This is a genomic window from Pseudomonas sp. XP2 (assembly GCF_053557975.1).
The window spans coordinates 186,719-237,887 of the sequence record NZ_JBNRIK010000005.1 but is presented as its reverse complement, the minus strand read 5'-3'; the positions used below and the strand labels follow the sequence as shown (position 1 = coordinate 237,887).

Sequence of the window (51,169 nt, the reverse complement as noted above, 5' to 3'; positions counted from 1 at the left end):
GGAGTCCCAGGCCGCAGCACCGGTCTATCAAGGCGATGCGATCGACGAGCTCGCCACCCTGGCCGGCACGATCCACGCCCGGCACACTTACTACCCGCACACCGGCGAAGGCAGCGATTGCCCGGCCGACCCGCAGCTGTTCACCCGTAGCCGCAAGACCAGCACCGTGCACCCGGCCACCACCGGCGAAGGCCAGGCGCAGACCCTGCGCACCCGTTTCCGTTACCAGCACCTGCCAGCGCTGGGCGGCTCAGAGGTGGGCAAGGGCTGGCTCGAGGCCCATGAGGAAGACCTGATGCAGGTCATTGGGGAGCAGGAGCAGGGGCTGCAGTACACCGTCCGTCACTACGAGAACGCGCCTGCAACTGCACTGCAGCACGGCCGCATGACCCGGCAGGTGCAGACGCTCAATGGCTACGATACGAAAGTTGAGCACCGGTTCGCCAAACGCGCCGAGTTGGGTGATGAGGTGCTGGAGGAGGTGCGCACCTTCACCGGTTTCGACCATGGCCAAGCGCTTGATGATGGCACTATTCGCCACGCCCAGAAGGTATCTACCCTGCACCATTCTGTGTTCATCAACCAGCCCATGCTGAACTACGACGATAATGATGTGCAAATCGCTTACGCTTACGATGCCTTACGGCGTGTGATCAAGGAAACGGTCTCGCCAAATGACGAAGACTTGAAAGCCGAGCGCGAATACACCTATACCTTGGTCAGCGGGGCGGGCGGGCAGGCCGATCAAACCGCCAAGGATGTCAAGGGGGTGATTACCCGCACCCTGGTCGATGGGCTCAATCGGGTGGTCGCGCAGTCACGCCAGGACGCCGACAATGTTGACGTCAACAAGCGCGCCGGCTGGCGGCCGCGCTATGCTGCCCAATACGACGCGCTGGGCAATTTGGTTGGCGAAACCGATTTCGACTGGATGGACTACCCGGAGCAGCAACCCTGCGAGTTGGCGTTGCCGCGGCAGATGCTGTTCGATGGCTGGGGCCGGCAGTATTGCGAAATCGCAGCGGACAGGGTGCGTCACTTTGATCGCTACGATCCGATTGGCATCTCTGGCTCGCCAGGGCCCAGCCGAACGCAGTGGCGCGAGTCCGCTGATGGCACGCAGCGCAGCGCCAGAACCGTCACCTGGCTTACCCTGTTCGATGAGCCAGCGCGTGTCGAGCGGTTTGATGCCGACGCCAAGTCGTACAGCATCAACCTGACGTTCCATGATGGTTTGCAGCGCAAAGCGCGTGAAGTCAATGCTCGCAGTGAAACTCAGCGCTTTGTCTACGATGTATTCGATCGTCTGATGGATGAAACCCTCGCTGATGACAGCGTGGTGCACCGCGACTACGCCGAGCATAGCCGAGAGGATCTGCCTGTCCAGATCAGTGTCAACGGCATGGTGTTGGGCGAGCAGCGTTTCGATGGCCTGGACCGCATGGTCAAATCGATCACGGGTGGGCGGGTGCGCGAATTCGGTTTCAAGCCGGGCGAGATGAAACCCAGCACGGTCTTGACCCCAAGCAATCAACTGATCGAGTACCGCTATCAGCCTGAGCTCAGTGACGAACCGCAGTTGCGGCAGATCGTCGAGAAGGGGATCAAGGCCGACTACGAGTTCGACAACAAGAACGCGCGTCTGAAGCGCTGCGAGGAACTGGGGCTGGTACTGTCGCGTGAGTATTTCAGCCACGGGGAGGTCAAGAGCGAGACCCGGGAGTATGAGGGTGAAACCCATGTCATGCACTACCAGACCAGTTTGCTGGGGCGCCAGCTGGCTTACACCGACGTAGTCGGCGGGCAGCAGTCCTATGCCTACGACCGCTACGGCAGGCTGGACAAAACGACATTGGGCACGATGACGGCGAACTTCGAATACGATGGCCTTGGGCGGCTGTTCAAGACCCGGACCACGGAAGGTAGCCAATACCTTGAAACACGACTGGCATTTGACGAATTCGACAGAGAAGTGAAGCGTGAATTCGACACGGGCGCTACGCTGCAATCGCTGACCCAAGGTTACGATGCGGAAGATGCGATCGTGTGGAAGACACTGGGTGAAGGTGAAATCCTTGAAGTGTTACGCCATGAAACCTACGTATACGACATCCGTGGCCGGTTGCGCATCTATAATTGCGAGGGCCGCCTTTCTCCCGAGGACCCGTATGGCAATATCATACGGGAGCAGGTGTTCCGGTTTGATGAACTGGACAACATTACCCGGGTCAGTACGACCTATCCCGAAGGTAATAACCTGGCCAGGTACTACTTCGAGGAAGACGACCCGGCGCAACTGAGCCGCATCGAAAACAGCCATGCAGATTACCCGACCCATATTAAGCTGGAATATGACTGCGATGGCAATCTTACCTGCGACGATGCCGGGCGCAAGTTGACGTACGATGGGCTCGGGCGGCTGATCAGTGTGGAAGCCCCCCAATTGTTCGGCGAGGCGTTCGACCAACAGGGCAACCGTGTCTGGGACCAGGGTAATCGGCGATTCACGGCTGACGAGCAAGGCAATGTGATCAGGGTGGATGTGCCATCTGTAACACGCCCAATCAGTGGCGTTAGGCGCAGACAAGGGGCTGGAGGGAAGCTGTTGTCAGCCTGGCGTGAGGAAAGCGGCAGGCTCTTGTGGTGTGACACCGTACAGCGCGCTGAAACTGCAGAGTATGGGTATGATGCGTTGGACAGATTGACCAGTCAGGCATATTAATCAGACCCTTTCAAATAGTTAGAAGCCCGCCGTAACAGGCGGGTTTTTTTATGGTGCCTCGCGCAAGTTCGAGGGAGCCAGTAACCGGCAGTCCATGAATAAAATTTCTTAGGGTATGGCGCATTGTCAACTGATAAAAGTGCCAGTTGCGTGAGGGCAGTGCAGATACGAGTATGGACGAAAAGGGAGGTGGATTGTTCTGCGCCTCAATACAGCGTAAACCTTGTGCGAGGTTACACATGAACAGTGCCAAGAATTCAGGTTTCGTGCGCCACATGCGCAACGCCGGTGCACAACCCCTGGCAACGTTGGACGCCATGACGATCAAGGACGAACTGCTGGCGGTTCCAAAGGATAATACTGTGCTTGTGAAGTACCTCAGGGAGGAAGCATCGCGACTGATTATCACGATTGAAAATCCTTGGCAGATGCCGGGCCATCCTACTTTTCACGATACGCTGACGATTTTGCATGTGCAAACCGGTACAGAAATCACGACCGCAGAGTTTTTTCGGGGAGACGAAGGAAAATTCCCCTTTGATTGCGAAGTGCCAAAGGAATTGATTGCTAAGTGGGGGGAGGGTATAAATACCTTCACTTATGAAGTTGCGCATTACCATGGGGAGCATAGTGACTCGCTAGACCTTGAACTTATTTTCGACCGTGTGCCACCCTACAATCAGACTGCACCTACAAAAATCCCGGCTATCCCTGCAGTCACGGATGCCAACAAAGGCGGCGTCAAACTCGAACTGCCCGAATATGTTGACTACCAGCCTGGTGACCGGGTTGCCTACTGGTGGGAAGCATCGATTCCTGAAGACCCGTGGGGTGTTGACCCGGTCGGTATCGTGGAAGTTGGTGCACTACCGGCACAACTGCCTGTTTCAGCCGACGTGATCGAGAGGGTGGGGGATGGCGGTGTAATGGCTGTCTACGTCTTGCTGGACAAGGCAGGCAACAACAGCCACCTGTCAGATATCACCCACATCGGCGTCGCCCTAGGGGCGCTGCCCGCAAACCTCAAGGACCCGATCGTACCGCAGGCGGCGGATGGGGGAATCTACCAGCAGGATGCCTTTGACGGGGTTATTGTGCAGGTCCCCAAGTTTGACAACTGGAAACCCACCGACCAGGTGCGGGTTATTTGGGGCGAGCAGGCCCCTTCGGAGTGGCGGCCGGTCACTGACTCGCCGGTGTTCCCACTAGCGTTCTCCATCCATGCTGACACCTTGCTTGCGGACTACGGCGCAGACGGTACAGGGGATAAATCAACTTCCGTGGCCTATGAGGTTCGTCGCGGCACTGTGCTGCAAGGTTCGAAAAACATCGTTGTGAATGTCAACCTGGAGCAAATTGGCCCTGGTAACCCTAAGTGGCCGGATCCGTTGAATCCGGGGCTGGAGAAAGTCACGATCAACGGGGAATCGGGTGGGGAGAACCACTTGGTAGATCCTGGGGACTATGAACAGCCGGCAACGCTCACACTTCTAGTCAATGCCGCGCTCAAGCAGGGTGATGTGCTGACCTTTTATTGGGGCGATGCCTATATAGAAGGTATAGATCATGAAGTTCAGGATGGCGAACCCGGAACTGAAATAACCAAAACAGTCCCGTGGGACGTTATCAAGGCGCGAGGCGACGACACCGTGCTCGTTTATTACAGAGTGCAACGCCCAGGAAACCCGAACCCGATTCGCTCGGAAGAGACCCATGTGCTGGTAGAGGCTGTGGGTATTCATCCTGTTGCACCTGATTTCCTCGGGCTTAGCGAATTGGGTTGGTTGGACTGTAGATCGATTTACGTAGGTGAAGATGACGTGGAACCGGCAGTCCGTGTGAAAGTGCCAGACCTGGCCGAGCATGGTTTGAAGGACGAGGACCACGTATTTATGCACTGGTCCGCAGTGCATGATTATACTGGCGAAGATCCTGTGGCGGGCGCTGCGTTGGATGAAGAGTTAACTTGGGGGCAGATCAAAGCACAAGGTTATATCTGGAAAGTACCATTCGAAACATACGTGAAGCAAATTTATGACCCGGAGAATAATAGGCCCGATGGTCGTGCGCGAGCGAATTATTCGTTTGTTTTGAATGAAAAAACTTACGAGTCCCCCGTTCAGGAGACGATTGCTACCATGCATAACGGCCTAACAACCTGCGACTTGAGACCTAAACCGTAGGTGGAGTGGGGTGCGTAGAAAAGTCACGGATGAAGCCAAAATGAAAATCAGAATTTTCCTACAGTTATTTCGGAACTGGACTTGTAATCTCGGGAATTCGTAGCGTCAGAACAGTTCATTTATACGAAGTATTAACGGGGTAAAATCCATGATTCCTGGACATGCAAGAATGCATCCGCTCGCCCACGCCTTACTATTGGCCTCGGCATTTTCAATGTCACAAGTCAGCCACGCGGTTACGATTGTCGATGATCAGTTGAACATTGGCCAAGATACGCCTCTTGACAGCTACCGCGTCAACCGGGGGGCGGAACTGGTTGCCGAAGGTGCCACAACCGAAAGGATCGATGTGCGTGCCGGTACGCTTCGGATGACCGACAGCACTGTCACGGGTAATGGCACTGATGCCGTTTCGTTGGTCAATGGGAATGCCATCATCTCTGGCAATTCGAAGGTTGTCAGCGACCGCGTCGGTTTGCGTTTGCAGCGTAGCGATCTCGAGGGGTCCACAGCGACAGTGGTCAACAGCCATGTGGAGGGGGGGCAAGGCGGTGCGCTGCTGTCGGCGAATTCTACCTTGAACCTGGAGGGCAGCACCTTGGTCGGAGATGGCGCATCCAGTGCCGCCACGTTGTTTGGCAACGCCGCGCTAAATGCCCAAGGCAGCACCTTGACGGGGGCAGGCAGTGGCTTGGAGATAATCAGTGACAGTGCATTCACGGAACCCGCCAAGGTCACCCTGGTGGGCAGCACAGTGGAGGGCAAGGATGGCTCGGCGATTGTCGTCGGCGACTATCCTGGCAGGCCAGCGAAGGCCGCTGTCCAGGTAGGGCCCGGTTCGAGTCTGGTGGGCAGCAATGGCATCCTGCTGGAGGTGCTGGGCAACTCGGCAGCGACGATGGCTGTCGAGGGCAGTGCGTTGGTCGGCGATGTGAAGGTGGAAGCGGGCTCCAGTGCGAGCATCAGCCTCGACAAAGACGCAAGCCTGACCGGGCGCCTGGAAAACGTCGAGTCATTGTCCGTGGCCAACCGGGCGCGCTGGAATATGGTCGAAGACAGCACCGTTGGCAGCCTGGCCCTGAATGCAGGCTCGGTACGTTTTGGCGAAGCCGATCAGTACCAGCGCCTGACGGTTGGGGAGTTGAGTGGCAATGGCACCTTCATCATGGATGCCGATTTCAGCACCGGGCAAACTGACTTTCTTGAAGTGACCGGCTCTGCCACGGGTGCTCACAGCCTGCTGGTTGGCAGCAGCGGCGCGGATCCGCTGGAGGCAAGCCAGCTTCACCTGGTTCATGCTGGCAGTGGTGATGCACAGTTTTCGCTCCTCAACGGCTCGGTCGACCTTGGCGCGTTCTCCTATGAACTGGCGCAGCGGGGTAACGACTGGTTCCTGGATGGTTCGAGGAAGATCATCAGCCCGGGCACGGCGTCGGTGCTGGCCTTGTTCAACACCGCCCCTACTGTCTGGTATGGCGAACTCACCACGCTGCGTAGCCGTATGGGTGAATTGCGCCAGGATGAAGGCAAGGCGGGTGGCTGGGTCCGGGCATACGGCAACAAATTCAATGTATCGACCACAGCCGGCAGCGGCTATCAACAGGTCCAGCAAGGGTTCTCCATCGGTGCCGATGCCCCGCTGCCGGTGGGTGATGGGCAGTGGCTGGTCGGGGTCATGGCGGGCCATAGCAGTTCGGACCTGAACCTTGATCGCGGGGCTTCGGCCGACGTGAAAAGCTATTACCTGGGGCTTTACAGCACGTGGCTGGATGCCGCGAGCGGGTATTACTTCGACGGTGTCGTCAAACTCAACCGGTTTGACAACTCCTCCGAGGTGACCCTCAGTGATGGCAAGCGTACCAAGGGTGATTACGACAACCTCGGGCTGGGCGTGTCTGCCGAGTTCGGCCGCCATGTCGAACTGGGCAATGGCTATTTCGTCGAGCCCTACACCCAATGGTCGGCCGTCAGTATCGAAGGCAAGGATTACCAGCTGGATAACGGCCTGCGGGCAAATAGCGACGATACCCGCTCGCTGCTGGGCAAAGTCGGCGCTACCGTGGGCCGTACCTACGACCTTGGCCAAGGGCGCTTCGCTCAGCCATACGTGCGCCTGGCATACGCTCATGAGTTCGTCAACAGTAACGACGTCAAAGTCAATGACAACCGTTTCGACAACGACCTGTCCGGCTCACGTGGTGAACTGGGGGCGGGGCTGGCGATATCACTTAACGAGCGGCTGCAACTGCATGCCGATTTCGACTACAGCAATGGTGAACACATTGAACAGCCCTGGGGGGCGAATGTCGGGGTGCGCTACAGCTGGTGAGGCATTAGTACAGGGTAGGCATTGGGCCTACCCTTTTTTTTCGCCATTGAGCCAGGAGACCGCTATGGATAATGCAGACATCGTTCGAGTGAGGGTCGCCAATGCCCTGCCGGCGCCCACCGCCCCCGCTGCTCTGCCGAACATCCCGGGGGGTGTACCGAACCTGATGCCCATCAAGGCATTGGCCGACCCTGTGCGTCTCGAGTTCACGTTGTGGCAGCATTCCAGGCCGACGCCGACGGAACCCGAGTCGGTCGAAATTTTCTGTGAGGGTGTCAAGGTAGGCGACAGGAGATGGACTCAGCCATTACCAGAAAGTGAACGTTTCGTGGAAATCACGCCCGACTGCTTCAGCGAAGGCACGTTGCAGTTTCACTATGTGGGGCATGTCTATAACGCCAGCGAACTGCGTTCAGATGACCTCACACTGACAGTCGACAAGACCCCGCCGGTGCTGGGCGCCAACAATGGGCGTTTGCAGTTTCCCGAACTGGGTGACAGCGACCTGACGGAAGATTTCCTGCTCACCCACGGTAATCGTCTGCTGGCCCTGATGCCTGACTACCAGGGCGCAGCGCCGGGGGATGTCATCATCTATTACTGGGACAGCGAACCGTTTGAAAACAACGAGGTCGACCGTTGGGTGCTCACCCGCGAGGACCTTGCAAAACCTTTGGAGTTTGCCTACACAGGCGACGTGATCGTTGATCGAGGGGATGGGATGCGTTATGCGCAGTACCTCATCGAGGATCGCGCTGGTAATGCCAGCCAGGTCGCGACGCCATCGGTCCTGGAGGTCGCTGCGCAGCCGGCGCCGCGTGTACTGCCGGCTTTGGAAGTGCCGTTGTTGGGCCAGTCGGCCGAGCTGGAGCTGAGAAAGCTCAACGCCGCGCTTGATGTGAGCATTCCGCAGGCTGCGGTCATAAAACCGGGTGAGGCATTCGAGTTGCTCTGGGGCGACGAGGAGTGCTTCGGCGCCTGGCGTGAGGAAGGCGTCCCAGGAAAGAACGATTACGCCGTTCCGTTGCGTAATGTGGTGGCCATGGCCAGCAAGCAAGCACAGTTGTACTACCGGGTGCTGGTGGGTGACGAGCCACTGCCTTCAGATACACGCAGTGTCAAAGTGACCCCTACTCCAACGGCCAATATGCCTACGCCACAGCTCGGCGGACGCTCAGGAGGCAACCTGGACGTAGGAGGGTTGACCTCGGATCCTTTGGTCACGCTGGGAACGTGGTTGCACATCAGCGTCGATCAACGGGTATCGCTCCAGGCAGAGGGATTATCCCGCAACGGCCAGGTACTCCACCCTATTCTGGTCAATTACAAGTTGTCTGAAACCGATGTGGCCGAAGGTATCGGTAGCGGCGTGCCAGTGCCTATTCCGCTGTCATACCTCCGCCAGTTGGTTCCCGGCTCACAGCTGGAGGTCACCGCCAAGCTCAGCTACGACAATGGTACAACCTGGCCACTACTGCCCAACTTTGGCAGGCTCTGGATGAACATACTATGAATGGCCGCGTTACTGGACCGCGACGGGCAGAGGCACCGTGATGGCTGGCGTGATCCCGCCGTAATCATTGTACGCATTGAGCGTCAATGAAAGGTCGTCCGACTCCGTGGTGCTGGCAAGCGTGTAGGTTTGGCGCCCGAACGGCGCTACCATTTCGCGCCCTTTGAGCGGTTCTGTCTTGCCCTTGCCCTTGACTTCGAGCATGCCGAACGTGAAGTGGAACGGCGAGGGGTTGTCGACCACCAGGCGCAGTTGGCCCTCGAGGCGCTGCACTGACCACTTCAGGTCTTTGAGGTGGGTTTGCGGGTTGCCTTTGAGCTGGCTCGGCCGGTAAAACAGCTTGATCCGGGTGCGCAAGGCGATGTTGAGGGTATTACGCTCATTGGCCTCGGCCTGGGGGATTTCTTGCAGGTTGAAGAAAAACAGCGACTCGCGATCTTGCGGCAGGTCATTGGGCAGGCGGTTGATCTGTACCGACTGCTCATCGCCCGGTTGTATGCGGAACAGGGCGGGAGAGGCGATCAACGGCACGGCCGTGGTGGTGTCGTCCGTTTCGGTGTTGACCCACGCTTGCGCCGCGTAGGTTTTCGTACTGGGATTGCCGACTGTGACGGAGCTACTGTTCTTGTCGCTTTCGTGGATGATGCGGCTGTTGCTGAGTGTTAGAGCTGCGTGAGCGCTGTTCAGGCAGCCGAGCAACGCGAACAGACAGGCGGCAGAGCGCAGCCGGGGAGAAGTGAATGACATTGTGTAAGCCTGGCGGTTGAGAGCAAGGACCGGGTGCTGGCGCACCCGGCGTGCTGCGTTATGGAAGGTTAACGACGAAATTCACGTTGGCGAGCGCAGACCCTTCCTTGACCGGTGTGCTGATGGCCTCGTAATGGGCGGAGAACAGCATGAGCGTGGGAGCAAGTTCGTCCAGCAGGTACCTCGCCGAGGTTTCTCCCGGGGCGAGGCGGGTATCGGTCTTGTCGCGGATCGAGATGGCGAGATCCGGGGTCGAGGTACCGCCAGCCACGAGCGGGAACAGGTCGCTTGCTGGGCCAACAGGGCTGCCTACGGCATTAAAAGTGACATCCACTTCCGTGCCGCTAGGGATACTGCACTCACTGTTGGGTGTGATCTTGAGGGCAAACTGACGAGGCTCGGTCTTATCGCCGACGTTTTTGAAGTGGCTTGTGTATGGATGGCCCAGTTCAACGCGGGCAGGGACGCCGGAGTCGGGGTCAACCACCTCGATGGGGCATGGGCCCCCATCGGTCACTGCGCCATAGAAATTGATAGTGCCTGTTGCCGGTGCTGCCATGGCGGCAGTGCTGGCGAACGCCAGTGCCAGAGGGATGATGGCTATCTTCATTGATGTGCTTCCTACGCTGTTGGTTGGCGTGCGCCAAACGCACGGCACTTTCTGTATTTATCCAGTGCGCCGTACAGGGTAGGGATGGTGATTGCTTGGGGCTGTAGGTCGAGTCATGCAAACCGATGGGCATTTTCGACAGACCCCTACCACTAGCAGGGGCCCCCGGTCATTGGTTCTGGCTGTTACCTGACAGGCTAAGCAGTTGCTTGTGCTGGTGCCAGTCGAAAGGTTCGCCGCGTTCACCGGCTTCGTAGCGCAGTTCCTCAAGTTGTTGATACAGCGCGAGTTCCTCGTCGGGCATGTAGTGCAGGCAGTCGCCACCGAAGAACCACAACAGGTCGCGTGGCACCAAGTGGGCAATTTGAGGGTAGCGCTGGACTACCTGGCAGAGCAGGTCTTGGCCCAGATACTGGCTTTCCAGCGGGTCTTGCGGCAGCAGGGTGAGCATTTCGTCGAAGCGTTCGAGGAACAGGCCGTGGCTCTCCTGCGGTACCTGCTCGGCTTCACCCAGTGCCACCAGGATAGTGCGCAGGTGGTTCAGCAGTTGCAGGTGGTATTCCAGATGTGGGTTGGCCATAAGGCGGTCCTCGGGGTGTAAAAAACGAGGTTGAAGTATACGCGTGACCGACGAGCAGGGGCACGTACTGATAGTTTTGCCAGTTGTAGGGCTCAGCGAGGCGGGTCTAGTGTTCGCTTACACCTGACCTGGGAGAGCGAGCATGGCGATGGATAACGAACACAACCAATCGTCCTCTGAACTGAATGGGTGGGACGGGCTGATCATGGTCAGCGTAAACCAACTGAACACTGCGTTGGCTAAAGCACACGAGCAAACTGATTCTCAGCCCTTGATGCTTGAAACGATCATTACCCCTGGCCAGACCTGGTTCAGGTCCTACGGCGTAGTGGGGGCTCCTTTGCTTGCTGTGGGTAGCACTGCGGGTTCAGCGGCTTCTGCATCGTTGTCCCGTGTGCTCTCGGAAGCTGTCGAATTGATCATGAGCAAGAATTCGGGTGTGCCCGTCAGAAGCGTCATGCAGGTCAGTAAACCCAGCCGTGACGCGCTATTGCGGGCGGATTTCCTCCTGGCTGAACGTGAGGGCACCTATCGGCCGGACGGGCTAGTGGTGCTTAGCGACGTGCCTGCTGCTGATTACCACCTGATTCGAGATGGCCAGGACGATACGCTTATGGCTGCCAGATATGCGCAGGCGCTGCGTAGTATCAATGATTCCCTCATGAGTTTGGGTAGGCAACAGTACAACTCGCCACTGTTTGCCAATGCTTCGTTCAAACTCACCGTCGTCAAGCCAATTATTTATAGTGAAGAGCTCGTACTGTATTTTTCGTTTTCGCAAGCAATACGCGACACGTTGCGATCTGCTGTACCAACGACTCCAGTTCATCGGGTCGAACACGATAAAAACCACTCATTCATGGTCCAGGTGCGCATGGCCACGAAGCGCGTTCCCGGGGACGCAGAAAGCGAGTGGCTACTGAACCTGCCTTATATCATCTATCCCTATCAGACGCTCAGGGCAGGGCAGTGGCAGCCCATTTCAGAAGAGATCTACCAGATGATCTTCTTGCCAAGGCTGTCTTTACCGGATGCGATCACAGTACGTGCTGAACCGCTGGATGTAATAAAGGACATCAATCCGATCATCACGGTGGTTCAGCGCGGATCGGTGCGTTACCCCATGCAGGTGGCAATGACTCACCCCGCAGGCGTCTCTTTGATAGGAGACGTCCGCGGTACTTTGCAGCGCGAGGCTGGGGTATGGTTCTATAAATCGCCACCCGTCCTGCCAGCATCGAGTGTGACGCCTGACGACGACAGTAAAACCGTACCCTTGGCCGTCTTGAAGGCAGGCGATCTGGTCCCGGTAAATATTGACATCGCACAAATTGATGGCGGTGGGGCGTCAGCTTCCGCAGCTTTTCTTATCTTCAACATGACACCCACTCATTTCTTACGCCTGGGGAAGGTCCAGGGGAAGCTGCAGCTGTCACTGTGTTTCATCAACAAAAACGATGTCGAGGAGGTTGTCGACTCCGCAGATATTGAGTGGACAGTGTTGGCGGGCAACGGCTCGGTTTCTCAAGAGGGCCTGTACACCCCTGGTACGGATTTGCGTGGCTGTTCGGCTATTTTGGCCGTCGAGTCGGATAACCGTAGATGGTACTGGGCGGTCGCCGTGTTGCCGCCGCTAGCTGTCGATCAGTTGGTGGATCTGCAATGAGCCACACCAATGCGCGCCCCCGGCGTTGCCGGGAGCGCGTGCAGTGTGCAGTCAGCGCACTTGGCCTTTGGTTGGTAGCAGCGTTTGTGGGTCGAAGGCATCCACATCGATCACCAGTCTTCGCGCGGCTTCCAACGCTTGCAGCCGCTGGCACTCGCTCTGCTGAAGGATGCCCGCCTCAACTGCCGCGTCGATTGACGATTGCCCATGTCGAGGCTTCACTTTGCCGTCCTTCAGCGCCTGATGCAGTTCCTTGCGCGCGGGCGCTGTTTCATCCAGCAAATCGCTTGCCCGTTGCAGCTGCGCCACCGGGTCGCCTTTGGCCTGCGGCCTGAAGCAGCCCGCCAGCAGCTCTTCCAGCGCCGGATCGCCCTTGCTGCGCCCTATCAGCGCCGCAATCTCGGCATCCAGTTCGTCGCTTGGCCCGGTGTGGCGGCGGCCGAAGGGGAAAACCAGCAGGCGTAGTGCGCAGCCAACGAAACGGTTAGGAAAATTGTCGAGCAGCTGATCAAGAGCTTTTTCCGCCTGGCCCAGGCTTTCTTCCATGGCCCAGCGCAGCAAGGGTTGCATATGCTCGGGTGAGCCCAGGTCGTGATAGCGCTTGAGCGCGGCGCTGGACAGGTACAGGTAGCTGAGCACATCGCCCAGGCGCGCGCTAAGGCGTTCGCGGCGCTTGAGCGCACCGCCCAGCAGCATCATCGACAGGTCAGCCAGCAGGGCGAAGGCGGCGGCCTGACGGTTGAGGGCACGGAAGTAACCTTGGCTCAAGGCATCCCCAGGTACTGGCTCGAAGTGCCCAAGGCCCAGGTTGAACACCAGCGTGCTGGCGGCATTGCCGGCTGCGAACATGATGTGTTTCATCAGCAGGTCGTCGAACTCTATCAGTGCCTGCTCCCGGTCTTCGCGCCCGGCCAAGGCCATTTCCTTCAGCACGAATGGATGGCAGCGGATGGCACCCTGGCCGAAGATCATCAGGTTGCGCGAGAGAATGTTCGCGCCCTCGACCGTGATGAAGATCGGCGCCCCTTGCCAGTTGCGACCCAGGTAATTGTTGGGGCCCATGATGATGCCTTTGCCGCCGTGCACGTCCATGGCGTGCTGAATGCATTCGCGCCCACGTTCGGTAAGGTGGTACTTGAGGATTGCCGACAGCACCGAAGGCTTCTCGCCCAGGTCCACGGCCTTGGCGGTCAGCAGGCGAGCGCTGTCCATCAACCAGGCGTTGCCGCCAATGCGTGCCAGCGATTCCTGGATGCCCTCGAAGGCCGCCAGCGGCACGTTGAACTGCTCGCGTATGTTCGCGTACTGGCCAGTGACCAGGCTGGTGTACTTGGCCGCACCAGTGCCGACCGCTGGTAGGGAAATGGAGCGCCCTACCGACAGGCAGTTCATCAGCATCATCCAGCCCTTGCCGAGCATGGCTTGGCCGCCTATCAGCATGTCCAGCGGCACGAACACGTCCTTGCCGCTGTTGGGGCCGTTCATGAAGGCCGCGCCCAGCGGCAGGTGGCGTTTGCCGATCTCGACACCGGGGGTGTCGGTGGGGATCAGGGCCAGGCTGATACCCAGTTCCTCCTGCTCGCCCAGCAAGTGGTCCGGGTCGTAGGCCTTGAATGCCAGGCCCAGCAAAGTCGCGACCGGGCCCAGGGTGATGTAGCGCTTTTCCCAGTTCAGGCGCAGGCCCAGCACTTCTTCGCCGCGCCACTGGCCCTTGCAGATGATGCCGGTGTCGGGCATGGCGCCCGCGTCGGACCCGGCCAGGGGGCCGGTGAGTGCGAAGCAGGGGATCTCATCGCCGCGGGCTAGGCGTGGCAGGTAGTGGTTGCGTTGTTCATCGGTGCCGTAATGCAGCAGCAGTTCGGCCGGGCCGAGGGAGTTGGGCACCATGACCGTGGAGGCCAGGTCGCCACTGCGTGTGGCCAGTTTCATCGCAACCTGCGAGTGCGCGTAGGCAGAGAAGCCCTTGCCACCGTATTCCTTGGGAATGATCAGGGCGAAGAAGCCGTTCTCCTTGATGTGCTGCCAGGCTTCGGGCGGCAGGTCCAGGTCCTGGCCGATCTGCCAGTCGCTGACCATGGCGCACAGTGCTTCCGTAGGCCCATCGATGAACGCCTGCTCTTCTTCGGTCAGCTTTGGTGCCGGGTAGGCCAGCAGGGTGCGCCAGTCTGGGCGGCCGCTGAACAGTTCACCGTCCCACCAGACCGTGCCAGCATCGATGGCTTCGCGCTCGGTTTGCGACATGGGTGGCAGGGTGCGCTGGAACCAGCGGAACACCGGAGCGGTAAACACTTTGCGCCGCCACTCCGGCAGTGCCACCAAAGCGATCTTCAGGGCCAGCACCACCCAGATCAGGGCCAGTAGCCAGCCAGGGGCACTGCTGAAAATGCCCATCAGCAGCACATAGGCCGCCATGATGCCGAGAATCTGCAAGGGCGCCAGGCGCCGGTGCGTGAGGTACGCCGCGCCGATCACCAGCACTACCAACCACAACAGCAACATAATCGGTCCTCCTTGGAACCAAGGGCTTGAGCCGTCCCAGACAGCTTAGACGCAATGCTGTGAACGGCAGCTTCAGAACAGTGACAGGGTGTGGCGGTGGGAGTTTCAGTTCATTTGTTCGTGAGTGCCGGCCTCTTTGCAGGCATACCCGCTCTCATTGAACAACGTATTGATTGTGGGAGCGGGCTTGCCCCGCGAAGAGGCCGGTACAGGCGGCGAAGGTCTGGAGTAGACTGCACGATCTCCGCATTCATAAGGACGTCGCCATGCTGAAGATCTGGGGCCGCAAGAATTCGAGCAATGTGCGCAAGGCGCTGTGGATCGCCCACGAGTTGGGCCTGGATTTCGAGTCCATCGACGCCGGCGGCGCTTTCGGTGTGGTCAACGAACCGCATTACCGCGCCCTCAACCCCAACGGCCTGGTGCCCATGCTCGAAGATGGCGACCTGGTGCTGTGGGAATCCAATACCATCGTCCGCTACTTGTGCGCCGAATACGGCGCGGAGCAGGGCTGGTACCTGGACGACCCGCGCCAGCGCGCCCTGGCCGACAAGTGGATGGACTGGACAACCTCGTCACTCGCCACCCCGTTCCGCCCGCTGTTCTGGGGCCTGCTGCGCACGCCTGAAGACCAGCGCGACTGGGTGGCGATCAACGCCGCGCACAAGCAATGTGCCCAGTTGCTGGCCATTGCTGACGAAACCCTGGCCAAACAACCTTACCTGTCCGGTGACCAGATCGGCATGGGCGACATCCCACTGGGTAGCTTTGTCTATGCCTGGTTTGAAATGCCCATCGAGCGTCCGGCCATGCGCCACCTCGAAGCCTGGTATCAACGTCTGAAACAGCGCCCGGCCTACCAGGCGGCAGTGATGACTGCACTGACCTGAACCTGCTTCGATAGTCATTATCAATAGATGTGACTGTACTTGTGCGGCATGGCCTTGCACCATGGCCGCACTCACTGCGCCAGTGACTTCGCCTGGCGTGTCCTGAACCATTCTTTATTCGGTACGTGACCCGCTATGAGTTCTGCCCTGTCCATCCGACAGCTGACCAAGACCTACGGTAATGGCTTCCAGGCCCTCAAGGGCATCGACCTGGATGTTGCCGAAGGTGACTTCTTCGCCTTGCTTGGCCCCAACGGCGCCGGCAAATCCACCACCATCGGCATCCTCTCGACCTTGGTCAACAAGACCAGCGGTACGGTCAACGTGTTCGGCCATGACCTGGACCGTGAGCCGGCGGCGCTCAAGCGCTGCCTGGGTGTGGTGCCGCAGGAATTCAACTTCAACCAGTTCGAGAAAACCTTCGACATCGTCGTGACCCAGGCCGGCTACTACGGCATCCCGCCGAAGCTGGCCAAGGAACGCGCCGAGCAGTACCTGACCCAGCTCGGCCTGTGGGACAAACGCGATGTGCAGTCGCGCTCGTTGTCGGGCGGGATGAAGCGCCGGTTGATGATTGCCCGTGCACTGATCCACGAGCCGCGCCTGCTGATCCTCGACGAGCCGACCGCCGGGGTAGACATCGAGTTGCGCCGCTCGATGTGGAGCTTTCTCACCGAGCTCAACCAGAAGGGCATCACCATCATCCTGACTACCCACTACCTGGAAGAAGCCGAGCAGCTGTGCCGTAACATCGGCATCATCGACCACGGCACCATCGTCGAGAACACCAGCATGCGCAAGCTGCTGGGCAAGCTGCATGTCGAGACCTTCGTCCTCGACCTCAGGCAGGACCTGGCCCAGGCGCCGGCCCTGCAGGGCTACCCATGCCGCCTGCTGACGCCGCACACCCTTGAAGTGCAGGTGGACAAGGACATTGGCATTACCGCGCTGTTCGGCCAGCTGGCGCTGCAGAACATCGAGGTGCAGAGCCTGCGCAACAAGACCAACCGACTTGAGGAGCTGTTTGTGTCCCTGGTGGAAAAAAACCTGTCGAAGGTGGCCGTATGAGTGTGGAACTGCGCACCAACTGGGTCGCCCTGAACACCATCGTCTACCGCGAGGTGCGGCGCTTCTTGCGCATCTGGCCGCAAACCTTGCTGCCGCCTGCCATCACCATGGTCCTGTACTTCGTCATCTTCGGTAACCTGATCGGCCGGCAGATCGGCGATATGGGTGGCTTCACCTACATGCAGTACATCGTGCCGGGGCTGATCATGATGTCGGTGATTACCAACTCTTACGGCAACGTGGTGTCGAGCTTCTTCGGCAGCAAGTTCCAGCGCTCGATCGAAGAGCTGATGGTGTCGCCGGTGTCGCCGCACACCATTCTCGTCGGCTATGTGCTGGGGGGCGTGCTGCGCGGCCTGGCGGTCGGTGTGATCGTGACCATCCTGTCGATGTTCTTTACCGACCTGCAGGTGCACCACCTGGGCGTGACCGTGGTCGTGGTGCTGCTGACGGCCACCATCTTCTCGCTGCTGGGGTTCGTCAACGCCGTGTTTGCACGCAACTTCGACGATATCTCGATCATTCCGACCTTTGTGCTGACGCCGCTGACCTACCTGGGCGGGGTGTTCTACTCGATCAACCTGTTACCGCCATTCTGGCAGACCGTGTCGCTGGCCAACCCGGTGCTGCACATGGTCAACTCGTTCCGCTACGGCATCCTAGGGGTGTCGGATATCAGCATTGGCACGGCGATCACCTTCATGCTGGTCGCCACCGCTGTGCTCTACGCGTTGTGCATCCGGCTGCTGGTCAGCGGCCGCGGCATGCGTGCATGAGCAACGGAGCTTGCGCCGGCGCCACTGCCGGCCAATCCACCAGCGCCAGTACAGCAGGGTGGTGAAGTAGGCGACGATGCCCAGCACCACCCCGCACACCACCGAACCCAGCAGGAACGGCTGCCACACGGTGGCAAGCTGGTCGGTGATCCACTCGAAGGTCAATTCGTCGGGCAAGGTGCGCGGCGGCACCTGCATCAGCCAGGCGCCGGTCATGTAGGTGACGAAGAACACCGGCGGCATGGTCAGCGGGTTGGTCAGCCACACCAGGCTGACGGCGATCGGCAGGTTGCCGCGTACCGGGATTGCCAGCGCCGCCGCCAGCAGCATCTGCATGGGGATGGGAATCAGCGCCGCGAACAGGCCCACCCCCATGGCCCGCGCCACCGAGTGGCGGTTCAGGTGCCAGAGGTTGGGGTCGTGCAGCAGCTTGCCGAAAAAGCGTAAGGACTTGTGTTCCCGAATGCTGGTCGGGTCCGGCATGTAGCGTTTGAAAAGTCGGCGCGGCATGTAGGCTCCCGGAGCGTTGACCCGGGCAGTATGCCTTTAATCCTGCTCGGCCTCGTTTAGAGTTTGTGACAATTGTTGAGCAAGCGTTGCCGGCAATTGAGCTATGCCTCAGGGGGTGATTTACCTTCTGGAGCTCTACCTCATGCGCACAGGGATGTTTGCGCTCGCGCTCGGGCTGTTGTGTCCGGGCTTTTTCCCCGCATTGCCATCGGTCGGATGGTTGATAACGCTGGCTGCCTGCGCGGCCGTCAGCGTGTTTACCCGCGTTTGGCCATTGGGCTGTTTTGTGCTGGGGCTGTGTTGGGCGTGCTGGTCTGCCCAGCAGGCCCTTGACGATCGCCTGGCTGCCGGCCTGGACGGCCGCACCTTGTGGCTGGAGGGGCGGGTGGTCGGCCTGCCAGCGCGAACTGCGCAGGGCGTGCGCTTCGAGCTGGAGGCGGCACGCTCGCGGCGGGCCGAACTGCCGCAACGGCTGCAACTGAGCTGGTTCGATGGGCCGCCGCTGCGGGCGGGCGAGCAGTGGCGGCTGGCGGTGACCTTGCAGCGCCCGGCCGGGCTGCTCAACCCACATGGGCCCGACCGGGAGGCGCAACTGCTGGCGCGGCGGGTGGGCGCCACCGGTACGGTAAAAGCCGGGCAGCTGCTGGCGCCGGTGAGCGGTGGTTGGCGCGATGCGCTGCGTCAGCGCTTGCTGGTGGTCCAAGCCAATGGCCGGCAGGCCGCATTGGTGGCACTGGTGCTGGGTGACGGCGCTGGCCTGGCCCGGGAGGACTGGCAGACGTTGCAGGCCACCGGTACGGTGCACTTGCTGGTTATTTCTGGCCAGCACATCGGCCTCGTGGCCGGTCTGCTGTACGGCCTGGTGGCCGGGCTGGCGCGTTGGGGGCTGTGGCCCGCCCGGTTGCCGTGGCTGCCCTGTGCCTGTGCCCTGGCCATGGCGGCGGCGTTGGCCTACGGCTGGCTGGCCGGTGCGGGTGTACCGGTGCAGCGTGCCTGCCTGATGCTGGCGGTAGTGCTGTTGTGGCGCCTGCGTTTTCGCCACCTCGGCGCAATGCTGCCGCTATTGCTGGCGCTGCTCGCGGTGCTGCTGGTCGAACCCTTGGCGGCGCTGCTGCCTGGGTTCTGGCTGTCGTTTGCCGCAGTGGCCACGCTCATCTACTGCTTCAGCGGCCGTTTGGGCGGTTGGCGGCCCTGGCAGGCCTGGACGCGCGCGGAATGGGTGATCGCCATCGGCTTGCTGCCGGTGTTGCTGGCCACAGGTTTACCGGTGAGTCTGAGTGCGCCGCTGGCCAATCTTGTCGCGGTGCCATGGGTTAGCCTGGCGGTGTTGCCGTTGGCGTTGCTGGGGGCGTTGCTGCTGCCGCTGGGTGGGGTAGGGGAAGCGTTGCTGTGGCTGGCGGGTGGCCTGCTGGATGGGCTGTTCCGGCTGTTGGCGTTGGTGGCGCATCAGCGCCCGGCGTGGCTGGCCCCGGCCTTGCCGTTGTGGGCCTGGCTGCTGGTATTGCTGGGTGCGCTGCTGGTGCTGCTGCCTCGTGGCGTGCCTTTGCGCGGGTTGGGTGGGGTCATGTTGTTGGCGCTGTGGGTGCCCAGGGAGCCGGTGCCGCTCGGCCAGGTCGAGGTCTGGCAGCTAGACGTTGGCCAAGGGCTGGCGGTGCTGTTGCGTACCCGGCATTACAACCTGCTGTACGACGCCGGGCCGGCCAGAGGGGAGACCGACCTGGGCGAGCGGGTGGTGCTCCCGACCTTGAGCAAGCTGGGGGTGGGCAGCCTGGACTTGATGGTCATCAGCCATGCGCATGCCGACCATGCGGGCGGTGCTGCGGCCATACAGCGTGGGCTGCCGGTCAGGCGGCTGATCGGTGGGGAAGCGCTGGATGATGTGCCGTTGCAGCCTTGTGCCAGTGGCGAACAATGGAACTGGGATGGCGTGCGCTTTTCGCTGTGGCGCTGGGCGGACGGGCAGAGTAGCAATGACCGTTCCTGTGTCTTGCTGGTAGAGGCGCAGGGCGAGCGCTTGCTGCTGGCGGGGGATATGGAAGCTGCGGCCGAACGGGCCTGGCTGGCGGACACAGAAATGCCGCGTATCGACTGGTTGCAGGCACCGCATCATGGCAGCCGCAGTTCGTCCACCGAGGCGTTCATCCGGGCTAGTGCGCCGCGCGGGGTATTGATTTCGCGAGGGCGTAACAACAGCTTCGGGCACCCGCATGTGCAGGTGATGGAGCGTTATCAGCGGCATGGTCTGGCGGTGCATGACACGGCGGTGGAGGGGGCGTTGCGGTTGGTGTTGGGGCGGCATGGGGAGGTTGAGGGGATGAGGGGGCAGCGGCGGTTTTGGCGGGTTCGAGCTGAGTGAGGGGGAGGCAGGCAGGTGCATGCCATGGTATTTTCAGCGCCTGTGAGATCGAGCGCCGCCCGCGCGGCGCTCGATCTCACAGGCACCACACTTGTAACGGAGTACGCTTCCCAGCCCGGCACGCCAATTCCCTGACCTTCGGCAGATGAGCCCTCGGGCGGTCCTATGGTAGAGTGGCGGCCTTTTTGCGAAGGGGCGTTTACTGTGTGGGAATTGGTCAAGTCCGGTGGTTGGATGATGCTGCCGATCATTCTGAGTTCCATCGCTGCCATGGCTATCGTCGTCGAGCGCCTGTGGACCCTGCGCGCCAGTCGCGTCACCCCGCCGCACCTGCTCGGTCAGGTATGGATGTGGATCAAGGACAAGCAACTGACCAGTGACAAGCTCAAGGCCTTGCGCGCCGATTCGCCATTGGGCGAAATCCTTGCTGCTGGCCTGGCCAACTCGCGTCATGGCCGCGAAATCATGAAAGAGTGCATCGAGGAAGCCGCCTCGCGCGTCATTCACGAACTGGAGCGCTACATCAGCACGCTCGGCACCATCGCCGCCATGGCGCCGCTGCTGGGCCTGCTGGGCACCGTGCTGGGCATGATCGACATCTTCAGCGCCTTCATGGGCTCGCAAATGACCGCCAATGCGGCCGTGCTGGCCGGTGGTATCTCCAAGGCCCTGGTCACCACTGCGGCCGGCCTCATGGTCGGCATCCCGGCAGTGTTCTTCCACCGCTTCCTGCTGCGCCGCATCGATGAGCTGGTGGTGGGCATGGAACAGGAGGCGATCAAGCTGGTGGAAGTGATCCAGGGCGACCGTGAAGTGGAAGTGGCCGGAGGCAAGGCGTGAAGTTCCGGCGCAATCGTCAGCGGGAGAACGTCGACATCAACCTGGCGTCGTTGATCGATGTAGTGTTCGTCCTGCTGCTGTTCTTCGTGGTCACCACTACCTTTACCCGCGAGACACAACTGCGTGTCGAGCTGCCCGAAGCTGCCAGCGCCGAGAAGGCGCCAGCCGACCAGGACAAGCTGGTGGAAATCACCATCAGCGCCGAAGGCGTGTATTCGGTGAACAACTACCTGCTGCCCAAGAGCGACCTGGCCACCTTGAGCGAGGCCATCGAGCGTGAGTCGGGCGGTGACAACACGCTCCCGCTGGCCATCAGCGCCGACGGCAAGACCCCGCACCAGGCTGTGGTCACCGCAATGGATGCCGCCGGCAAGCTCGGTTTCAGCCAGTTGCGCATGACCACCGTCGAGGCGGCACAGGGCACGCCTTGATGCCTTTCGCCGACGGTTTGCTCGCCGCCTGGTACGCCGGGCACCCCGCCCTGGCGCTATTACGCCCGCTGGAGGCGTTGTACCGCCGCGTGGTCACCCGCAAGCGGGCACGTTTTCTCAGTGGCGAAAGTGCCAGTTACCGGGCGCCAGTGCCGGTCATCGTGGTGGGCAACATCACCGTGGGCGGCACCGGCAAGACGCCGATGATCCTCTGGCTGATCGAACACTGCCGCCAACAGGGGCTGAAGGTGGGTGTGGTCAGCCGTGGGTATGGTGCCAAGCCACCACAGCTGCCTTGGCGGGTGCAGGCCGACCAGCCGGCCGAACAGGCGGGCGACGAACCGCTGCTGATCGTGCAGCGCACCGGCGTGCCGCTGATGATCGACCCTGACCGTTCCCGCGCCGTGCAGGCGTTGCTGGCCAGCGAACCGCTCGACCTGATCCTGTGCGACGACGGCATGCAGCACTATCGCCTGGCCCGCGACCTGGAGCTGGTGCTGATCGATGCCGCCCGCGGCCTGGGCAATGGCCGCTGCCTGCCTGCCGGCCCGTTGCGCGAGCCCGTCGAGCGCCTGCAAGGCGCCGACGCGGTGCTGTTCAATGGTGCCAGTGCCGACCGCGCCGATGGTTTTGGCTTCTGCCTGCAACCGTCCGCACTGGTCAACGTGCGCAGCGGCGAACGTCGTACCCTCGACCATTTCCCACCAGGCCAGCGCCTGCACGCGGTGGCCGGTATTGGCAATCCGCAACGTTTCTTCAATACCCTGTTGGGGCTAAACTGGCAGCCGGTGCCGCATCCCTTCGCCGACCATGCACAGTTCAGCGCCCGGAGCCTGGCTTTCAGCCCGCCGCTGCCGCTGGTGATGACCGAGAAGGATGCGGTGAAATGCCGAGCCTTCGCCGCTGACGACTGGTGGTACCTGGCCGTCGAGGCCCAGCCCACGCCAGCGTTCAGCACCTGGTTCGACAACCAGCTGCAGCGGCTGCTGCGCAAGCCCTGAGCCCGTTTTCAATTTCCGGCCACCTGGCCTAAAGGAAGCCTCCAATGGACACTAAACTGCTCGACATCCTGGCCTGCCCGATCACCAAGGGCCCGCTCAAGCTCAGTGCCGACAAGACCGAGCTGATCAGCAAGGGCGCCGGCCTGGCCTACCCGATCCGCGACGGCATTCCGGTCATGCTGGAAAGCGAGGCGCGCACCCTGACCGACGACGAGCGTCTGGACAAATGAGCCTGGACTTCACCGTGGTGATTCCCGCCCGGTTGCGTTCCACACGGCTCCCAGGCAAGCCGCTGCTGCCGATTGCCGGCAAGCCGATGGTGCAACACGTGTGGGAGCAGGCACGCAAAAGTGCCGCGAGCCGTGTGGTTATCGCCACCGATGACGCCAGTATCTTCGAGGCCTGCCAGGCGTTCGGCGCCGAAGTGCTGATGACCCGCGCAGACCACGAATCGGGCACCGACCGCCTGGCCGAAGTGGCTGTGCACCTGGGCTTGCCGGCTGATGCCATCGTGGTCAACGTGCAGGGCGACGAGCCGCTGATCCCGCCGGTGATCATCGACCAGGTGGCGGCCAATCTGGCTGCGCATCCAGAGGCCGGCATCGCTACTCTGGCCGAGCCGATCCATGAGCCGGAAACCGTGTTCAACCCCAATGCAGTCAAGGTGGCGAGCGACAAGAACGGACTGGCCCTGACTTTCAGCCGTGCGCCGCTGCCGTGGGCCCGCGATGGCTTTGCCAGCGACCGCAATGTGCTGCCCGAAGGCGTGCCGTATCGCCGCCACATCGGCATGTACGCCTACCGCGTCGGCTTTCTGCAGGACTTTGTCGGTTGGGGCCCATGCTGGCTTGAACAGACCGAAGCGCTGGAGCAACTGCGTGCCTTGTGGCACGGCGTGCGCATTCACGTCGAGGACGCCATCGAGGCGCCAGCCGTAGGCGTTGATACCCCTGAAGACCTGGAGCGCGTACGGCGCTTGCTGGAGGCTTGATGCGCGTTTTGTTCGTGTGCCTTGGCAACATCTGCCGCTCGCCCACCGCCGAAGGCGTGCTGCGCCATCAATTGCAGGCCGCCGGGCTTGCCGACCGGGTGCACGTGGCCTCTGCCGGCACCGGCGACTGGCATGTTGGCAAGGCGCCAGACAGCCGCACCTGCAAGGCAGCGCTGGCACGTGGTTACGACCTCTCAGCGCAGCGTGCCCAGCAGGTCAAGGCAGCGCATTTTGCCGAGTACGACCTGGTGCTGGCCATGGACGAGAGCAACCTGCGCGACCTGCGCGCCTTGCGCCCGCCCACTGCAGCGGGCGAACTCGACCTGTTCCTGCGCCGCTATGGCTCAGTGCTGGATGAAGTACCTGACCCTTACTACGGTGGCGCCGATGGCTTCGAGCAGGTGCTCGACCTGGTCGAGGCGGCGTGCCAGGCACTGGTGCTGGAAATCAAGGGCCGCCTATGACAGTGCAGTGGCAGGAGCAGGTTTCGCTCAAACCCTTTAACACCTTCGGCATCGACGTGAAGGCGCGTTTTTTCAGCCAGGCCCAGGATGATCAGCAGGTGCGACAGGCGCTGTGCCAGGCGCAGCAGCGAGGTCTGCCGGTGCTGGTGATCGGCGGCGGCAGCAACCTGCTGCTGACCCGCGATGTCGATGCACTGGTGCTGCACATGGCCAGCCGTGGCTGCCGCGTGCTCAGTGACGATGGCGAACACATCGTGGTCGAGGCCGAGGCCGGTGAGCCGTGGCACCCGTTCGTGCAGTGGACACTGGCGCAGGGCTATTGCGGGCTGGAAAACCTCAGCCTGATCCCCGGTACGGTGGGCGCCGCGCCGATGCAGAACGTGGGCGCCTACGGGGTGGAGATCAAGGACGTGTTTGCCGGCCTGACGGCCCTGGACCGTGAGACTGGCGAACTGCATGACTTTGGTTTGGCAGAATGTGCCTTCGGTTATCGCGACAGCCTGTTCAAGCGCAACCCCGGGCGCTGGTTGATCCTGCGCGTGCGTTTTGCCTTGAGCCGCACCCTGCAGGCCCACCTGGACTATGGTCCGGTGCGTCAGCGCCTTGCGGAGCAGGGTGTAGCCGAACCGACCGCGCAGGCGATCAGTAATGCCATTTGCAGCATTCGCCGCGAAAAGCTGCCAGACCCGGTGGAGCTCGGCAATGCCGGGAGTTTTTTCAAGAACCCGGTGGTGTCTGCGGAGCAAGTCGAGCGTATTCGTGCGAAACACCCGGCAGTGGTGGCTTATCCCCAGGCCGATGGTCAGGCGAAGCTGGCGGCGGGCTGGCTGATCGAGCAGGCGGGGTGGAAGGGCCATCGTGATGGCGATGCGGGCGTGCATCGCTTGCAGTCGCTGGTGCTGGTGAACTACGGCCAGGCGAGCGGGGCGCAGATGCATGCGCTGGCGCGGCAGATCCAGGCGGATATCCTGGAGCGGTTCGGGGTGGAGCTGGAGATGGAGCCTAACCTTTACTGAGGCGGTGCAGATGCCGCTCCTACAAATGCGGCAGCCAGCATTGACATTAAGCGTCAAGCCAAGAAAAAGCCCCGCCAGTTCGCACTGGCGGGGCTTTTTCATTCAGCCTTGGCTATCAACCGTGATGAGGCTTGTGCTCATCGGCGGCTTCCAGGGCGGGTTCCTGGGAGGCTGCAGCAGCTTCCTGGGCGGCTTTGGCAGCGGCCTCGGCCTCACGCTTGCGGCGGCGCACTTCACGCGGGTCGTTCGGCGCGCGGCCGTTGGCCAGCATGACAGTGGCAGGTTCTGCCTCAACCGGGGCTTCGACTTGCGCAGGCTCGACCACCACAGGGGCAGGCTCGGCCACCACTTCTGGCTGGGCTTCGACAACCGGTGCAGGCTGCTCGGCAGCTGGAGCGGTGTCAGTCACGGCCGGAGCCTGTTCGATTTCACCCGCTTCGACGGCAGGCGCTTCAACAGGTGCCTCTGCGATGATCGCAGGCTCGGCTGCAGGTGCTTCGTCAACCACTGGCTGCGGAGCAACTTCGACCACTGGCTCGGCAGTGACCTCGGCCACGATTACCGGCTGGCTGACAGGCTGCTCGACCACTGGGGCCACGGCAACTTCTTCAGCCTTGGCGACGGCCTCGACCTGCTCGACCTTTTCAGCTTGCTCGGCCGGCTGGGCGGCCTCGCGGTTGTCGGCCTCTGCAGCGGTAGCGACTTCGGCGGTGGCACGTTCGGCCTGCTGGTTGGCCTGGGCTTCGGCGTCGGCGCTGATGTTGCTGCTGGCAACAGTGGCAATCACGGCGAGGCCGGCGGCCAGTTCGGCACCCAGCTCGGTGGCCTTGTGCTGTTGTGGCTGCTCTTCGCTGCCTTCGTCCTCTTCGCCACCGTCGATCAGCTCGCCATTGGCGTTGCGCTGGCGCTCACGACGGTTACTGCGACGACGCTGACCACGGGAGCGGCGGCGCGGGCGCTCGCCATCGGTGCCTTCCTGTTCGTCTTGCAGCAACTCTTCGTTCGGCAGTTGCTCTTCGGCCAGTTCGGCAGCCTGCTCGGCCGCTTCTTCCGCTACACGTGGCTGGCGCTCTTCGCGCGGTGGGCGCGGGGCACGTTCTTCGCGAGGTGCGCGTTCTTCACGCGGAGCACGTTCTTCACGTGGGGCGCGATCTTCACGAGGTGCGCGCTCTTCACGCGGGGCACGTTCTTCGCGAGGTGCGCGCTCTTCACGCGGGGCACGTTCTTCGCGAGGTGCGCGCTCTTCACGTGGAGCACGTTCTTCACGGGCTACACGCTCTTCACGTGGCTGACGCTCTTCGCGTTCGGCTGGCGGGGTGGCATCCAGCGGCTCGCGCAGCTCGCGTACGCGTTCTTCGCCACGGTTGCTGCGACGGTCTTCGCGCGGCTGGCGTGGGGCGCGTTCTTCGCGCGGTGCACGCTCTTCGCGTGGGGCGCGATCTTCACGTGGTGCACGTTCTTCGCGTGGGGCGCGATCTTCACGTGGTGCACGTTCTTCGCGTGGTGCACGCTCCTCACGTGGCTGGCGTTCTTCGCGCGGGGCGCGCTCGGCACGTTCTTCACGCGGCTTGCGCTCTTCGTCACGGCGGCCGTTGCGGTTGCGGCTCTGCTGACGGCCGTTGCGGCGCTCTTCGTTGCGCGGGCTGCGCTCGGCAGCCGGTTTCTCGGCGACGACCGGGGCAGCAGCAGGTTCTTCCTTGCCGGCGAACAGGCTGACCAGCGACTTCACCAGGCCTTTGAACAGGCTTGGCTCTGGGGCGCTCGGGGCTGGGGCAGCCGGGGCGACAGCCTGTGGCTCTTCAGCAGCCGGTACTGGCGCACTGGTGCGGGCCGGTGCGGTCTTGACCGCCGCTTCCTGGCGAACCAGGGTGCGGGTGGCGGTCTGCTGCGGTGCCTCTTCGGTCTCGGTGGCGGCGATCTCGTAGCTGGACTGGTTGTTCAGCACTTCCGGGTTGTCGTCGCGCAGGCGCTGGACTTCGAAGTGCGGGGTTTCCAGGTGATCGTTCGGCAGGATGATGATGCGTGCGCGGGTGCGCAGTTCGATCTTGGTGATCGAGTTACGTTTCTCGTTGAGCAGGAATGCGGCCACCGGGATCGGCACTTGTGCGCGTACTTCGGCGGTGCGGTCCTTCAGGGCTTCTTCTTCGATCAGGCGCAGGATGGCCAGCGACAGCGATTCGACGTCACGGATGATGCCTGTGCCGGAGCAGCGTGGGCAGACGATGCCGCTGCTTTCGCCCAGCGATGGGCGCAGGCGCTGACGGGACATTTCCAGCAGGCCGAAGCGCGAAATGCGGCCGACCTGAACACGGGCACGGTCTGCCTCCAGGCACTCGCGTACGCGCTCTTCCACGGCACGCTGGTTTTTCGCCGGGGTCATGTCGATGAAGTCGATGACGATCAGGCCGCCAATGTCACGCAGGCGCAGCTGGCGGGCGATTTCCTCGGCCGCTTCCAGGTTGGTCTGCAGGGCGGTTTCTTCGATGTCGCTGCCTTTGGTGGCCCGCGCCGAGTTGATGTCGATGGACACCAGGGCTTCGGTCGGGTCGATCACGATCGAACCACCGGACGGCAGGTCGACCACGCGCTGGAAGGCGGTTTCGATCTGGCTTTCAATCTGGAAGCGGTTGAACAGCGGTACGCTGTCTTCGTACAGCTTCACCTTGCTGGCGTACTGCGGCATTACCTGGCGGATGAAGGTCAGGGCTTCTTCCTGGGCATCGATGCTGTCGATAAGCACTTCGCCGATGTCCTGGCGCAGATAGTCGCGGATAGCGCGGATGATGACGTTGCTTTCCTGATAAATCAGGAATGGCGCAGCGCGGTCCAGGGACGCTTCCTTGATGGCAGTCCACAGCTGCAGCAGGTAGTCGAGGTCCCACTGCATTTCTTCGCTGCTGCGGCCAAGGCCGGCAGTGCGCACGATCAGGCCCATGTCGCCCGGCACGGTCAGGCCGTTCAGGGCTTCGCGCAGTTCGTTGCGCTCTTCGCCTTCGATGCGGCGGGAGATGCCGCCGGCACGTGGGTTGTTGGGCATCAGCACCAGGTAACGACCTGCCAGGCTGATGAAGGTGGTGAGGGCTGCGCCTTTGTTGCCGCGCTCTTCCTTCTCGACCTGGACGATGACTTCCTGGCCTTCGCTGAGCACTTCCTTGATGTTCACCCGGCCTTCGGGGGCTTTCTTGAAGTATTCGCGGGAGATTTCTTTCAGCGGCAGGAAGCCGTGACGTTCGGAACCGAAGTCGACGAAGGCGGCTTCGAGGCTGGGTTCGATGCGGGTGATCTTGCCTTTGTAGATGTTGGCCTTTTTCTGCTCGCGCGCACCAGACTCGATGTCCAGGTCGTAGAGGCGTTGGCCATCCACCAGGGCTACACGCAACTCTTCGGGTTGAGTTGCGTTAATCAGCATTCTTTTCATGTTGTACCGTCGGTTTCCGGGCTGCCGGAAACGGCGTTCGGCACACACGACTTCTCATGGTCGGTGCCAAGGTGCGCAAAGGGTGGCCGGGCCACCCCCGTGTCGAGCGACGTTCGGCACCAGCCAGTTGCCCAGCCTGCCGTTGTCGCGACGACGCGTCCTGTTTGCTGCGGTGCCAACAAGGCCCCGGTGGCTTCGAATGGAGATCGAATCAACCAAGCGGGCCTTGTGCACTCAGTCAGGAGGAGGAATCAACCTTCAGCCGTGGACGCCCGGGGGCATCTGTTCAGGACCTTATCCGCTCGCCAGCCGTCAGTGGGCTGGTGGCCGGACGCGGTGCTACACGGTCCGAGGGCTGTGCATCTCCACCCTGCACGTATCCCTGATAATTCGGGTGCTGCCGCGCGCTGAATCCGCAACGGGTTGCATTTTTCGCCACTGCAGGTACTGCACTGGCGCCATTCATATCCAAGGCAGGTATTTCCGAAGCATTCGCCGTGCGTTGCGTGGAAGCGACGGGGCGGGCAGAGGGGCTGCGAAAAGAATCGGGTAAGCAGGTGAAACACCGCGCTTGTCGTTTTTTTTCGGTCTTCTCTACACGGCGCTGGTGGCGATTCCAGGCAATTCGGTAAACTGGCGAACACCCCGTAGGACGGCCTCGCGTCCTGGAGAATTGCGTTGGTCAGGGCCGGCTGAAAGCCTGTTGCCGCTGGCCTGCCGCTTTTGGCGGCGTTCGCGACTATAGCAGCAATGATTAAGTGCTTCAATTCCATAAAAAATTGTTATGATCCCGCAATGACGACCAATACCCCTCCGACTTCCGGCGTTCAGCTGATCGAAGTCGCGCCGGAGCTTGCCGGCCAACGCATTGATAATTTCCTCATCACGGCCCTCAAGGGCGTGCCCAAAACGCTGGTCTACCGCATCCTGCGCAAGGGTGAAGTGCGGGTGAACAAGGGTCGGGTAAAGCCTGAGTACAAGATCCAGGCCGGCGACATCGTGAGGGTGCCGCCCGTCCGCCTGCCGGAGCGTGACGAGCCGGCACCGGTGGCCCAGGGCCTGCTGCAGCGCCTTGAGGCGGCCATTGTCTACGAAGACAAGGCGCTGATCGTGATGAACAAGCCGTCCGGCATTGCCGTGCATGGCGGTAGCGGCCTGAGCTTTGGTGTGATCGAGGCACTGCGCCAGCTGCGCCCGGACGCCAAGGAGCTCGAACTGGTGCACCGCCTGGACCGCGACACCTCTGGCCTGCTGATGATTGCCAAGAAGCGCAGCATGCTGCGCCACTTGCATGCCGCCCTGCGCGGTGACGGGGTCGACAAGCGCTATATGGCGCTGGTGCGCGGCCACTGGCCGACGTCGAAGAAGCAGGTGAATGCGCCGTTGCTCAAGAGCAACCTGCGCTCCGGCGAGCGCATGGTTGAAGTGAACGAAGAGGGCAAGGACGCGTTGACCCTGTTCCGCGTGCTCCGCCGCTTTGGCGAGTTCGCCACCATTGTCGAGGCCCGTCCGATCACGGGGCGTACCCACCAGATTCGCGTGCATACCCTGCATGCGGGGCACATGATTGCCGGTGACAGCAAGTACGGTGACGAAGACTTCAGCCGCGAAATTCGCGAGCTGGGGGGCAAGCGCCTGTTCTTGCATGCCTATGCGCTGACCGTGCCGCTGCCGGATGGTGGTGAGCTGAAACTTGAAGCGCCTGTGGATGAAGTCTGGGCGAAAACCATTGAACGTCTGAGTGCGTCCTGATCCATGAAGAAAGGCTATGAGCTACTGATCTTCGACTGGGACGGTACCCTGGCCGATTCTATCGGGCGTATTGTCGAGGCCATGAATGCCGCCGCCGAGCGTGCCGGCGAGGTCGCCAGCCGTGAGGATGCGGTCAAGGGCATCATCGGTCTGGCCCTGGGTGAGGCGATCCATACCCTGTACCCGCACCTGGCACCTGCGCAGGTCGACAGCTTCCGTCAGCACTATGCTGATATCTACATGGCGCTGGATCAGCAGCCTTCGCCACTGTTCGAGGGCGTGGTCGAGTCGCTGGATGCCTTTCGTGCCGAGGGTTACCGCCTGGCGGTGGCTACGGGCAAGGCGCGTCGCGGGCTGGACCGGGTGCTCAAGGCCAATGGCTGGGAGCAGTTCTTCGACATCACCCGTGCTGCCGACGAAACCCGTGGCAAGCCGCACCCGCTGATGCTCGAGGAAATCCTCGGCCATTGCGGCGTCGAACCGGCGCGTGCGCTGATGGTCGGAGATTCGGCATTCGACCTGCAGATGGCCAGCAATGCCGGGATGCATTCGGTGGCGGTGGGCTATGGTGCCATGCCGCTGCAGGCGCTGGCCGAGTTTGGTCCGCAGGTGTGCATCGATCATTTTTCCCAGCTGCGCGAGTGGCTGGGTGGTTCCGCAATTCCACTTCCAAGGTAGGTAAGCATGGCAGACGAATGGAAAGCCCCCGAGGCCGAACCCGAGGAGCGCGAAGGGCGCAAGAGCTGGCAGCTGCTGGAAAAGACCTTGCTGGCCAGTGTGCAGGAGCAGCGCCGGGCGCGGCGCTGGGGGATCTTCTTCAAGCTGCTGACTTTCATCTACCTGTTCGGCTTCCTGGCGTTGTTCACGCCGCTGATGGATTTCGACAAGGCGGCATCGCGCAGTGCCAGCCATACCGCGCTGGTCGAGGTGCGCGGGGTGATTGCCGATCAGGAGGCCGCCAGCGCGGACAATATCGTCAAGAGCCTGCGCGAGGCGTTCAAGGACAGCAAGACCAAGGCGGTGGTAATGCGCATCAACAGCCCGGGTGGCAGTCCGGTGCAGGCGGGTTACGTGTACGACGAAATCCGCCGCCTGCGTGCTGAATACCCGGCTATCAAGCTGTATGCAGTCATCGCCGATCTCGGCGCTTCTGGTGCCTATTACATTGCCAGTGCGGCGGACGAAATCTACGCCGATAAAGCCAGCCTGGTGGGCTCCATTGGTGTGACGGCGGCCGGTTACGGTTTTGTTGGCACCATGGAAAAGCTGGGCGTGGAGCGGCGCGCCTACACCTCGGGTGAGCACAAGGCCTTCCTTGATCCGTTCTCGCCTGAAAAGCCCGAAGAAACCCGGTTCTGGCAGGGTGTGCTGGATACCACGCACCAGCAGTTCATTGCCATGGTCAAGCAGGGACGTGGCGAACGCTTGAAGGACAAGGAACATCCTGAGTTGTTCAGCGGCCTGGTCTGGTCGGGCGAGCAGGCCAAGGCGCTGGGCTTGGTGGATGGGCTGGGCAGTGCCAGCTATGTGGCACGTGAGATTGTTGGCGAGAAGGAGCTGGTGGACTTTACCGTTCAGGAATCGCCTTTCGATCGCTTCTCCAAGCGCGTAGGTGCCAGCGTGGCTGAGCACCTGGCGATGTGGATGGGGTTCCAGGGGCCACAGTTGCGTTGAGTTCGGCGTGCATTTTGCGGCGCCTGTGAGATCGAGCGCCGCCCGTGCGGCGCTTCGCGGGGCAAGCCCGCTCCCACATTTGTTTTGGGCCGGTCAGTCCTGAGCCATTGGTGCGCGCCCCCTTGGAGGTACGACGCGATATCGTGTCATGCGCCAAAGGGTCCGCGCGCCAATGGTGACAGGAGAAATTGGCCTGAAACAGATGTGGGGGCGGGCTTGCCCCGCGAAGCGCCGCGCGGGCGGCGCTCGGTCTCACAGGCGCAGAAAATCTCGAGCCAGGCTCAAGGGACAACCACCCCCTCCCGGGTCAACATATCCACCAGTCGAATCAACGGCAGCCCGATCAGGCTGGTCGAATCGCACCCATGGGTGCTCTGAAACAAACTCACCCCCAGCCCCTCCGCCTTGAAGCTCCCCGCGCAATCCAGTGGTTGTTCCGCCGCCACATAGCGTTCCACCCGCTCGCGGCTCAGCTCGCGCATCGTCACGGTAAACGGCACGCAATCCACCTGGCAGTGCCCGGTGGCGCTGTTCAGCAGTGCCAGCCCGGTCAGAAAACTCACCTGCTGACCGCTGCACTCCAGCAGTTGCTCGCAAGCCCGCTCGAAGGTGTGCGGCTTGCCCAGTACCTGTTCGCCCAGCACCGCAACCTGGTCCGAGCCGATGATCAGGTGCCCGGGGTGGCTGCCCGCCAATGCCTCGGCCTTTTGCCTGGCCAGTCGGCGCACCAGGTCCACGGCGGGCTCGTCATGCTGTCGCTGTTCGTCTATATCAGGGCTTGCCCAGGTGAAGGGCAGGCGCAGGCGTGTGAGCAGTTCGCGGCGGTAGGCAGAGCTGGAAGCCAGTAACAAAGGAAGCATGGTAGACTCCGGGTTCGGTTGAACCAATCCTATCACGCACGATGCCGCCTAATTTCCTTTGACAGGGGCGGGGGGCATCCCTAGAATGCTGCGCCTATGTTGAATGACCCGATTCCACCTCACGTTGACCCGCGCAAATTAGCCGATCGTGGCGTAACCCTTAACGGTTCGCTGCAACTCGCTGATTTGGAAAGACTCTGCGACCCGCTTTCCGACAATGTCGGTACGGTGCAGGCGAAGTTCGATTTTGAACGAGATGAGCAGCACGTAGTGGTTATCCACACCGAGCTGAACGTCGAGGTCAAGATGGTTTGCCAGCGTTGTCTTGAGCTGGTCACCCTGCCGATCTACAGCGAATGTACATACGCTGTGGTGAAGGAGGGTGCGAATACCCAGTCGTTGCCGAAAGGCTATGACGTGCTGGAACTGGGCGAAGATCCTTTGGATCTGCAGGCATTGGTCGAGGAAGAGCTTCTGCTCGCCTTGCCAATCGTGCCTGCTCACCATCCGGAAGAATGCCAGCAGCCGGCGGGCGCAGACGAGCCCGAATCGAGCAAGGACGAGGTATCGCGGTCCAACCCGTTCAGTGTTTTGGCGCAGTTAAAGCGTGACCCAAACGTTTAGGAGTTAATCAATTATGGCTGTTCAGCAGAACAAAAAATCCCGCTCTGCCCGTGACATGCGCCGTTCGCACGACGCCCTGTCGGAAAACGCGCTGTCGGTAGAAAAGACCACCGGTGAAATTCACCTGCGTCACCACGTTTCGCCAGAAGGCGTATACCGTGGTCGTAAAGTGATCGATAAGGGCGCTGACGAGTAATCCTTGTCTGCTCAGATCATCGCGATCGACGCAATGGGCGGGGACTTCGGTCCCCGCAGCATTGTCCAGGCTAGCATTGCCTGCCTTTCGGCTACCCCCTCGCTGCACCTGACCCTCGTCGGTCAACCCTCCCTCCTAGAAGATCTTGTCAGTGGCCTTGCAGCTGCGGATCGCGCGCGCCTGCAGATTGTCGCCGCCAGTGAGGTGATCGGTATGGACGAGCGGCCATCGCAGGCGCTACGCGGCAAGCCGGACTCGTCGATGCGCATCGCCCTCGAACTGGTGCGCGACGGCAAGGCCCAGGCCTGCGTCAGTGCCGGCAACACCGGGGCGCTGATGGCGCTGTCACGCTTCGTGCTCAAGACCTTGCCGGGTATCGATCGGCCAGCCATGGTGGCGGCGATTCCCACCCAGGCGGGTTACTGTCAGTTGCTCGACCTCGGCGCCAACGTCGACTGCAGTGCAGAAAACCTCTATCAGTTCGCAGTGATGGGCTCGGTGGCCGCCCAGGCCCTGGGTGTGCATCGGCCGCGGGTGGCATTGCTTAACATCGGCACCGAGGACATCAAGGGTAATCAGCAGGTAAAGCTGGCGGCCACGCTGTTGCAGAACGCTCGCGGCCTCAACTATGTCGGTTTCGTCGAAGGGGATGGCCTGTACAGAGGGGAGGCGGACGTGGTGGTGTGCGACGGTTTTGTCGGCAACATCCTGCTCAAGTCCAGCGAGGGCCTGGCGACGATGATCGGTGCGCGCATCGAAAAACTGTTCAAGGGCGGTGCTTTTGCCCGCGTTGCCGGGGCCATGGCCATGCCGTTGCTCAAGCGCCTGCAGGCCGACCTGGCGCCGGCGCGGCACAACGGTGCGAGCTTTCTGGGGTTGCAGGGTATCGTCATCAAGAGCCATGGCTCGGCAGGCGTGCAGGGCTTCCAGAGTGCTATCCAGCGGGCGTTGATCGAGATTCAGGAAAACCTGCCGCAGCGCCTGCATGGCCGCCTCGAAGATTTGTTGCCTTAGGCATTTCGCCGATGAAGTGCTTAAATGTGACCGCTTGGTCTGCGTATTCATCCAAGTTTTCAGATTCTGCGTCCAGCCCACGGCTCGGCGCACCTCATTCGACGACAAGATCATAAGGGCTTGTTCAATGTCTGCATCCCTCGCATTCGTCTTCCCCGGTCAAGGTTCCCAGTCCCTGGGCATGCTCAAGGAACTGGGCGCCGAAAAGCCGGTGATCGTTGAGACCTTCAAGGAGGCCTCCGACGCTCTGGGTTACGACCTGTGGAAGCTGGTCCAGGAAGGCCCGGAAGAACAACTCAATCAAACCGACAAGACTCAGCCTGCGATCCTCACCGCTTCCATCGCGCTGTGGCGCCTGTGGCTGGAGGAGGGCGGCGCCACGCCGGCTTTCGTTTCTGGTCACAGCCTGGGTGAATACAGCGCCCTGGTTGCCGCAGGCAGCCTGTCGCTGAAAGATGCCGTGCGCTTGGTCGAGCGTCGCGGCCAGCTGATGCAGGAAGCCGTCCCGGCCGGCCATGGCGCCATGGCCGCAATCCTCGGCCTGGATGACGCCGTGGTGGTCGAGATCTGTGGTAGGGCGGCCGAAGACGAAGTGGTCAGCGCGGTGAACTTCAACTCGCCGGGCCAGGTTGTGATTGCTGGCAACAAGGCTGCGGTGGACCGTGCCATGGAGCTGTGCAAAGAGGCTGGTGCCAAGCGCGCCCTGCCACTGGCGGTCAGCGTACCGTCGCACTGTGCCCTGATGAAGCCGGCCGCCGAGCGTTTCGCCGAGAACGTGAACGCCATCGAATGGAAGGCGCCACAAATTCCGGTGGTGCAGAACGTCACCGCTGCCATTGCCCCTGACCTCGATGCCCTCAAGCATGACCTGCTGGCACAGCTGTACCAGCCTGTGCGTTGGGTCGAGTGCGTGCAGACCCTGGCTGCCAACGGTGCGGTCAACCTGGTCGAGTGCGGCCCGGGCAAGGTCCTGGCTGGCCTGAACAAGCGTTGCGCCGACGGCGTGACCACCTACAACCTCAATACCCCTGACGCCGTTGCCGCCACCCGCGCGGCACTGGCCTGATTTGGAGAAGCTTGCATGAGCCTGCAAGGTAAAGTTGCACTGGTCACCGGCGCCAGCCGTGGCATTGGCCAGGCCATCGCCCTCGAGCTGGGCCGCCAGGGCGCGACCGTGATCGGTACCGCCACTTCGGCCTCCGGCGCCGAGCGTATTGCTGCCACCCTGAAAGAGCACGGTATCACCGGCACCGGCATGGAACTGAACGTGACCAGCGCCGAATCCGTTGAAACTGTTTTGGGTGCAATCGCCGAGCAGTTTGGCGCGCCGGCCATCCTGGTCAACAACGCCGGTATCACCCGCGACAACCTCATGCTGCGCATGAAGGACGACGAATGGTTCGACGTGATCGACACCAACCTGAACAGCCTCTACCGTCTGTCCAAGGGCGTGCTGCGTGGCATGACCAAGGCACGTTGGGGTCGTATCATCAGCATCGGCTCGGTCGTCGGTGCCATGGGTAACGCGGGCCAGGCCAACTACGCCGCCGCCAAGGCTGGCCTGGAAGGCTTCAGCCGCGCCCTGGCGCGTGAAGTGGGCTCGCGTGGCATCACCGTAAACTCGGTGACTCCGGGCTTCATCGACACCGACATGACCCGCGAGCTGCCAGAAGCGCAGCGTGAAGCCCTGCAAACCCAGATTCCGCTGGGCCGCCTGGGCCAGGCCGACGAAATCGCCAAGGTGGTGTCGTTCCTGGCGTCCGACGGTGCAGCCTACGTGACCGGCGCTACCGTGCCGGTCAACGGCGGGATGTACATGTAACACTGCAACTCAATGTGACGGATTTCGTAAAAAAAGAGTCATACTGCGAGCCTAAAATCCGTTATAAAGCTGCAACCAGATTCCAGGCAGCGGGTAGGGTGTCTAGCCTGAGAGTGCGTTTAGCTTGAAAAGCGAACGTCTTTCTATAAAATTAGCCACCGGCCAGCTGCCTGACATATATCCATTAGGAGTGAAAACTAGGTATGAGCACCATCGAAGAACGCGTCAAGAAAATCGTCGCCGAGCAACTGGGCGTGAAGGAAGAGGAAGTGACTAACGAGAAGTCCTTCGTCGATGACCTGGGTGCCGATTCGCTTGACACCGTTGAGCTGGTGATGGCTCTGGAAGAGGAATTCGAGACCGAAATCCCTGACGAAGAAGCCGAGAAAATCACTACCGTTCAAGCCGCTATCGACTACGTCAACAGCCACAAGGCCTAAGACGCTGTAGTCGTCGCTACTTGACGAGAAAAACCGCACTGCCTTTGCCGGCGTGCGGTTTTTTCTTTGCGAACGTGCTGCTTTTTGGCGAGCCGGCTTCGCTCACCGCGCACCAAGAGCCTGTTGCCATTCCATTCCAGCGCTTGAATGTAATCGCAAGAGACTCTGTTATTAGAAAAGGAGAGTACTGTGTCGCGTAGACGCGTCGTGGTCACCGGTATGGGTATGCTGTCGCCACTGGGTACCGATGTACCGAGCACCTGGCAGGGCATTCTGGCTGGCCGCAGTGGCATTGGTCCGATCGAACACACGGACCTGTCTGCTTACTCCACCCGTTTTGGCGGCTCGGTGAAAGGCTTCGAGGTTGAGCAATACCTGTCGGCCAAAGAGGCCCGCAAGCTTGACCTGTTCATCCAGTACGGCCTGGCGGCCGGTTTCCAGGCGGTGCGAAATGCCGGCCTGGAGGTCACCGACGCCAACCGTGAGCGCATTGGCGTGGCCATGGGCTCGGGAATCGGCGGCCTGACCAATATCGAGGAAACCAGCCGTACGCTGCACGATTCGGGGCCGCGTCGCATTTCCCCGTTCTTTGTGCCGGGCTCGATCATCAACATGATCTCCGGGTTCCTGTCGATCCACCTGGGCCTGCAGGGGCCGAACTACGCCATTGCCACCGCCTGCACCACCGGCACCCATTGCATCGGCATGGCAGCGCGCAATATCGCCTACGGTGAAGCTGACGTGATGATTGCAGGTGGCGCAGAGATGGCTGCCTGTGGCCTGGGCATGGGCGGCTTCGGTGCCTCCCGTGCGTTGTCCACCCGCAACGACGAGCCCAGCCGGGCCAGCCGCCCGTGGGACAAGGGCCGTGACGGCTTTGTATTGTCCGACGGTGCCGGTGCCCTGGTACTCGAAGAGCTGGAACACGCCAAGGCCCGTGGTGCGACCATCTATGCCGAGCTGGTTGGCTTTGGCATGAGCGGCGACGCCTACCACATGACTTCGCCACCCGACACCGGCGAGGGTGCTGCCCGCTGCATGGCCAACGCCTTGCGCGATGCCGGTATCCAGCCGGAAGAGGTCAGCTACATCAACGCCCACGGTACCTCGACCCCTGCGGGCGACGTGGCCGAAGTGGCCGCGATCAAGCGCGTATTCGGTGAACATGCCTACAAGCTGGCTGTCAGTTCGACCAAGTCGATGACCGGCCACCTGCTGGGCGCCGCAGGCGCGGTGGAAGCGATCTTCAGTGTGCTGGCGATCAACAGCCAGATGGCCCCGCCCACCATCAACCTGGACGAACCGGACGAAGGTTGCGACCTCGACTTCGTGCCGCACCAGGCGCGCAGCATGCCGATCGACGTGGTGCTGTCCAACTCGTTCGGCTTCGGTGGCACCAACGGCTCGCTGGTGTTCCGCCGGTTCGCCGGTTGATGCAGAGCTGGGTCGATGGCCAGCCTGCGGGTGCAGTCAACCTGCAGAACCGCGGCCTGGCCTACGGCGATGGGCTGTTTGAAACCATCGCTGTGCGTGGTGGCCAGCCCCGCTTGCTGGAAGGCCACCTTGCACGCCTGGCGCTGGGTTGCCAGCGCCTGGCGCTCAGCGCCGACCTGGTGCTGGTGCGCGACGAACTCCTGCGCTATGCCAGCCAGCTCGGTGACGGTGTAGCCAAACTCATCCTTACCCGTGGTGACAGCCAGCGTGGCTATGCGCCGGTTGCCGGTGCTGCGCCGCGGCGAATTCTGCAGGGCAGCCCGTTACCCGGCTATCCTGTCGAGCATGCCGAGCAGGGCGTGCGCTTGTTCCTGTGCCAGACCCGGCTTGGGGAACAACCGCTGCTGGCCGGCCTCAAACACCTCAACCGCCTGGAGCAGGTGCTGGCCCGTGCCGAATGGCAGGACAGCGACCATGCCGAAGGCCTGATGCGTGACGGGCAGGGCAGGCTGATCGAAGGGGTGTACAGCAATCTGTTCCTGGTGCGTGATGGCGTGCTGCTGACTGCCGACCTCAGCCGTTGTGGTGTGGCCGGGGTGATGCGTGCGGCACTGCTGGAACAGGCCGCGCTGCTGGGCATTCCGGCGCAGGTATGTGACCTGCCGTTCGACGCGTTGGAGCAGGCAGATGAAGTATTTGTTTGCAATAGCGTTTACGGCATCTGGCCCGTGCGAGGCGTAGCCGCGCTAAACTGGTCGCCTGGCCCGCTCACCCGTAAACTGCAGGCCGTTGCCCGTACGTTACTGGAAACCTGAATTCGTGAGACGTAAATTCCTGCTACTGCTGGAAATGGGCCTGATCATTGCCGGGTTGGCGCTTGGCTGGTCGGCCTGGAAGGTCAACTCGGTCCTTGAGCAGCCCTTGCACGTGACGCAGGAGCGCCTGCTCGACGTGCCCAATGGCACCAACCCAAACCGCATGTTCTATCGCATGGAGCAAGAAGGTTTGCTGGACGACGCCGTCTGGTTGCGCTTGTACTGGCGCTTCAACATGGCAGGCACTGCCCTGCACACCGGCGAGTATCGCCTTACCCCAGGCATGACGGTCGAACAGTTGTTCGACGCCTGGCGCCGGGCCGACGTGGTGCAATACAACCTCACCCTGGTGGAAGGCTGGACCTTCCGTCAGGTACGCTCGGCCGTGGCCAAGCATGAAAAAATCAAGCATACCCTGGACGGCCTGTCGGATTCCGAGGTGATGGACAAGCTCGGCCATACCGGTGTGTTCCCGGAAGGGCGCTTTTTCCCGGACACCTACCGCTTTGTACGTGGCATGAGCGATGTCGAGCTGCTGCAGCAGGCCTACATGCGCCTGGACGAAGTGCTGGCAAAGGAATGGGCCGAGCGCACCACCGACCTGCCGTATCGCGATCCGTACCAGGCGTTGATCATGGCGTCGCTGGTGGAAAAGGAAACCGGTATCCCCCAGGAGCGTGGGCAGATTGCCGGTGTATTTGTGCGGCGCCTGCGCCTGGGCATGATGCTGCAGACCGATCCGACGGTGATCTACGGCATGGGTGAGCGGTACAACGGCAAGATTACCCGCGCCGATCTGCGCGAACCGACACCCTACAACACCTATACCATGACGGGGTTGCCGCCCACGCCGATTGCCATGGTCGGCCGTGAAGCGATTCACGCGGCGCTCAACCCTTCCGATGGCACCAGCTTGTACTTCGTCGCCCGCGGCGATGGCAGCCATGTGTTCTCCGACGACCTCGACGACCATAACTCGGCGGTGCGTGAGTTCCAGCTCAAGCGACGTGCAGGCTACCGCTCCAGCCCCGCACCGCAGCAAGAGGCACAGCCGGGTACTGACGACGCCCAGCCCCAGGTGCCTGCAACTGACGAGCCGGCTGCGCAGCCATCACCCGAAGCGCCGCCTGTGCAGGACGCCCCTGCTGGCGGCGCTCAAGCGGCCGAACGGCCGACGCCTGACGAACAACATTAAGGACTGCCTGTGAGCGGCTTGTTTATTACGCTGGAAGGCCCCGAAGGTGCGGGCAAGAGCACCAACCGCGACTACCTGGCTGCACGCTTGCGCGAGCAGGGCCTGGATGTCGTGCTGACCCGTGAGCCGGGTGGTACGCCGCTGGCCGAAAAAGTGCGCGAGCTGCTGCTGGCCCCCACCGATGAAAGCATGGCGGCCGACACCGAACTGTTGCTGGTGTTCGCGGCGCGCGCCCAACACCTCGCGCAGGTAATCCGCCCGGCGCTGGCCCGCGGCGCCGTGGTGCTGTGTGACCGCTTCACCGACGCTACCTATGCCTATCAGGGCGGTGGGCGCGGTTTGTCGGTCGAGCGCATCGCCACCCTGGAGCAATTCGTCCAGGGTGACCTGCGCCCGGACCTGACCTTGGTTTTCGACCTGCCAGTGGAAGTGGGCTTGGCCCGTGCTGCCGCCCGCGGCCGCCTGGACCGTTTCGAGCAGGAGGGCCAGGCGTTCTTCGAAGCTGTACGCCAGGCTTACCTGCAGCGCGCCCAGCGCGAGCCGCAGCGCTACAGCCTGCTCGATGCCGCACAATCGCTGGAGGCCGTGCAGCGCGCTATCGATGTGCTACTCCCGGCGATTGTGGAGCGTTGCCGTGGCTGACGCCTACCCCTGGCAGCAGGCTATTTGGCAGCAGCTGGCCGGCCGCAGCCAGCACGCGCACGCCTACCTGCTGCACGGGCCGCAGGGTATCGGCAAGCGGGCCATGGCCGAACGCCTGATGGCCCGCCTGCTGTGCCAGCAGCCCCAAGGGCTGGATGCCTGCGGCGGGTGCAAGGCCTGCATGTTGCTCAAGGCCGGCAGCCACCCGGACAATTTTGTGCTTGAGCCTGAAGAGGCCGACAAACCGATCAAGGTCGACCAAGTGCGCGAGCTGGTGGCGTTCGTGGTGCAAACTGCGCAATTGGGTGGGCGCAAGGTGGTGCTGATCGAGCCTGTCGAGGCGATGAACGTCAACGCCTCCAACGCGCTGCTCAAAAGCCTCGAAGAGCCATCTGGCGACACGGTGCTGCTGCTGGTCACGCACCAGCCCAGCCGCTTGTTGCCGACTATCAAGAGCCGCTGCCAGCAGGTGGCGTGCCCGCAGCCAAGCCTGGCCCAGAGCCAGGCCTGGCTGGCGGGTGCGTTGCCTGACAGTGACGAGGCCGAGCGTGACGAGCTACTGACGCTGGCTGCCGGTTCGCCATTGATGGCGGTCAGCCTGCAGGCACAAGGTGTGCGCGAGCAACGTGCGCTGGTTACTGACGGGGTGAAGAAGCTGATCAAGCAGCAGCAATCGCCCAGCCAGCTGGCCGATGCCTGGAACGGCGTGCCACTGCTGTTGCTGTTCGACTGGTTCTGCGATTGGTCGCATCTGATCCTGCGCTACCAGTTGACCCAGGACGAGGAGGGGTTAGGCTTGGCTGATATGCGCAAGGTGGTGCAATACCTGGCGCAGAAGAGCCGCCAGGCCAAAGTGCTGGAGGTGCAGGCCTGGATCCTGGAGCAGCGTCAGAAGGTGCTGGGCAAGGCCAACCTCAACCGCGCCCTGCTGCTCGAATCGCTGCTGGCTCACTGGCTGCAACTGCCCGGTACCCGCTGATTTTCACTTTTTCATGTGTGTCGTCATCCTATGCTCGTAGATTCCCATTGCCACCTCGACCGTCTTGACCTGAGCGCCCACCAGGGCTCCCTCGATGCCGCTTTGCAGGCAGCGCGTGAGCGTGGGGTCGGTCATTTTCTGTGTATTGGCGTCAGTGCCGAAAACGCCGGTGCCGTGAAGGCGTTGAGCGAGCAGTACGCCGATGTCGATTGCTCGGTGGGCGTGCACCCGCTTGACCTGGCGCCGGGTGAAACCCCGGCGCTGGAATGGTTGCTGCGCGAACTGGCCCACCCCCATGTGGTGGCGATAGGTGAAACCGGGCTGGATTACCACTATGAGCCGGAAGCTGCCGAGCTGCAGCAGGCTTCGTTCCGCCTGCACCTGGAAGCCTCGCGGCAGACCGGCAAGCCGGTCATCGTGCACACCCGGGCGGCACGTGCCGATACCCTGGCGCTGCTGCGTGAAGCCAACCTGCCACAGGCTGGCGTGCTGCATTGCTTCACCGAAGACTGGGAGATGGCCAAGGCCGCGCTGGACCTTGGGTATTACATCTCGCTGTCTGGCATCGTAACCTTCCGCAACGCCGATGCCCTGCGTGAAGTGGCTCGGCAGGTGCCGGTCGATCGTTTGCTGGTCGAGACCGATTCGCCGTATCTGGCACCCATTCCGTACCGTGGCAAGCCGAACCTTCCGCAGTATGTACGGGAAGTGGCGGAGTATGTGGCTTCGTTGCGGGGCGCCAGTTATGACCAACTGGCTGAGCAGACTACTGCCAACTTCAAGCGGTTGTTCCCGTTGGCGCGGGTGGCCTGATGGCCCACGAGCTTGAGTGCTCTTGCTCTTGCTCTTGCTTTGGCTTCTAAGCGCGCGGTAGCTCAGGCAACGCAGATTGCGACTTCAGGAGGCCGAGCGCAGGGCTTGCGGAGGGAGGTGACGGGCATGGATGCCCGTCAAGCGCTGGGCCCCAGGATGGGGCCTGCAGCGCGGTCCTCCCGGGAGCAAGCCCGGAGCGAGGGGACCCCGGAGCGCAGCGTAGGGGCCGGATGATGGGAGCGCAGCGTTTTTTGGTTACTTTTTGTCGCGTTTGACAAAAAGTGACCCGCCGTAAGGGCGGAAAGGTGATTTGGCGCCACCTTTGAAAATGAATGTTGACTCATTGTTGATGCCCACACCTGAACGCGAACAGCGAACAGCGAAACAGTGCTGGTTTTTAGCTCGCGCATAGGCCATTTGCGATAGCGACACTAACTCACCTTTTCGCCCTTACGGCGAGTCACTTTTTGTCAGACGCGACAAAAAGTAACCAAAAAACGCTGCGCTCCCATCATCCGGCCCCTACGCTGCGCTCCGGGGTTCCCTCACTGCGGCCTCGCTCCCGGGAGGACCGCGCTGCAGGCCCCATCCTGGGGCCCAGCGCTTGACGGGCATCCATGCCCGTCACCTCCCTCCGCAAGGCCTGCGTTCGGCCTACTGAAGTCGCGAAGATCAAAATCAAAATCAAAATACAAAATCAAAAAACAAAATCAAAATCACGGTACAGCACAACCTCGAGCGGGGAGTGCGGGTCGCTGTGCGACCCGTCGCGCAAGCAAAAAAAACCCGGGTTCTGGGGGGGGAATCCGGGTTAAGACCATTAGGAGTAAAACAAAGGTACGCGGTCCCTGAGCACCTTTATCGGCGCGCCACTTGGGGGGGATGCGCCGCGCCAACACTTCAAGTATTGGTCAGGTTTGGCGCAGTGCCAGCGTATATTGGTCGTTTTTTAAACAAATTTGGAATACGCCGAGGTTTCAATCCTTCCACAGCGCATGGCAGTAAGCATGGTGAAACACAGACATGCGTGGATGATCCGTGCAATTTCTTGCAAGTTAGGCATAATAAACCGCTTCGATTGTCATCCAGTCCTTCCCATGCAGAAAGAACCTCGTAAGGTCCGTGAGTTTCGCCGTCGCGAACAGGAAATCCTCGACACCGCGCTCAAGCTGTTTCTCGAACAGGGTGAGGACAGCGTCACTGTCGAAATGATCGCCGACGCCGTGGGTATCGGCAAAGGCACGATCTACAAGCATTTCAAGTCAAAGGCGGAAATCTACCTGCGCCTGATGCTCGACTATGAGCGCGACCTGAACGAACTGTTGCACTCGGCCGACGTCGACCGTGACAAGGAAGCCCTGTCACGCGCCTACTTCGAGTTCCGCATGCGCGACCCGCAACGTTACCGGTTGTTCGATCGCCTGGAAGAGAAGGTGGTCAAGGGCAACCAGGTGCCGGAAATGGTCGAGCAACTGCACAGTATCCGTGCCTCCAACTTCGATCGCCTGACTCAGCTGATCAAGGGCCGCATCAGCGAAGGCAAGCTCGAAGACGTACCGCCGTATTTCCATTACTGCGCCGCCTGGGCGCTGGTGCACGGCGCCGTTGCGCTGTACCACTCGCCGTTCTGGAGCAATGTGCTTGAGGATCAGGAAGGTTTCTTCCAGTTCCTGATGGACATCGGTGTGCGCATGGGCAACAAACGCAAACGCGATCCGGAACCGACGAACTGAAGCGTTCCGTCACTTGACGCTGAAACCGGCAGGGTGCGGGGGCTTGCAAAAACCTGATTTATGAGTCAGGTTTCGCCTGCCCCTATCATCCATGCCGGAGTCATTCATGATTGTCGATCGTCAAGGCAGGCGCTTTCGCAACCTGCGCGTCAGCCTGACGGCTGCTTGCAATTATGCCTGCACCTACTGCGTGCCCGACGGCAAACGCCTGGTGGCGGCGCAAGACGAGCTCTCGGCAGATGCCCTGGCCCGCGGCGTGGCTTACCTGATCGAAGCGGCGGGTATCGAGCGCCTACGCATCACAGGGGGTGAGCCGCTGGTCAGCCCGCGCCTGGATGCCTTTCTGGCCGCAGTGGCCAAGCTCGACCTCGACGATATCTCGCTGACCACCAATGGCCAGCTGTTGGCACGCAAGCTGCCCCAGCTGCAAGCGGCGGGTATGCGACGTCTGAATGTTTCCCTCGACACTCTCGACCCCCAGGCCTTCCGCCGCATTGCCCGGGGCGGCGACCTGGCCAGTGTGCTGGCGGGTATGGAGCAGGCCACTGCGCTGGGCATGCGAATCAAGGTGAACATGGTGCCAATGCGCGGGCACAACCTCGACCAGGTATTGCCGCTGCTGGATTACTGCCTGGAGCGCGGCTTCGAGTTGCGCTTCATAGAACTCATGCGCATGGGCCACCTGGCCCGTGAGCACAATGCCTTTGTGCAGCAGTTCGTCGGGCTCGACCAGTTGCTGGCGCTGATCGGCGGCAAGTATGCCTATGTCCAGGTCGATGCGCCGCTGGACGCTACAGCCCTGCGCTATGAAATCCCGGGCATTGGTCACTTCGGCATCATCGCCAACGAGAGCGTGCCGTTTTGCCGTACCTGCTCGCGCTTGCGCCTGTCCTCCACGGGCTGGTTGCATGGCTGCCTGTCTTCGAGCAATCGCCACTTCGTCGGTGACCTGCTGGAAAAGCCGCGTCATCAGGCCCTTCCGGCCCTGCAGCGCCTGTTGGTCAAGGCGCTGGCAGACAAGCAGGACCTGGCGTTTTCCGGTGATGTGATGGTGATGAAGGTGATTGGCGGCTGAAGCTGGCGCAAAAGCTGCATCCGCCTGCTATTCGCCGGTTTTTCGTCGCCGGCCACTGGAGGAAAGATGCGTAGCCTGGTCTTGCTGCTGGCGCTGATGGCGCTGGGCGGCTGCATGAATGTCAGCGATATGGGCGAAGGCGTCCGCTATCACATGAGCGATGCCGGTCTGCTGGACCACAGCGATACCCGGCGTACCCTGTCGATCCGCCTGCAGCCCGATTCGTTCATTTTCATCGGCCAGGGCGCATTCGTGCCGCCGGGCAAGGGGCCGGTGCCACGGCAGAATGCGGTGGCTGACGAGGCCTTCAAGAGCTTTGTCGAGTATTTCCCGTTGGTGCGCCGCGCCCAAGGCCCATTGGGCCTGGAAGACGCCATTGCCCAGGCACGCTCGGTGGGTGCCGACTACGTCCTGTACACCCGCTTCGCCCGTACCGACGACCGCATCGGCAATGGCGATGAGTGGTATGACGAACAGGCCGTCGACCGGCTGGGGTGGGACACTGGCGTGGTGCAGATGATGTTGATCGAAACCAATACCCGCTACCTGATCGACACCGCACGCATCAAGAGCCGTGGCGGTTTGTTGACGTTCCACGACAACACCCCGGAGGATTTGCTTGGTGCGCCGATGCGCGAGTACGCTCGTAGCCTTCTGGGTATGAGCGAATGAGGCAGGCGTGATGAGTGATTCCGGCAAGGCCAATGATCTTCTGGCACAGATCCCCAAGGCCAAGGGCCTGCCGCCGGTGCATCTGTGGAACCCGGATTTTTGCGGTGACATCGATATGCGCATTGCCCGCGATGGCACCTGGTATTACCTGGGCACGCCGATCGGGCGCAAACCGATGGTGCGGTTGTTTTCCACGATCATTCGCCGCGATGGCGATGACTACTTCCTGATTACCCCGGTAGAAAAGGTTGGCATCCGCGTCGACGATGCCCCATTTGTGGCCGTGGCTCTGGAGGTGCTGGGGGAGGGGGAGCAGCAGGTGCTGCGCTTCACCAGCAATGTCGAGGACCAGGTTGACGCCGGGCCGGACAACCCTTTGCGTGTGGTCATCGACCCGGTGACGCAGGAGCCATCGCCCTATGTGCTGATGCGCAGCAACCTTGAGGCGCTGATTCACCGCAATGTTTTCTATCAGTTGGTAGAGCTGGCGGTGGCGCGTTCAATCGACGGCGAGGAATGGCTGGGGGTCTGGAGCCAAGGCGTGTTCTACCCGATTGGGCGTAGCAGCTGAGCTCTTGGTTGCCTGTACCGGCCTCTTCGCGGGCATGCCCGCTCCCACAGGTACAGCACCTGTGGCGAATGAACTTGTGGGAGCGGGCGGCACAGGTAAAATCGGCCCCCTGCTTTTACCTCGAATTGGCCATTTGTCTTCAGCCAACGAAGGCCTAACCTGCTGGCATTAGTCATCCAGGAGAAGCCCGCCATGAAACCCTTGGCTATCGTCCTTTTTGCCCTGCTCGCCGTCCAAGCCCCCGCCTGGGCCCACGGCGACGTTGCCGACCAGGTCAAAGTCCTGCAGCAGCAACAACCCTCGAACGCCCCGGGCAAAACGGCTGTCATGCTTACGGTGAGCTACGCCCCTGGCGAGGCATCGCCCGCGCATCAGCACCCCGGCGCAGTGATGGCCTACGTTCTGGAGGGGGCAGTGGTGTCGAAGCTCAACAACGATCCGGAAAAGACCTACAAGGCCGGTGAGTACTGGTACGAGGCGCCAGGCACCGTGCACAGCGTGTCACGCAATGCCAGCAAGACCCAGCCCGCCAAGCTGCTGGTCTGGAGCCTGGTGGACGAGGGCAAGCCAGTGACCGAGCCGCTGGGCCAGTAAATCCGATGCAATGCAAAAAGCCCCCGGTTGCTTGCGCACCCGGGGGCTTTTCAATGTTTGGCTCCGCGACCTGGACTCGAACCAGGGACCCAATGATTAACAGTCATTTGCTCTACCGACTGAGCTATCGCGGAATCTGTGCGTATCTTACTGACTGCCTGGAAGAAGTCAAGCCTCTCCCAGGCAAATCAACAGGTTACAGCACTTCGACGATGGCCTTGGTTACCACGTGGATGTTGCTCTGGTTCAGCGCGGCAACCGCGATGCGGCCGGTGTCCAGTGCGTAGATGCCAAACTCGTTCTTCAGGCGGGCCACCTGTTCAACGGTCAGGCCCGAGTAGGAGAACATGCCTGCCTGTCGGCCAACGAAGCTGAAGTCGCGCTTGGCGCCATATTCAGCCAGCAGGCTGACCATTTGCTGACGCATGCCGTGGATGCGCTGGCGCATCTCGCCCAGCTCGGCTTCCCACATTTGGCGCAGTTCGTCGCTGTTCAGCACGGTAGCGACGATGGTTGCGCCATGGGTCGGCGGGTTGGAGTAGGTGGTACGGATCACACGCTTGACCTGCGACAGCACGCGAGTGCTCTCATCCTTCGAGGCGGTGACGATCGACAGTGCGCCAACGCGCTCGCCGTACAGCGAGAACGACTTGGAGAACGAGCTGGAAACGAAGAACTCCAGGCCCGACTCGGCGAACAGGCGCACGGCGAAGGCATCTTCGGCGATGCCGTCACCAAAGCCCTGATAGGCCATGTCCAGGAACGGCACATGGCCCTTGGCCTTGACCACTTCCAGGACGTTTTTCCAGTCGTCCAGGCCCAGGTCGACACCGGTCGGGTTGTGGCAGCAAGCATGCAGCACCACGATCGAGCCGGCCGGCAGGTTGTTCAGGTCTTCCAGCATGCCCGCGCGGTTGACGTCGTTGCTTGGCGCGTCGTAGTAGCGGTAATTCTGTACCGGGAAGCCGGCAGTCTCGAACAGTGCGCGGTGGTTTTCCCAGCTCGGGTCGCTGATGGCTACCACAGCGTTGGGCGACAGGCGCTTGAGGAAGTCGGCGCCGATCTTCAGCGCGCCGGTGCCGCCAACGGCTTGCACGGTGACCACGCGGCCAGCGGCCAGCAGTGGCGACTCGGCGCCAAAGATAAGTTTTTGCACGGCCTGGTCATAAGTGGCGATGCCGTCGATCGGCAGGTAGCCGCGCGAGGCGTGCTGGGCGGCACGCTGGGTTTCGGCTTCGATCACGGCGCGCAGCAGCGGAATGCGGCCTTCCTCATTGCAGTACACGCCAACGCCCAGGTTGACCTTATCGGTACGTGGGTCGGCGTTGAATGCTTCGTTGAGGCCCAGAATAGGGTCGCGGGGTGCCAGCTCGACAGCGGAAAACAGGCTCATTGTTACCTTGGCTCTGATTGGAGAGTGATAGGGCGTACACGCTCCAGCCGAATGCACTGAAGCGGTGCACAAACGGGGAGTCAGTATAGTGATACCGTCCGGTCACTGCGACACTCTGGCACAGCTTTTCCGGCTATTTGCGCAAATATTTTTCGACCATTGGTCTAATTGCCGGGTCCACTGTAACAAGCGCTCACAGCCCAGCCTTGAAAGCGCCCCCAGCTAGCCGCATTTGGGTATAGACTACTGGCTAAATTTACAGTTGCTGCAGCACCGCGAGGTCAAACATGTCCGAGTTCCAGCTCGTCACCCGTTTTCAGCCGGCCGGCGACCAGCCAGAGGCCATCCGTCAGATGGTCGAAGGCATCGAAGCGGGGCTGTCGCACCAGACGCTGCTCGGCGTGACCGGGTCGGGCAAGACCTTCAGCATCGCCAACGTCATCGCGCAGGTGCAGCGCCCGACACTTGTCCTGGCACCGAACAAGACCCTGGCCGCGCAGCTCTACGGCGAATTCAAGGCGTTTTTCCCCAACAACGCGGTGGAGTATTTCGTTTCCTACTACGACTACTACCAGCCCGAGGCCTACGTACCATCGTCGGACACCTTCATCGAGAAGGACGCCTCGATCAACGACCACATCGAGCAGATGCGCCTGTCCGCGACCAAGGCGCTGCTGGAGCGGCGCGATGCAATCATCGTCACCACCGTGTCTTGCATCTATGGCCTCGGCAGCCCCGAGTCCTACCTGAAAATGGTCCTGCATGTGGACCGCGGCGACAAGCTCGATCAGCGCGCACTGCTGCGCCGCCTGGCCGACCTGCAGTACACCCGCAACGAAATGGACTTTGCCCGTGCCACTTTCCGCGTGCGGGGTGATGTGATCGATATCTTCCCGGCCGAGTCGGACCTAGAGGCCATCCGCATCGAGCTGTTCGATGACGAGGTGGAGAACATAGCCGCCTTCGACCCGCTCACTGGCGAGGTTTTCCGCAAGCTGCCGCGATTCACCTTCTACCCCAAGAGCCACTACGTTACCCCGCGGGAAACCCTGCTGGAGGCCGTGGAGGGCATCAAGGAAGAGCTCAAGGAGCGCCTTGAGTACCTGCACAAGGCCAACAAGCTGGTAGAAGCGCAACGCCTGGAGCAGCGTACCCGCTTCGACCTTGAGATGATCATGGAGCTGGGCTACTGCAACGGCATCGAGAACTATTCACGCTACCTGTCCGGGCGCCCGGCCGGGGCGCCACCACCCACCCTGTACGACTACCTGCCAGCCGATGCGCTGCTGGTCATCGACGAATCCCACGTCAGCGTTCCGCAGGTAGGCGCCATGTACAAGGGCGACCGTTCGCGCAAGGAAACCCTGGTCGAATACGGCTTCCGCATGCCTTCGGCACTGGACAACCGGCCGATGCGCTTCGACGAATGGGAAGACGTCAGCCCGCAGACCATCTTCGTCTCCGCGACCCCGGGCCCCTATGAGGCTGAGCATGCCGGGCGCGTGGTGGAGCAGGTCGTGCGCCCGACCGGCCTGGTCGACCCGCAAGTCGAGATACGCCCGGCACTGACCCAGGTAGACGACCTGCTGTCGGAAATCCGCAAGCGCGTGGCGGTGGGGGAGCGGGTGCTGGCCACTACGCTGACCAAGCGCATGGCCGAGGACCTTTCCGATTACCTCGCCGACCACGATGTGCGGGTGCGCTACCTGCACTCGGACATCGACACGGTGGAGCGGGTGGAGATCATCCGCGACCTGCGCCTGGGTACTTTCGATGTGCTGGTGGGCATCAACCTGCTGCGCGAAGGCCTGGACATGCCAGAAGTGTCGCTGGTGGCGATTCTGGATGCGGACAAAGAAGGTTTTCTGCGTTCCGAGCGCTCCCTGATCCAGACCATTGGCCGTGCTGCGCGTAACCTCAATGGCCGGGCGATTCTGTACGCCGACAATATTACCGGCTCGATGCAGCGGGCAATTGACGAAACCGAGCGACGCCGGGAAAAGCAGATCGCTTTCAACGAAGCCAACGGTATCGTGCCCAAGGGTGTGGTCAAGGACATCACCGACATCATGGAAGGCGCTACCGTGCCCGGCGCGCGCAGCAAAAAGCGCAAGGGCATGGCCAAGGCGGCAGAGGAGAGCGCCCGCTATGAGGCAGAGCTGCGTACACCGGGCGAGATCACCAAGCGCATCAAGCAGCTGGAAGAGAAGATGATGCAGCTCGCCCGCGACCTGGAGTTCGAAGCTGCGGCGCAGCTGCGC

46 protein-coding genes and 1 tRNA gene are annotated in these 51,169 nt (G+C 61.6%); 38 read left to right on the top strand and 9 right to left on the bottom strand.

Annotation, left to right across the window (positions count from 1 at the left end; all coding sequences use genetic code 11):
* The first annotated feature begins 166 nt into the window (after nucleotides 1-166).
* From ACK1VC_RS08870 to ACK1VC_RS08855, 4 genes are all read left to right on the top strand, one after another.
* Nucleotides 167-2,722 (top strand): RHS repeat domain-containing protein, encoded by a 2,556-nt coding sequence (locus ACK1VC_RS08870; protein WP_449117944.1) that lies wholly within the window; start codon nucleotides 167-169, stop codon nucleotides 2,720-2,722.
* Between the two features lie 239 nt (nucleotides 2,723-2,961).
* Nucleotides 2,962-4,905 (top strand): hypothetical protein, encoded by a 1,944-nt coding sequence (locus ACK1VC_RS08865; RefSeq protein WP_156343169.1) that lies wholly within the window; start codon nucleotides 2,962-2,964, stop codon nucleotides 4,903-4,905.
* Between the two features lie 169 nt (nucleotides 4,906-5,074).
* Complete coding sequence (locus tag ACK1VC_RS08860; protein ID WP_449117943.1) at nucleotides 5,075-7,234, top strand: autotransporter outer membrane beta-barrel domain-containing protein; 2,160 nt, start codon at nucleotides 5,075-5,077, stop codon at nucleotides 7,232-7,234.
* Between the two features lie 64 nt (nucleotides 7,235-7,298).
* Nucleotides 7,299-8,747, top strand: a complete 1,449-nt coding sequence (locus ACK1VC_RS08855; RefSeq protein WP_023049044.1) for a hypothetical protein — start codon at nucleotides 7,299-7,301, stop codon at nucleotides 8,745-8,747.
* Between the two features lie 9 nt (nucleotides 8,748-8,756).
* On the opposite strand, the gene ACK1VC_RS08850 is transcribed toward ACK1VC_RS08855, so the two are convergent.
* The 3 genes from ACK1VC_RS08850 to ACK1VC_RS08840 form a co-directional block, all read right to left on the bottom strand.
* Nucleotides 8,757-9,494 (bottom strand): fimbrial biogenesis chaperone, encoded by a 738-nt coding sequence (locus ACK1VC_RS08850; RefSeq protein WP_016485466.1) that lies wholly within the window; start codon nucleotides 9,492-9,494, stop codon nucleotides 8,757-8,759.
* 58 nt (nucleotides 9,495-9,552) lie between these two features.
* A complete protein-coding gene (locus ACK1VC_RS08845; protein ID WP_016485467.1) occupies nucleotides 9,553-10,104 on the bottom strand; it encodes a fimbrial protein in 552 nt (183 codons plus the stop codon).
* A 169-nt stretch (nucleotides 10,105-10,273) separates the two neighbouring features.
* A complete protein-coding gene (locus ACK1VC_RS08840) occupies nucleotides 10,274-10,684 on the bottom strand; it encodes a PA2817 family protein (protein ID WP_016485468.1) in 411 nt (136 codons plus the stop codon).
* 142 nt (nucleotides 10,685-10,826) lie between these two features.
* Here ACK1VC_RS08840 and ACK1VC_RS08835 point away from each other — a divergent pair, with 142 nt between their 5' ends.
* Nucleotides 10,827-12,350, top strand: a complete 1,524-nt coding sequence (locus tag ACK1VC_RS08835) for a hypothetical protein (protein WP_096425759.1) — start codon at nucleotides 10,827-10,829, stop codon at nucleotides 12,348-12,350.
* Nucleotides 12,351-12,401: 51 nt separating this feature from the next.
* Here the strand turns inward: ACK1VC_RS08835 and ACK1VC_RS08830 are convergent, their stop codons facing one another.
* Nucleotides 12,402-14,849, bottom strand: coding sequence for an acyl-CoA dehydrogenase (locus tag ACK1VC_RS08830; protein WP_191087403.1), 2,448 nt, complete (start codon nucleotides 14,847-14,849; stop codon nucleotides 12,402-12,404).
* A gap of 266 nt (nucleotides 14,850-15,115) precedes the next feature.
* On the opposite strand from ACK1VC_RS08830, the gene ACK1VC_RS08825 reads away from it, so the two are divergent.
* From ACK1VC_RS08825 to ACK1VC_RS08815, 3 genes are all read left to right on the top strand, one after another.
* Nucleotides 15,116-15,739, top strand: a complete 624-nt coding sequence (locus tag ACK1VC_RS08825; RefSeq protein ID WP_023049045.1) for a glutathione S-transferase — start codon at nucleotides 15,116-15,118, stop codon at nucleotides 15,737-15,739.
* A gap of 135 nt (nucleotides 15,740-15,874) precedes the next feature.
* On the top strand, nucleotides 15,875-16,807 hold the full coding sequence (locus tag ACK1VC_RS08820) for an ABC transporter ATP-binding protein (RefSeq protein ID WP_016485471.1): 933 nt from the start codon (nucleotides 15,875-15,877) through the stop codon (nucleotides 16,805-16,807).
* Entirely contained in the window at nucleotides 16,804-17,583 is a 780-nt protein-coding gene (locus tag ACK1VC_RS08815; protein ID WP_016485472.1) for an ABC transporter permease, read from the top strand. Before ACK1VC_RS08820 ends, ACK1VC_RS08815 begins: the two co-directional genes overlap by 4 nt.
* Here ACK1VC_RS08815 and ACK1VC_RS08810 read toward each other — a convergent pair.
* Nucleotides 17,467-18,093: a DUF2062 domain-containing protein gene (locus tag ACK1VC_RS08810; protein ID WP_156343168.1), complete on the bottom strand. Its 627-nt coding sequence runs from the start codon at nucleotides 18,091-18,093 to the stop codon at nucleotides 17,467-17,469. The two genes, ACK1VC_RS08815 and ACK1VC_RS08810, sit on opposite strands and share 117 nt — an antisense overlap.
* Before the next feature lie 142 nt (nucleotides 18,094-18,235).
* On the opposite strand from ACK1VC_RS08810, the gene ACK1VC_RS08805 reads away from it, so the two are divergent.
* The 8 genes from ACK1VC_RS08805 (at nucleotide 18,236) to murB (ending at nucleotide 25,192) form a co-directional block, all read left to right on the top strand.
* Complete coding sequence (locus tag ACK1VC_RS08805; protein ID WP_191087404.1) at nucleotides 18,236-20,449, top strand: DNA internalization-related competence protein ComEC/Rec2; 2,214 nt, start codon at nucleotides 18,236-18,238, stop codon at nucleotides 20,447-20,449.
* Nucleotides 20,450-20,653: 204 nt separating this feature from the next.
* Nucleotides 20,654-21,289 (top strand): MotA/TolQ/ExbB proton channel family protein, encoded by a 636-nt coding sequence (locus tag ACK1VC_RS08800; RefSeq protein ID WP_016391244.1) that lies wholly within the window; start codon nucleotides 20,654-20,656, stop codon nucleotides 21,287-21,289.
* Nucleotides 21,286-21,720 carry an ExbD/TolR family protein gene (locus tag ACK1VC_RS08795; protein ID WP_449117942.1) on the top strand — a complete coding sequence of 145 codons (435 nt, stop codon included), beginning with the start codon at nucleotides 21,286-21,288 and terminating at the stop codon, nucleotides 21,718-21,720. Before ACK1VC_RS08800 ends, ACK1VC_RS08795 begins: the two co-directional genes overlap by 4 nt.
* Complete coding sequence (gene lpxK, locus ACK1VC_RS08790) at nucleotides 21,720-22,721, top strand: tetraacyldisaccharide 4'-kinase (RefSeq protein ID WP_016485477.1); 1,002 nt, start codon at nucleotides 21,720-21,722, stop codon at nucleotides 22,719-22,721. Before ACK1VC_RS08795 ends, lpxK begins: the two co-directional genes overlap by 1 nt.
* A 44-nt stretch (nucleotides 22,722-22,765) precedes the next feature.
* Nucleotides 22,766-22,951, top strand: a complete 186-nt coding sequence (locus tag ACK1VC_RS08785; protein WP_003247142.1) for a Trm112 family protein — start codon at nucleotides 22,766-22,768, stop codon at nucleotides 22,949-22,951.
* A complete protein-coding gene (kdsB, locus tag ACK1VC_RS08780; protein WP_023048425.1) occupies nucleotides 22,948-23,712 on the top strand; it encodes a 3-deoxy-manno-octulosonate cytidylyltransferase in 765 nt (254 codons plus the stop codon). Before ACK1VC_RS08785 ends, kdsB begins: the two co-directional genes overlap by 4 nt.
* Nucleotides 23,712-24,176: a low molecular weight protein-tyrosine-phosphatase gene (locus ACK1VC_RS08775; RefSeq protein ID WP_023048424.1), complete on the top strand. Its 465-nt coding sequence runs from the start codon at nucleotides 23,712-23,714 to the stop codon at nucleotides 24,174-24,176. The genes kdsB and ACK1VC_RS08775 overlap by 1 nt, the downstream gene beginning before the upstream one ends.
* Nucleotides 24,173-25,192, top strand: coding sequence for a UDP-N-acetylmuramate dehydrogenase (gene murB, locus ACK1VC_RS08770; RefSeq protein ID WP_016485479.1), 1,020 nt, complete (start codon nucleotides 24,173-24,175; stop codon nucleotides 25,190-25,192). The genes ACK1VC_RS08775 and murB overlap by 4 nt, the downstream gene beginning before the upstream one ends.
* Nucleotides 25,193-25,307: 115 nt before the next feature.
* On the opposite strand, the gene rne is transcribed toward murB, so the two are convergent.
* Complete coding sequence (gene rne / locus ACK1VC_RS08765; RefSeq protein ID WP_191087405.1) at nucleotides 25,308-28,610, bottom strand: ribonuclease E; 3,303 nt, start codon at nucleotides 28,608-28,610, stop codon at nucleotides 25,308-25,310.
* Between the two features lie 795 nt (nucleotides 28,611-29,405).
* Here rne and rluC point away from each other — a divergent pair.
* Genes rluC through ACK1VC_RS08750 form a run of 3 tightly spaced genes read left to right on the top strand, consistent with a single transcriptional unit; the run spans nucleotide 29,406 to nucleotide 32,036 of the window.
* Nucleotides 29,406-30,362 (top strand): 23S rRNA pseudouridine(955/2504/2580) synthase RluC, encoded by a 957-nt coding sequence (gene rluC / locus ACK1VC_RS08760; protein WP_024718201.1) that lies wholly within the window; start codon nucleotides 29,406-29,408, stop codon nucleotides 30,360-30,362.
* 3 nt (nucleotides 30,363-30,365) lie between these two features.
* Nucleotides 30,366-31,040 carry an HAD family hydrolase gene (locus ACK1VC_RS08755; RefSeq protein WP_016485482.1) on the top strand — a complete coding sequence of 225 codons (675 nt, stop codon included), beginning with the start codon at nucleotides 30,366-30,368 and terminating at the stop codon, nucleotides 31,038-31,040.
* 6 nt (nucleotides 31,041-31,046) lie between these two features.
* A complete protein-coding gene (locus ACK1VC_RS08750) occupies nucleotides 31,047-32,036 on the top strand; it encodes a S49 family peptidase (RefSeq protein ID WP_016485483.1) in 990 nt (329 codons plus the stop codon).
* A 281-nt stretch (nucleotides 32,037-32,317) separates the two neighbouring features.
* Here the strand turns inward: ACK1VC_RS08750 and ACK1VC_RS08745 are convergent, their stop codons facing one another.
* Nucleotides 32,318-32,896 carry a Maf family protein gene (locus ACK1VC_RS08745; protein WP_191087406.1) on the bottom strand — a complete coding sequence of 193 codons (579 nt, stop codon included), beginning with the start codon at nucleotides 32,894-32,896 and terminating at the stop codon, nucleotides 32,318-32,320.
* Between the two features lie 96 nt (nucleotides 32,897-32,992).
* Between ACK1VC_RS08745 and ACK1VC_RS08740 the strand changes: the two genes are divergently transcribed.
* From ACK1VC_RS08740 to ACK1VC_RS08655, 18 genes are all read left to right on the top strand, one after another.
* The gene (locus ACK1VC_RS08740) at nucleotides 32,993-33,520 is read left to right on the top strand and encodes a YceD family protein (RefSeq protein ID WP_016500896.1); all 528 of its coding nucleotides are present in this window, start codon (nucleotides 32,993-32,995) and stop codon (nucleotides 33,518-33,520) included.
* A gap of 13 nt (nucleotides 33,521-33,533) precedes the next feature.
* A complete protein-coding gene (gene rpmF, locus ACK1VC_RS08735) occupies nucleotides 33,534-33,716 on the top strand; it encodes a 50S ribosomal protein L32 (RefSeq protein WP_016485486.1) in 183 nt (60 codons plus the stop codon).
* Nucleotides 33,717-33,719: 3 nt separating this feature from the next.
* On the top strand, nucleotides 33,720-34,730 hold the full coding sequence (gene plsX / locus ACK1VC_RS08730) for a phosphate acyltransferase PlsX (RefSeq protein WP_016485487.1): 1,011 nt from the start codon (nucleotides 33,720-33,722) through the stop codon (nucleotides 34,728-34,730).
* A 127-nt stretch (nucleotides 34,731-34,857) separates the two neighbouring features.
* On the top strand, nucleotides 34,858-35,796 hold the full coding sequence (gene fabD, locus ACK1VC_RS08725; protein WP_083283763.1) for an ACP S-malonyltransferase: 939 nt from the start codon (nucleotides 34,858-34,860) through the stop codon (nucleotides 35,794-35,796).
* 15 nt (nucleotides 35,797-35,811) lie between these two features.
* Nucleotides 35,812-36,552: a 3-oxoacyl-ACP reductase FabG gene (gene fabG, locus ACK1VC_RS08720; RefSeq protein WP_016485489.1), complete on the top strand. Its 741-nt coding sequence runs from the start codon at nucleotides 35,812-35,814 to the stop codon at nucleotides 36,550-36,552.
* Nucleotides 36,553-36,755: 203 nt separating this feature from the next.
* The gene (acpP, locus tag ACK1VC_RS08715) at nucleotides 36,756-36,992 is read left to right on the top strand and encodes an acyl carrier protein (RefSeq protein WP_008096410.1); all 237 of its coding nucleotides are present in this window, start codon (nucleotides 36,756-36,758) and stop codon (nucleotides 36,990-36,992) included.
* Between the two features lie 189 nt (nucleotides 36,993-37,181).
* Nucleotides 37,182-38,426: a beta-ketoacyl-ACP synthase II gene (gene fabF, locus ACK1VC_RS08710; protein WP_012271164.1), complete on the top strand. Its 1,245-nt coding sequence runs from the start codon at nucleotides 37,182-37,184 to the stop codon at nucleotides 38,424-38,426.
* Nucleotides 38,426-39,241 (top strand): aminodeoxychorismate lyase, encoded by an 816-nt coding sequence (gene pabC / locus ACK1VC_RS08705; RefSeq protein WP_016485490.1) that lies wholly within the window; start codon nucleotides 38,426-38,428, stop codon nucleotides 39,239-39,241. Before fabF ends, pabC begins: the two co-directional genes overlap by 1 nt.
* Nucleotides 39,242-39,245: 4 nt before the next feature.
* Entirely contained in the window at nucleotides 39,246-40,436 is a 1,191-nt protein-coding gene (gene mltG / locus ACK1VC_RS08700) for an endolytic transglycosylase MltG (protein ID WP_016485491.1), read from the top strand.
* A gap of 9 nt (nucleotides 40,437-40,445) precedes the next feature.
* Entirely contained in the window at nucleotides 40,446-41,078 is a 633-nt protein-coding gene (tmk, locus tag ACK1VC_RS08695; RefSeq protein WP_016485492.1) for a dTMP kinase, read from the top strand.
* Entirely contained in the window at nucleotides 41,071-42,057 is a 987-nt protein-coding gene (locus tag ACK1VC_RS08690; RefSeq protein WP_016485493.1) for a DNA polymerase III subunit delta', read from the top strand. Before tmk ends, ACK1VC_RS08690 begins: the two co-directional genes overlap by 8 nt.
* 30 nt (nucleotides 42,058-42,087) lie before the next feature.
* Nucleotides 42,088-42,870, top strand: a complete 783-nt coding sequence (locus ACK1VC_RS08685) for a TatD family hydrolase (RefSeq protein ID WP_016485494.1) — start codon at nucleotides 42,088-42,090, stop codon at nucleotides 42,868-42,870.
* 617 nt (nucleotides 42,871-43,487) lie between these two features.
* On the top strand, nucleotides 43,488-43,685 hold the full coding sequence (locus ACK1VC_RS08680; protein ID WP_096425765.1) for a hypothetical protein: 198 nt from the start codon (nucleotides 43,488-43,490) through the stop codon (nucleotides 43,683-43,685).
* 282 nt (nucleotides 43,686-43,967) lie between these two features.
* The gene (locus ACK1VC_RS08675) at nucleotides 43,968-44,603 is read left to right on the top strand and encodes a TetR/AcrR family transcriptional regulator (RefSeq protein WP_016485495.1); all 636 of its coding nucleotides are present in this window, start codon (nucleotides 43,968-43,970) and stop codon (nucleotides 44,601-44,603) included.
* A gap of 106 nt (nucleotides 44,604-44,709) precedes the next feature.
* Nucleotides 44,710-45,678, top strand: coding sequence for a GTP 3',8-cyclase MoaA (locus ACK1VC_RS08670; protein WP_191087407.1), 969 nt, complete (start codon nucleotides 44,710-44,712; stop codon nucleotides 45,676-45,678).
* A 66-nt stretch (nucleotides 45,679-45,744) separates the two neighbouring features.
* Nucleotides 45,745-46,350, top strand: coding sequence for a DUF4823 domain-containing protein (locus ACK1VC_RS08665; RefSeq protein WP_016485497.1), 606 nt, complete (start codon nucleotides 45,745-45,747; stop codon nucleotides 46,348-46,350).
* Between the two features lie 10 nt (nucleotides 46,351-46,360).
* The gene (locus ACK1VC_RS08660) at nucleotides 46,361-46,921 is read left to right on the top strand and encodes a DUF1285 domain-containing protein (protein ID WP_191087408.1); all 561 of its coding nucleotides are present in this window, start codon (nucleotides 46,361-46,363) and stop codon (nucleotides 46,919-46,921) included.
* A gap of 192 nt (nucleotides 46,922-47,113) precedes the next feature.
* A complete protein-coding gene (locus tag ACK1VC_RS08655; RefSeq protein WP_016485499.1) occupies nucleotides 47,114-47,515 on the top strand; it encodes a cupin domain-containing protein in 402 nt (133 codons plus the stop codon).
* 58 nt (nucleotides 47,516-47,573) lie between these two features.
* Here ACK1VC_RS08655 and ACK1VC_RS08650 read toward each other — a convergent pair.
* Both ACK1VC_RS08650 and ACK1VC_RS08645 read right to left on the bottom strand, forming a co-directional pair.
* A tRNA-Asn gene (locus ACK1VC_RS08650) sits at nucleotides 47,574-47,649 on the bottom strand.
* Nucleotides 47,650-47,711: 62 nt separating this feature from the next.
* Nucleotides 47,712-48,908 (bottom strand): amino acid aminotransferase, encoded by a 1,197-nt coding sequence (locus ACK1VC_RS08645; protein WP_016485500.1) that lies wholly within the window; start codon nucleotides 48,906-48,908, stop codon nucleotides 47,712-47,714.
* Between the two features lie 287 nt (nucleotides 48,909-49,195).
* On the opposite strand from ACK1VC_RS08645, the gene uvrB reads away from it, so the two are divergent.
* Nucleotides 49,196-51,169: excinuclease ABC subunit UvrB (gene uvrB / locus ACK1VC_RS08640; RefSeq protein WP_449117941.1), on the top strand; the 1,974-nt coding region annotated here is incomplete at its 3' end.

Coding starts and splice junctions, on each gene's coding strand:
- ACK1VC_RS08865 (WP_156343169.1), top strand. CDS start 2,962: ATGAACAGTGCCAAGAATTCAGGTTTCGTGCGCCACATGCGCAACGCC.
- ACK1VC_RS08860 (WP_449117943.1), top strand. CDS start 5,075: ATGCATCCGCTCGCCCACGCCTTACTATTGGCCTCGGCATTTTCAATG.
- ACK1VC_RS08855 (WP_023049044.1), top strand. CDS start 7,299: ATGGATAATGCAGACATCGTTCGAGTGAGGGTCGCCAATGCCCTGCCG.
- ACK1VC_RS08850 (WP_016485466.1), bottom strand. CDS start 9,494: ATGTCATTCACTTCTCCCCGGCTGCGCTCTGCCGCCTGTCTGTTCGCG.
- ACK1VC_RS08845 (WP_016485467.1), bottom strand. CDS start 10,104: ATGAAGATAGCCATCATCCCTCTGGCACTGGCGTTCGCCAGCACTGCC.
- ACK1VC_RS08840 (WP_016485468.1), bottom strand. CDS start 10,684: ATGGCCAACCCACATCTGGAATACCACCTGCAACTGCTGAACCACCTG.
- ACK1VC_RS08835 (WP_096425759.1), top strand. CDS start 10,827: ATGGCGATGGATAACGAACACAACCAATCGTCCTCTGAACTGAATGGG.
- ACK1VC_RS08830 (WP_191087403.1), bottom strand. CDS start 14,849: ATGTTGCTGTTGTGGTTGGTAGTGCTGGTGATCGGCGCGGCGTACCTC.
- ACK1VC_RS08825 (WP_023049045.1), top strand. CDS start 15,116: ATGCTGAAGATCTGGGGCCGCAAGAATTCGAGCAATGTGCGCAAGGCG.
- ACK1VC_RS08820 (WP_016485471.1), top strand. CDS start 15,875: ATGAGTTCTGCCCTGTCCATCCGACAGCTGACCAAGACCTACGGTAAT.
- ACK1VC_RS08815 (WP_016485472.1), top strand. CDS start 16,804: ATGAGTGTGGAACTGCGCACCAACTGGGTCGCCCTGAACACCATCGTC.
- ACK1VC_RS08810 (WP_156343168.1), bottom strand. CDS start 18,093: ATGCCGCGCCGACTTTTCAAACGCTACATGCCGGACCCGACCAGCATT.
- ACK1VC_RS08805 (WP_191087404.1), top strand. CDS start 18,236: ATGCGCACAGGGATGTTTGCGCTCGCGCTCGGGCTGTTGTGTCCGGGC.
- lpxK (WP_016485477.1), top strand. CDS start 21,720: ATGCCTTTCGCCGACGGTTTGCTCGCCGCCTGGTACGCCGGGCACCCC.
- ACK1VC_RS08785 (WP_003247142.1), top strand. CDS start 22,766: ATGGACACTAAACTGCTCGACATCCTGGCCTGCCCGATCACCAAGGGC.
- kdsB (WP_023048425.1), top strand. CDS start 22,948: ATGAGCCTGGACTTCACCGTGGTGATTCCCGCCCGGTTGCGTTCCACA.
- ACK1VC_RS08775 (WP_023048424.1), top strand. CDS start 23,712: ATGCGCGTTTTGTTCGTGTGCCTTGGCAACATCTGCCGCTCGCCCACC.
- murB (WP_016485479.1), top strand. CDS start 24,173: ATGACAGTGCAGTGGCAGGAGCAGGTTTCGCTCAAACCCTTTAACACC.
- rne (WP_191087405.1), bottom strand. CDS start 28,610: ATGAAAAGAATGCTGATTAACGCAACTCAACCCGAAGAGTTGCGTGTA.
- rluC (WP_024718201.1), top strand. CDS start 29,406: ATGACGACCAATACCCCTCCGACTTCCGGCGTTCAGCTGATCGAAGTC.
- ACK1VC_RS08755 (WP_016485482.1), top strand. CDS start 30,366: ATGAAGAAAGGCTATGAGCTACTGATCTTCGACTGGGACGGTACCCTG.
- ACK1VC_RS08750 (WP_016485483.1), top strand. CDS start 31,047: ATGGCAGACGAATGGAAAGCCCCCGAGGCCGAACCCGAGGAGCGCGAA.
- ACK1VC_RS08745 (WP_191087406.1), bottom strand. CDS start 32,896: ATGCTTCCTTTGTTACTGGCTTCCAGCTCTGCCTACCGCCGCGAACTG.
- ACK1VC_RS08740 (WP_016500896.1), top strand. CDS start 32,993: ATGTTGAATGACCCGATTCCACCTCACGTTGACCCGCGCAAATTAGCC.
- rpmF (WP_016485486.1), top strand. CDS start 33,534: ATGGCTGTTCAGCAGAACAAAAAATCCCGCTCTGCCCGTGACATGCGC.
- fabD (WP_083283763.1), top strand. CDS start 34,858: ATGTCTGCATCCCTCGCATTCGTCTTCCCCGGTCAAGGTTCCCAGTCC.
- fabG (WP_016485489.1), top strand. CDS start 35,812: ATGAGCCTGCAAGGTAAAGTTGCACTGGTCACCGGCGCCAGCCGTGGC.
- acpP (WP_008096410.1), top strand. CDS start 36,756: ATGAGCACCATCGAAGAACGCGTCAAGAAAATCGTCGCCGAGCAACTG.
- pabC (WP_016485490.1), top strand. CDS start 38,426: ATGCAGAGCTGGGTCGATGGCCAGCCTGCGGGTGCAGTCAACCTGCAG.
- ACK1VC_RS08685 (WP_016485494.1), top strand. CDS start 42,088: ATGCTCGTAGATTCCCATTGCCACCTCGACCGTCTTGACCTGAGCGCC.
- ACK1VC_RS08680 (WP_096425765.1), top strand. CDS start 43,488: ATGCCCGTCACCTCCCTCCGCAAGGCCTGCGTTCGGCCTACTGAAGTC.
- ACK1VC_RS08675 (WP_016485495.1), top strand. CDS start 43,968: ATGCAGAAAGAACCTCGTAAGGTCCGTGAGTTTCGCCGTCGCGAACAG.
- ACK1VC_RS08670 (WP_191087407.1), top strand. CDS start 44,710: ATGATTGTCGATCGTCAAGGCAGGCGCTTTCGCAACCTGCGCGTCAGC.
- ACK1VC_RS08665 (WP_016485497.1), top strand. CDS start 45,745: ATGCGTAGCCTGGTCTTGCTGCTGGCGCTGATGGCGCTGGGCGGCTGC.
- ACK1VC_RS08660 (WP_191087408.1), top strand. CDS start 46,361: ATGAGTGATTCCGGCAAGGCCAATGATCTTCTGGCACAGATCCCCAAG.
- ACK1VC_RS08655 (WP_016485499.1), top strand. CDS start 47,114: ATGAAACCCTTGGCTATCGTCCTTTTTGCCCTGCTCGCCGTCCAAGCC.
- ACK1VC_RS08645 (WP_016485500.1), bottom strand. CDS start 48,908: ATGAGCCTGTTTTCCGCTGTCGAGCTGGCACCCCGCGACCCTATTCTG.